Source organism: Neorhizobium sp. BT27B (assembly GCF_050455485.1).
Taxonomy (GTDB): Bacteria; Pseudomonadota; Alphaproteobacteria; order Rhizobiales; family Rhizobiaceae; genus Neorhizobium.
In genome coordinates, this window is record NZ_JBCIYT010000002.1 from 1 (window position 1) to 57,671 (window position 57,671).

General features: G+C 60.0%; 39 protein-coding genes (1 of these 39 running past the window's edge). 25 read left to right on the forward strand and 14 right to left on the reverse strand.

Features of this window, described 5'->3' with window-relative positions; translation table 11 throughout:
• Window positions 1-355 precede the first annotated feature (355 nt).
• The gene (locus AAIH70_RS05575; protein ID WP_132281922.1) at window positions 356-1,345 is read right to left on the reverse strand and encodes an aldo/keto reductase; all 990 of its coding nucleotides are present in this window, start codon (window positions 1,343-1,345) and stop codon (window positions 356-358) included.
• A gap of 14 nt (window positions 1,346-1,359) precedes the next feature.
• Complete coding sequence (locus tag AAIH70_RS05580) at window positions 1,360-2,799, reverse strand: MFS transporter (RefSeq protein ID WP_430033568.1); 1,440 nt, start codon at window positions 2,797-2,799, stop codon at window positions 1,360-1,362.
• Window positions 2,800-2,933: 134 nt separating this feature from the next.
• Here AAIH70_RS05580 and AAIH70_RS05585 point away from each other — a divergent pair, with 134 nt between their 5' ends.
• The 9 genes from AAIH70_RS05585 (at window position 2,934) to AAIH70_RS05625 (ending at window position 11,644) form a co-directional block, all read left to right on the forward strand.
• A complete protein-coding gene (locus tag AAIH70_RS05585; RefSeq protein ID WP_132271219.1) occupies window positions 2,934-3,827 on the forward strand; it encodes a LysR family transcriptional regulator in 894 nt (297 codons plus the stop codon).
• A 129-nt stretch (window positions 3,828-3,956) separates the two neighbouring features.
• Window positions 3,957-5,033: an alpha/beta hydrolase gene (locus AAIH70_RS05590; RefSeq protein WP_132271220.1), complete on the forward strand. Its 1,077-nt coding sequence runs from the start codon at window positions 3,957-3,959 to the stop codon at window positions 5,031-5,033.
• A gap of 64 nt (window positions 5,034-5,097) precedes the next feature.
• Window positions 5,098-6,201: an alpha/beta hydrolase gene (locus tag AAIH70_RS05595; RefSeq protein ID WP_132271221.1), complete on the forward strand. Its 1,104-nt coding sequence runs from the start codon at window positions 5,098-5,100 to the stop codon at window positions 6,199-6,201.
• Between the two features lie 85 nt (window positions 6,202-6,286).
• A complete protein-coding gene (locus AAIH70_RS05600; RefSeq protein ID WP_430033571.1) occupies window positions 6,287-6,697 on the forward strand; it encodes a carboxymuconolactone decarboxylase family protein in 411 nt (136 codons plus the stop codon).
• A gap of 3 nt (window positions 6,698-6,700) precedes the next feature.
• Window positions 6,701-7,192 carry a (R)-mandelonitrile lyase gene (locus AAIH70_RS05605; RefSeq protein WP_132271222.1) on the forward strand — a complete coding sequence of 164 codons (492 nt, stop codon included), beginning with the start codon at window positions 6,701-6,703 and terminating at the stop codon, window positions 7,190-7,192.
• A gap of 49 nt (window positions 7,193-7,241) precedes the next feature.
• Window positions 7,242-7,658: a cytochrome P460 family protein gene (locus AAIH70_RS05610; protein ID WP_312404340.1), complete on the forward strand. Its 417-nt coding sequence runs from the start codon at window positions 7,242-7,244 to the stop codon at window positions 7,656-7,658.
• Entirely contained in the window at window positions 7,655-8,326 is a 672-nt protein-coding gene (locus AAIH70_RS05615) for a DUF4405 domain-containing protein (RefSeq protein WP_132271224.1), read from the forward strand. Before AAIH70_RS05610 ends, AAIH70_RS05615 begins: the two co-directional genes overlap by 4 nt.
• A 431-nt stretch (window positions 8,327-8,757) precedes the next feature.
• Window positions 8,758-10,233, forward strand: coding sequence for a GumC family protein (locus tag AAIH70_RS05620; RefSeq protein WP_132271225.1), 1,476 nt, complete (start codon window positions 8,758-8,760; stop codon window positions 10,231-10,233).
• A gap of 82 nt (window positions 10,234-10,315) precedes the next feature.
• Complete coding sequence (locus AAIH70_RS05625; protein ID WP_132271226.1) at window positions 10,316-11,644, forward strand: O-antigen ligase family protein; 1,329 nt, start codon at window positions 10,316-10,318, stop codon at window positions 11,642-11,644.
• Between the two features lie 157 nt (window positions 11,645-11,801).
• Here the strand turns inward: AAIH70_RS05625 and AAIH70_RS05630 are convergent, their stop codons facing one another.
• Window positions 11,802-12,233 (reverse strand): organic hydroperoxide resistance protein, encoded by a 432-nt coding sequence (locus AAIH70_RS05630; RefSeq protein ID WP_132271227.1) that lies wholly within the window; start codon window positions 12,231-12,233, stop codon window positions 11,802-11,804.
• Between the two features lie 136 nt (window positions 12,234-12,369).
• On the opposite strand from AAIH70_RS05630, the gene AAIH70_RS05635 reads away from it, so the two are divergent.
• The 6 genes from AAIH70_RS05635 to AAIH70_RS05660 all read left to right on the forward strand — a co-directional run bounded on the left by AAIH70_RS05635 (window position 12,370) and on the right by AAIH70_RS05660 (window position 34,027).
• On the forward strand, window positions 12,370-12,828 hold the full coding sequence (locus AAIH70_RS05635) for a MarR family winged helix-turn-helix transcriptional regulator (protein ID WP_132271228.1): 459 nt from the start codon (window positions 12,370-12,372) through the stop codon (window positions 12,826-12,828).
• Between the two features lie 333 nt (window positions 12,829-13,161).
• Window positions 13,162-28,047 (forward strand): DUF5801 repeats-in-toxin domain-containing protein, encoded by a 14,886-nt coding sequence (locus AAIH70_RS05640; protein WP_132271229.1) that lies wholly within the window; start codon window positions 13,162-13,164, stop codon window positions 28,045-28,047.
• A gap of 484 nt (window positions 28,048-28,531) precedes the next feature.
• Window positions 28,532-29,893: a TolC family outer membrane protein gene (locus AAIH70_RS05645; protein WP_430033813.1), complete on the forward strand. Its 1,362-nt coding sequence runs from the start codon at window positions 28,532-28,534 to the stop codon at window positions 29,891-29,893.
• Window positions 29,894-29,911: 18 nt separating this feature from the next.
• Window positions 29,912-32,068 carry a type I secretion system permease/ATPase gene (locus tag AAIH70_RS05650; RefSeq protein WP_132271230.1) on the forward strand — a complete coding sequence of 719 codons (2,157 nt, stop codon included), beginning with the start codon at window positions 29,912-29,914 and terminating at the stop codon, window positions 32,066-32,068.
• Window positions 32,065-33,357, forward strand: coding sequence for an HlyD family type I secretion periplasmic adaptor subunit (locus AAIH70_RS05655; protein WP_132271231.1), 1,293 nt, complete (start codon window positions 32,065-32,067; stop codon window positions 33,355-33,357). Before AAIH70_RS05650 ends, AAIH70_RS05655 begins: the two co-directional genes overlap by 4 nt.
• Window positions 33,358-33,367: 10 nt before the next feature.
• Window positions 33,368-34,027: a ribbon-helix-helix domain-containing protein gene (locus tag AAIH70_RS05660; protein ID WP_132271232.1), complete on the forward strand. Its 660-nt coding sequence runs from the start codon at window positions 33,368-33,370 to the stop codon at window positions 34,025-34,027.
• 41 nt (window positions 34,028-34,068) lie between these two features.
• On the opposite strand, the gene AAIH70_RS05665 is transcribed toward AAIH70_RS05660, so the two are convergent.
• A complete protein-coding gene (locus AAIH70_RS05665; RefSeq protein ID WP_132271233.1) occupies window positions 34,069-34,479 on the reverse strand; it encodes a hypothetical protein in 411 nt (136 codons plus the stop codon).
• A gap of 79 nt (window positions 34,480-34,558) precedes the next feature.
• Window positions 34,559-35,458 (reverse strand): transglutaminase-like cysteine peptidase, encoded by a 900-nt coding sequence (locus tag AAIH70_RS05670; protein ID WP_430033815.1) that lies wholly within the window; start codon window positions 35,456-35,458, stop codon window positions 34,559-34,561.
• A gap of 312 nt (window positions 35,459-35,770) precedes the next feature.
• On the opposite strand from AAIH70_RS05670, the gene AAIH70_RS05675 reads away from it, so the two are divergent.
• From AAIH70_RS05675 to AAIH70_RS05700, 6 genes are all read left to right on the forward strand, one after another.
• A complete protein-coding gene (locus tag AAIH70_RS05675; protein ID WP_132271235.1) occupies window positions 35,771-36,916 on the forward strand; it encodes an ABC transporter substrate-binding protein in 1,146 nt (381 codons plus the stop codon).
• 394 nt (window positions 36,917-37,310) lie between these two features.
• Window positions 37,311-38,906, forward strand: coding sequence for an ABC transporter substrate-binding protein (locus tag AAIH70_RS05680; RefSeq protein WP_132271236.1), 1,596 nt, complete (start codon window positions 37,311-37,313; stop codon window positions 38,904-38,906).
• A gap of 159 nt (window positions 38,907-39,065) precedes the next feature.
• Window positions 39,066-40,070 carry an ABC transporter permease subunit gene (locus AAIH70_RS05685; protein WP_132271237.1) on the forward strand — a complete coding sequence of 335 codons (1,005 nt, stop codon included), beginning with the start codon at window positions 39,066-39,068 and terminating at the stop codon, window positions 40,068-40,070.
• Between the two features lie 16 nt (window positions 40,071-40,086).
• On the forward strand, window positions 40,087-41,007 hold the full coding sequence (locus tag AAIH70_RS05690) for an ABC transporter permease subunit (protein WP_132271238.1): 921 nt from the start codon (window positions 40,087-40,089) through the stop codon (window positions 41,005-41,007).
• A 2-nt stretch (window positions 41,008-41,009) separates the two neighbouring features.
• Window positions 41,010-41,882 (forward strand): ABC transporter ATP-binding protein, encoded by an 873-nt coding sequence (locus AAIH70_RS05695; protein ID WP_132271239.1) that lies wholly within the window; start codon window positions 41,010-41,012, stop codon window positions 41,880-41,882.
• Window positions 41,879-42,721 carry an ABC transporter ATP-binding protein gene (locus AAIH70_RS05700; RefSeq protein WP_132271240.1) on the forward strand — a complete coding sequence of 281 codons (843 nt, stop codon included), beginning with the start codon at window positions 41,879-41,881 and terminating at the stop codon, window positions 42,719-42,721. Before AAIH70_RS05695 ends, AAIH70_RS05700 begins: the two co-directional genes overlap by 4 nt.
• A 117-nt stretch (window positions 42,722-42,838) precedes the next feature.
• Here the strand turns inward: AAIH70_RS05700 and AAIH70_RS05705 are convergent, their stop codons facing one another.
• The 5 genes from AAIH70_RS05705 to AAIH70_RS05725 form a co-directional block, all read right to left on the reverse strand.
• Window positions 42,839-43,720: a dihydrodipicolinate synthase family protein gene (locus AAIH70_RS05705; protein ID WP_132271241.1), complete on the reverse strand. Its 882-nt coding sequence runs from the start codon at window positions 43,718-43,720 to the stop codon at window positions 42,839-42,841.
• A 24-nt stretch (window positions 43,721-43,744) separates the two neighbouring features.
• Complete coding sequence (locus tag AAIH70_RS05710; protein WP_132271242.1) at window positions 43,745-45,364, reverse strand: ABC transporter ATP-binding protein; 1,620 nt, start codon at window positions 45,362-45,364, stop codon at window positions 43,745-43,747.
• Window positions 45,357-46,289, reverse strand: coding sequence for an ABC transporter permease (locus AAIH70_RS05715; RefSeq protein WP_132271243.1), 933 nt, complete (start codon window positions 46,287-46,289; stop codon window positions 45,357-45,359). The genes AAIH70_RS05710 and AAIH70_RS05715 overlap by 8 nt, the downstream gene beginning before the upstream one ends.
• Before the next feature lie 14 nt (window positions 46,290-46,303).
• Window positions 46,304-47,218, reverse strand: coding sequence for an ABC transporter permease (locus AAIH70_RS05720; RefSeq protein ID WP_132272499.1), 915 nt, complete (start codon window positions 47,216-47,218; stop codon window positions 46,304-46,306).
• 111 nt (window positions 47,219-47,329) lie between these two features.
• Window positions 47,330-48,847: an ABC transporter substrate-binding protein gene (locus AAIH70_RS05725; protein WP_132271244.1), complete on the reverse strand. Its 1,518-nt coding sequence runs from the start codon at window positions 48,845-48,847 to the stop codon at window positions 47,330-47,332.
• A gap of 352 nt (window positions 48,848-49,199) precedes the next feature.
• On the opposite strand from AAIH70_RS05725, the gene AAIH70_RS05730 reads away from it, so the two are divergent.
• Genes AAIH70_RS05730 through AAIH70_RS05740 form a run of 3 tightly spaced genes read left to right on the forward strand, consistent with a single transcriptional unit; the run spans window position 49,200 to window position 52,470 of the window.
• The gene (locus tag AAIH70_RS05730; RefSeq protein WP_132271245.1) at window positions 49,200-50,390 is read left to right on the forward strand and encodes a sialidase family protein; all 1,191 of its coding nucleotides are present in this window, start codon (window positions 49,200-49,202) and stop codon (window positions 50,388-50,390) included.
• Window positions 50,391-50,392: 2 nt separating this feature from the next.
• Window positions 50,393-51,352 carry a 4-hydroxythreonine-4-phosphate dehydrogenase PdxA gene (pdxA, locus tag AAIH70_RS05735; RefSeq protein ID WP_132271246.1) on the forward strand — a complete coding sequence of 320 codons (960 nt, stop codon included), beginning with the start codon at window positions 50,393-50,395 and terminating at the stop codon, window positions 51,350-51,352.
• The gene (locus tag AAIH70_RS05740) at window positions 51,349-52,470 is read left to right on the forward strand and encodes an iron-containing alcohol dehydrogenase (RefSeq protein WP_132271247.1); all 1,122 of its coding nucleotides are present in this window, start codon (window positions 51,349-51,351) and stop codon (window positions 52,468-52,470) included. The genes pdxA and AAIH70_RS05740 overlap by 4 nt, the downstream gene beginning before the upstream one ends.
• Before the next feature lie 217 nt (window positions 52,471-52,687).
• Here the strand turns inward: AAIH70_RS05740 and AAIH70_RS05745 are convergent, their stop codons facing one another.
• The 4 genes from AAIH70_RS05745 to araD all read right to left on the reverse strand — a co-directional run bounded on the left by AAIH70_RS05745 (window position 52,688) and on the right by araD (window position 57,156).
• Window positions 52,688-53,392, reverse strand: a complete 705-nt coding sequence (locus AAIH70_RS05745; protein WP_132272500.1) for a FadR/GntR family transcriptional regulator — start codon at window positions 53,390-53,392, stop codon at window positions 52,688-52,690.
• A gap of 2 nt (window positions 53,393-53,394) precedes the next feature.
• The gene (locus AAIH70_RS05750; RefSeq protein ID WP_132271248.1) at window positions 53,395-54,423 is read right to left on the reverse strand and encodes a four-carbon acid sugar kinase family protein; all 1,029 of its coding nucleotides are present in this window, start codon (window positions 54,421-54,423) and stop codon (window positions 53,395-53,397) included.
• 244 nt (window positions 54,424-54,667) lie between these two features.
• The gene (locus tag AAIH70_RS05755) at window positions 54,668-55,393 is read right to left on the reverse strand and encodes a ribonuclease activity regulator RraA (RefSeq protein ID WP_132271249.1); all 726 of its coding nucleotides are present in this window, start codon (window positions 55,391-55,393) and stop codon (window positions 54,668-54,670) included.
• An 11-nt stretch (window positions 55,394-55,404) separates the two neighbouring features.
• Window positions 55,405-57,156 (reverse strand): L-arabinonate dehydratase, encoded by a 1,752-nt coding sequence (araD, locus tag AAIH70_RS05760; RefSeq protein ID WP_430033581.1) that lies wholly within the window; start codon window positions 57,154-57,156, stop codon window positions 55,405-55,407.
• Window positions 57,157-57,473: 317 nt separating this feature from the next.
• On the opposite strand from araD, the gene AAIH70_RS05765 reads away from it, so the two are divergent.
• Window positions 57,474-57,671, forward strand: the start of a protein-coding gene (locus AAIH70_RS05765) for a GntR family transcriptional regulator (protein WP_132271251.1). It continues 495 nt past the right edge of the window; only the first 198 of its 693 coding nucleotides appear in the window; it begins with the start codon at window positions 57,474-57,476; the stop codon falls past the right edge of the window.

Genomic DNA, 57,671 nt, shown 5'->3' on the forward strand with positions numbered 1-57,671 from the left:
GCGGGGTGGAGCAGCCCGGTAGCTCGTCAGGCTCATAACCTGAAGGCCGCAGGTTCAAATCCTGCCCCCGCAACCAATAAAATCTCCCAAAAAACAAATAGCCAGAATACAAACGCACCACAGCAACGGGGTGCGGTCAAAACAAGTGTCTCCAAACAACCATAAAAGCCCCGTAAGGGGCTTTTTGTCGTTCTGGGAAACAACTCTTTCAGCGGTTGATCGAACGCCCCGTCGACAAAGCCTGGGGCGTGTAGGAAAAATCGGTCTCGAATGGATAAGTAGGCGCAGGAGATGTCGATCTCCCGGGACTTGCTCATTGCATCGAACTCGAAACTGGCGGACGATATGCCCCATGTCAGAGACCGGTCATCTTCAGGACAGCTTCGGGCAGGCGCTCGCCAACGACTTCGAACTTCGCGAGCGCTGACGCGATCTCTTGAAGGTCTGCAGGCGTCAGTTCGAGATCGACGCTGCCCATATTCTCCTTGAGGCGATGTTCCTTCGTGGTGCCTGGGATCGGCACGACCCATGGCTTCTGGGCGAGCAGCCAGGCGAGCGCGACCTGCGCGGGGGACGAGCGCTTGTTCTCGGCGATAACCGTGATTGCGTCGACCAGCGCAAAATTCGCCTTGCGGGCCTCGGGTGTCAGCCTCGGAACGGCGTTGCGGAAGTCGGTCGGGTAGAACTTGGTGTTTTCGTCGATCTTGCCCGTCAGGAAACCTGCGCCGAGCGGGGTGAAGGGTACGAAACCGATCCCCAGTTCTTCGAGAGTGGGCAGCAGTTCGACTTCCGGGCCACGCCAGAAGAGCGAGTATTCGCTCTGGACAGCCGCGACCGGCTGGACGGCGTGTGCCTTGCGGATCGTGCCGACGCCTGCCTCCGAGAGGCCAAAATGCTTGACCTTGCCCTCGGCGATCAGGTCCTTTACCGCACCCGCCACATCCTCGATCGAAACGGCGGGGTCGACGCGATGCTGGTAGAAGAGATCGATACGGTCGGTCTTGAGCCGCCTCAGGCTTGCTTCGGCGACGGCCTTGATATGCTCCGGACGGCTGTTGGTACCACCACGACGTTCACCTGTTTCCAGATCGATATCGAACCCGAACTTGGTGGCGATCACCACCTTGTCGCGGATCGGGGCAAGAGCCGCGCCGACGAGTTCCTCGTTGACGAAGGGGCCGTATGCCTCGGCGGTATCGAAGAAGGTCAGGCCTTCGTCATAGGCGAACCGCATCAGCTTGATCATCTCGTCCTTGTCGGCTGCATGGCCATAAGCCGAACTCATGCCCATGCAGCCGAGACCGAGGGCGGAGACTTCGAGGTTTCCGAGTTTTCTGGTTTTCATTGTCATTTCCTTGGTCAGGCCGCGCATTTGGCTGACGCGGCTTGGTCTTCAGACAAAGCCTGTCGCCGCGCGGCTGGTACGATGGTGAAAAGCGAGATCAGCAATGTCGCCGCCAGCATGACGGTGCCGGCATCGAAAGCGTGGGAAACCCGGTAGGCCGTCAGGTCGGCTCCCGTCAGGCCCGAAGAACCGATCGCCGCTATGGCGATGAGAACGCTAAGCCCCACGGAGTTGCCGATCTGATGTGCGACGTTTACCGCACCGGAGGCGGCACCCGCATCCTCACGATCGACACGCGCCACACCGGACGAGGTGAGGGGGCTCAAGGTCAGGCCCTGGCTGATACCGATCAGGATCATCGGCATTGCGACGGCGGTCCAGTAGTTCGATCCGACGCCGGCGCGGCTGAGCCATGCCATGGCCACTATGCCGGTCAGCATGCCCGCGATCAGGATCGTGTTGCGACCAAAGCGCCGGATAAGTCGTGGAACGATGATGGCGATCGGGACGTGCAGCATCGTGGCCGGGACGAAGGCTAGTCCTGCCAGCGCGGGACGCAGACCAGCAACCTGCTGCAGGTACAGCGTGGTGAAGAAAAAGAAGCCAACCATCGCGCTGATATAAAGGGCACGACCCGCATAGGCTCCCGAGCGTTCCATGTCGGAAAACAGGCGAAGCGGAAGAATGGGCTGACTGGCACGGCGCTCGATCAACACAAACGCACAAAGCATGATGATGGCTGCGGCAATGGTGGCGAAAGTCGTCGTGTCCCAGCCTGCCTGCGCGGACCGGATGAAGCCGTAGACGAAGGCACCCATGCCCAGTGTCGAGGTTACTGCGCCGGGCAGGTCGAACGTGCCTGGGCGTTTGTCTGTTTCATAAATGTAGATGCGTGCCGCAATGACCATGGCGATGCCGATCGGCAGATTGATCAGAAAACCGATGCGCCATGAGAGCCAGTCGGCAAGGAGGCCGCCGACGACCAGACCGACGGTTGCCGATACGCCCGCCGCCGCACTGTAGAGCGAGACCGCCCGCACACGTTCCTCGCCTTCGTCAAAACTGGTCTGCAGGAGAGCGAGGGTTGTGGGCGCGAGGATGGCAGAACCCAATCCCTGGACAGCACGCCAGGACAGCATCCATGCCGAAGACTGTGACGCACCGATGGCAACGGATGCAACGGTAAAGATCGTCATGCCGATGATGAACATCCGGCGACGACCAAGAATGTCTCCGGCCCTTGCTCCGAGCAGGAGGAACCCTCCGAAGGTCAATGTGTAGGCGCTCTGCACCCACGCAAGCCCGGCATCGGAGAAACCGAGTTCGGTATGGATTTTCGGCAGGCCGGTGAGGACGACCGAGATGTCGAGCACGATCATCACGTAGCTGATGAGGATGATCGCCAGGATAGCGGCTTTGTTCGGTGGCGACGTGGCAGTGTTTTCGTGAGGCATTGTAATCCTGATGACTTGGCTGGCCCTGGCCGTCCTCCACGGTGAGGCTGCATTGTGATGACCGGAAGATAGCTCTTGTCGACCATGTCGATTAGGGGCAGTAATCGGGATGAAGCTATAAGGATGCCTAATGAATGGCGCAGGAGAATTTCAACGATCTGGTCGCGTTCGTCACTGTCGCGCGCGAGGAGAGCTTTACGCGGGCAGCCGTGAAGCTCGGTGTGTCGCAGTCCGCGCTTAGCCAGACGGTTCGCGGTCTCGAAGAGCGCCTTGGGCTTCGGCTGCTGACCCGGACGACGCGCCGGGTATCCCCGACGGTTGCCGGCGAACGTCTTCTCCAGACGGCAGGTCCGCGTTTCGAGGAAATTCAGGCCGAGCTTGCGGCGCTCAGCGAGATGCGGGACAAACCGGCGGGGACGGTCAGGATCACGGCTGGCGAACATGCAGCAATTTCGGTTCTGGCGCCCGCACTCGACAAGGTCCTGCCGGACAACCCCGACCTCAACGTGGAAATCACCGTCGATTACGGCCTGACCGATATCGTCGCCGAACGTTACGATGCCGGCGTTCGTCTGGGGGAGCAACTTGCCAAGGACATGATCGCGGTCAGGATCGGGCCGGAGATGCGGATGGCCGTGGTCGGCGCTCCGTCCTATTTTCACCAGCACCCCTGGCCGGAAGTGCCCGAAGACCTGACAGACCATAACTGTATCCAGATCAGGATGCCGACCTACGGCAATATCCTTGCATGGGAATTCGAGAAGGACGGGCACGAGCTCAAGGTGCGGGTCGAGGGGCAGATGGTGTTCAACAACATCGCGATGCGTCTCGATGCGGCGAGACGCGGTCTCGGCCTTGCCTATATGCCGGACGATCTCGTGGCGGACGATATCGCGCAGGGAAAACTGATCCGGGTGCTTGAGGATTGGTGCGCGCCGTTTTCCGGCTATCACCTCTATTACCCGAACCGCCGCCACGCCTCGCCAGCCTTCGCCCTGGTGGTGGACGCGCTGCGGTATCGGGGGTGACAGGGTAATCAACGGAACGTGATTGATAAGGCAGGCTAATACCTTCAATCGGAAATAAGTATCTAATCACCTGAATGACGCTCGCGTAGCCTTTGTCCAACGTCATGTTGCAAGGCAGGCATTCCGAGCATGTTCACCAAAACCCTTTCCGCTGTTGCGGCTTCCACGCTGGTCCTCACATCAGGGGCAGCCTACGCTCAGATGCCTTCAAAGCCGGAGCCCCTGAAAATTCAGGAGCAGGGAAGCTTTGCGGTTGGCGGCAGGGTATCGGCCACGCCCGGCACCTATGACAACAATGCGCCGACCGCTGCAGGCCAGACACTGCATGGCGACCATGCCTATGTCTTTTATCAGGTCCCCCAAAATCCAAAACCTCTGCCGATCGTCATGCTGCATGGCGCCTTCCAGTCGGCGCGAAGCTGGGAGACGACACCGGATGGTCGCGAAGGTTTCCAGAACCTCTTCCTTCGCAAGGGCTTCTCCACCTATCTCGTCGATCAGCCGCGACGTGGCCGGGCTGGCAATTCCACCGTGGCTGCCACGATCGAGCCGACACCTTACGACCAGCTTTTCTTCGACCAGTTCCGGCTTGGAAAATGGCCCGACTATTTCCAGAACGTCCAGTTCGACCGTAGCCCTGAAGCTCTCGACCAGTTCCTCCGCTCGGTCACTCCGAATACCGGGCCTTACGATGCCAACGTGATCTCCGATGCGATGTCGGCGCTGTTCGACAAGACCGGACCCGGTATCCTGTTCACCCATTCGCAGGCAGGTGGGCCGGGTTGGCTGACAGCGATCAAAAACACCAACGTCAAGGGCATCGTGGCGCTTGAGCCCGGCAGTGGCTTCATCTTCCCGGAAGGCGAGGTTCCGGCCGACATGCCGAGTGCGGCCGGCACGCTCAAGGGCGAAGCCGTGCCCGTCGCCGATTTCGAGAAGCTGACCAAGCTGCCGATCGTCATCTACTACGGAGACAATTTCCCGATCGAGCCGACCACCGAGCGCGGCCAGGACAATTGGCGTGTGCGGCTGGCAATGGCCAGACTCTGGGTAGAAGCGGTCAACAAGCATGGCGGCGATGCGACGCTCGTCCATCTGCCTGACGTCGGTATCAAAGGCGGCACTCACTTCCTGATGTCGGACCTGAACAATGTCGAGATCGCCGACCAGATCTCCAAATTCCTCGCCGACAAGAAGCTCGACTGATCCACCGCCGCAGGCGCGAAAAAGAGCTCCACCGCCGTTACCCGAACAGAGAAGGAGCCAGACAATGGCCACCGATATCATCAACGCAAACAGACGTGAATTTCTGGGAGCATCTGCTCTCGTCGTCTCCGGTGCGATTTTAGGAGTATCCACGATGCCGACGAAAGCCGTCGCTGCCGACTACAAGCAGAACCCCTTCACCCTCGTTTATGATGGGGCGATCACCAGCAATGAACCGGGCAAGGTCAACATCCATCCGGTAAAATACAAGCTCAATGGCCTCGACATCGTTGCCAATGTCTACACACCGGCGAACTACGATCCGGCCCAGAAATATCCAACGATCGTGCTCGCGCATCCCAACGGTGGTGTGAAGGAGCAGACCACAGGCCTTTACGCCCAGCGGTTGGCGGAACAGGGGTTTATCACGATCACGGCCGATGCCGCCTATCAGGGCGGAAGCGGCGGTGCGCCGCGCAGCACCGACAAGCCGCAATATCGCATCGAGGACATCCATGGCATGGCTGACTTTGTCAGCGGCTTCCCTGGTGTCGATACCGCGCGTCTCGGCCTGTTCGGCATCTGCGGCGGCGGCGGTTACTCTCTGGCGGTTGCCAAGACCGACAAGCGCTTCAAGGCGCTGGCAACGCTCAGCATGTTCAACTCCGGACGCGTTCGTCGCAACGGTTTTCAGGATAGCCAGATGGACACGATCCAGCAGCGCCTGCAGCAGGCATCTGCCGCGCGTGCTCAGGAAGCGGCCGGTGGTGAAGTGCTCTATTCGGGTGACGCGAACCTGACCGACGCGCAGATCGCGGCACTGCCCTTCGATCTCTATCGCGAAGGCTATGAATATTACTGGCGCACCCATGCCCATCCCGGCTCGACCTTCCGGTACACGACGAGCAGCCTGATGGACCTGATGCGCTGGGACGCGACCGATGAGATCGCGCTGATCGATGTGCCGCTGCTGATGATTGCAGGCAGCGAAGCCGACACCCTTTACATGACCGAGGACGCTTTCCCGAAGGCCACCGGCACCAAGGACAAGGAACTCTTCAGGATCGAAGGTGCCAAGCACATCGAGACCTACTGGGTCCCCGAATATGTCGATGCGGCTTTGTCGAAGCTGAAGCCGTTCTTCGACCGCCACCTCGCTTCGGCCTGACGATCATTTCGGACGGGCGCAGCGGCGCCCGCGGCCTCCCGGATCGGCAGACCTCGGAGGGGCACAACATACAGAGGAAAATGCATTGAAGAAAATCATCTCGGGAATTGTTGGCGCAGGCATCGTCTTTGCATCCGGATTGGAGACAACCATGGCACAGGAACCCGCATCTAACCTTGAGTCCGCAAAATCCCGGACGCAGCAACTGATGGGCGACATCGCGCCGAAACTGGCGGAGCTGACCGACGACGTTCTTTACGCCGATGTCTGGGAGCGACCGCAGCTTTCCCAACGTGACCGCAGTCTGGTGACCGTCAGTGCTCTGATCGCACTCAATCGTCCGGATCAGCTCAGGTCGCATCTCGTTCGCGCAAAGGCGAATGGCCTGACCGAGGAGCAGCTCGTCGAGACCATCACGCACATGGCCTTCTATTCGGGCTGGCCGAGTGCTGTTTCGGCCGTCGCCATCGCCAAAGACGTGTTCGCGGAGAACTGAGCCATGACGCCCAAGTCCATCATCACCGCCGCCATGGCGTTCGGCGCGACCACAGCCTTTGCCGAACCCGATCGTGAGGTGTCTGTAACGCGTGCGTCCTCGCAGGTGGCGACCGCCGGCGCACCGGAATATTTTACCGGTTCCGTGAAAGTGCAGTCCCGCTTCCAGGCGAATGCGCCAGCCCGTGTCGGCGGAGGTCTCGTTTCCTTCGAACCCACTGCGCGCACCGTCTGGCATACCCATCCGCTCGGTCAGACGCTGATCGTGACGGAAGGGGCAGGACTGGTCCAGCACTGGGAAGGCGAGCTGCAGGAGATCGGTCCCGGCGACGTCGTCTGGATACCACCGGGCGTCAAGCATTGGCATGGTGCCACCCCCGACAGCGGCATGTCGCATATCGCCATTGCCGAATCCCTGGACGGCAAGACCGTCGAGTGGATGGAGCATGTCAGCGACGAACAATATGGGCAGAAGCGCGGGGATGTCGGTGAATAATATCCTCAAAACCTTCGGTGCCGCTGCGTTCGTCGCCACCACCGTCCTCATGGTCGGCATGCAGGTTCATGCCGAGCCGACACGGGCGACGATGCCCGACATCGACAAGCTCGTCCACTATACGACGGTCAACCGTGGTGAGGTCACGGAACACATCATGACGACCCGTGAGGCGATCGAGGCGGTGAAAGCCGGGCAGCCTATTCCGAACGGCACCCATGTCGCCCTTGTCGACTATCGCGACGGCAAGGTCTTCCGCTACTTCATCATGGAGAAGGGCGAAAACTGGGGTCAGGACTACGACGAGAACCGCCGGACGGCCGACTGGCAGTTCCAGTGGTTCAAGCCGGATGGCACGATCAACATGGACGAGAACACCGCCCGCTGTCAGCGCTGCCATACGTCTCGGTCAGACCGGGATTTCCTGTATACATTCAACGAAATGCGCCGGTTCGAATTCGAATGACCACTGTATTTCGCGTTCGCCTCCTCCTTGATTTTCTGACTGTTGCGCTGATCATCGCCTGTCTCGCCTATTGGTGGCTCGACAACCTGTTTCATGAGGTTCTCGGCACAGTGCTGTTTGCGCTGGTGATCGGCCATAACGTCTTCAACAGACGATGGTACGGGAACATCGCAAAAGGCAGGCGCGACGCCGTCCGGCTCTTCAACATCTTCACGATCGTCTGTCTGGCGGTCGCGATGCTTGTGATGCTGGCGACGAGCCTGCTGATATCGCGCGATCTCTTCTCGTTCATGGCGCTGGACGGCGCGTTCGCGGTTCGGGAAATTCATATGTTTGCGGGCTCTTGGACGCTAGTCATTATTGCGATCCATCTGGGAACGCGCTGGACCGTCGTCATGAAAACTGCCCGGTCGACCCTGGGTCTCGCTTCGCCGAGTCCATTGCGCACCATGGCTCTTCGGGCGTCGGCACTGGGCATCGCAGCCTGCGGCGTGAAAAGCTCATTCGAAATGGCGCTAGGGGCGAAGCTGATGCTGACCTACTCGCTCGACATGTGGGATTTTAACGAGAGCACGCTTCAATTCTTCGTCAACTACGGGTCGATCGTCTGTCTATACGCGGTCGTGACGCACTATGGGCTCAATCTCATCAGACAGGTGGTGCACTGATGTCTCGGGTGCGCGCTCGTGAAAGGGATTAAGATGGCATTTTCAGGATTCCAGATTTCTATGGGAGCCGCTTTGGCCTTCATCGTCAGCATCGGATGGCTCGTTCACTGCTGAAAGATTGCGGCCCCAGGGTCACCCCTTCAAAGCTCCTCCGCCTTCAGGCCGAGGAGCTTTTTGCATTTCCGGGCTGAAAAGCATGAAAGGGCGGGGATGGTGTGAGGGGAGGGGCTTCGCCAAAATCGTCACGCGCAAGGGTGCGTCTGACCCCGCGCCAATCCGGTGGATGGCTTTCCGTTCGGCTGTCAGATCTTAAGGTCGCGGTTACGACTTTCCCCTACAGTTCCCGCCACAAGTCCTCGGCCAAGCCGTCCTGCCAGTCAGACACATAGTTTCAGACATCCTGCGCCCAAGATTTTACCGCGAGAACGGCCATGATATTTCAATCTGCCAACAGTTTTCCCCGCGACGACATGCAGACAGATCCGCGCAAGCCGCGGATCACGATCGGTGATCTTGTCGAAAAGTTCTGGTCGGCGCGTTTCTGGGCCGTGGGTGGTGCCGTTCTGCTGGCTGTGCTGTGCCTTGCGATCACGCCATTCATCAAGCCGGTTTATGAGGCAAGCGCGCAGATCTACATCGACCCGCAAAATCTGCAGGTTCTGCAAAATGACCTGACCCCGGCGCTGTCCGGCGGTGATTCAGGTGTCCTGATCGCTGAAAGCCAAGTGCGGATCATGCAGTCCGCTTCCGTTCTGAAGCTTGTTGTCGAAAAGCTCGGTCTGGTCGGCGACGAGGAATTTGGCGGCCCGTCAGAATCCCGGCTGTCCTTCGGTTCATCCGGCCAGTCGGATGTCGATCCTGTGCAGGTGGCCATCGAGCGTCTGTCGAAAAACGTCAATGTGGTTCGCGAGGACCGCACCTACATGATTTCCGTTTACGCCAGAAGCCACTCGCCGACGCGCGCCGCGGAGATTGCCAATGCGGTGGTCGACGGATATCTTCAGGTACGCGACGGGCACCGGACGGAAGTGGCAAGTGTCGCGACCGGCGCACTCGAAGGTCGTCTGGTTGCCTTGCAGGCTGCCTTGAAGGAGCGCGAGGACGCGGTTGCCAAGTTCAAGGTCGACAACAATATCGTCGACGCCAATGGCATCTTTCTCGCCGAAAGCCGCCTCAACCAGAACAATACCGTCGTTTCGACCTCCGAAGATCTCCTCAATAAAAGACGTGTGGAGCGCGACCAGCTGCGCGAACTGCTGTCTTCTCCCGAAAGGTTTCTGTCGTCTCCGGTTGCCACCGCTTCCGCCGATTTCCTGCGGTTGAGGGGAGAGCTGGAGCGTTCAGAGGCGGAGCTTTCGGTTCTTCAGGCGACATTGGGCCAGCGGCATCCGCGCGTCGTGACCGCGTCGACCCGACTTGCTGCGGTCAGGCGGTCGATCAATGCGGAAATGGTCCGTCTCGCCGAGAATGCCGATATCGATTACGAACGTGCGCGATCCGAATATGCGGTGGCGCAAAAATCGATGGATCCGCTGGTATCGGAAGTCCAGAAGATCGATGCGGCACGCATTCAGTGGCGACAGTTGCAGCGTGATGCCGACAGCGCCCGCGCCGTTTACGAAGAGGCACTGACACGCTCACGCGAAACACGTGAACAGGGCCTGATGACGACGCTGAATGCGCAGGTCGTGTCGCGCGCCTCCACGCCCATTCGCCGGAGATCCCCACCCTCTCTGTCTCTGCTGCTGATGGTCTCCGTCGCTCTCGGCGGCAGCCTCGGCCTTGCTCTTGGTGTCGGTTATGACGGTTTGCGGCAACAGGTTCGCGGTGGACGTCGCGCCGAAGACAACGATGCGCCGGCATCTCTGCTGGATATGGAAGAGCGGCCGATGCGTCGCGCCTCCTGAGGCGAGAGGGTCCGACGAAAGCATCGTCCCATCTGACGTCACATGTCGTCGTTATCGCCACTTTTCCTTTTGAGGCCATGTCGTGATCGAGCATTCCCAGACCCGACGGAAGTCGCCGCTTGCGAATTTTGCGCAGGCGGACGCCATCGTTGTTCTCGGTTTTGTCCTGTGCGTCCTTGCAACGCTGGCATTCTGGACGCAGATGCAGCCATTCCGAAGTCTTCAGGACTATAGCGCCGTTCAGGATACGACCCAATCGAACGAACTGCGCAAATACACGACACTGATCATTTCCGGCTTGTTCATGCTGTTTCTGTGGGCTGACGGAAATGGTCGCCGCATTTTCGATGTCGCACGCTCGCCCGTCATCGTTGCCGTGTTCGGCTGGGCGCTGTTGACCTGCCTGATATCGGCCAATCCGTCACTCGCCCTGAACCGTCTGGTTCTGGCGGCAATTGCGGTGCAGGTCGCCTATGCCGTACCGTTTCTGTTTCGTGATGCATCGCGGTTGATCGATGCGCTTGGCCTGTGCGCGACCATTCTGATCACCGCATCCTATCTCGGCGTGCTGTTTTTACCGGATCTTGCCATTCATGCGGTTCGCGACGTGACCGAGCAGACCCTGGCCGGAAACTGGCGCGGCATTTTCGGCCACAAGAACGATCTGTCCTCGATGGCGGCGCTGTTTGTCTTTCTCGGCATTCTCGTCGCCCGCACCAACAGCCGTGTGTGGGGCATTGCAATTGTTCTGGCATCCGTCGTGCTTCTGATCATGTCGGAAGGAAAAACGGCCACTCTTCTGACAATCCCCGCGCTGTTTTTCGGATTGCTGATCGTCCATATGCGATCGATGGTCCTGACCACGCTGCTGGCCTGCGGCCTGATCGTGACCATCGTGTTCTTTACGCTCGGTGGGGTTCTGTCTGCCGATCTGGCGACGGTTTTTGAAGGGATATTGCCGGATCCGTCGTTCACCGGCCGTACGGATGCATGGAAGATCGCGCTGGAAGCGATCGGGCAGTCACCGCTGGTCGGTTACGGCTACGTGATCTTCTGGGACCTCGGCATGGCGCATAACATGGCGGTCGCAGCCTCGGTGATCGGCAATTTCGACCACGCCCATAACGCCTTTCTCGATGTGATCCTGTCCGTCGGGCTGATCGGGTTGTTTTTCGTGCTGGTCTGGACCGTCGTCTTGCCGCTGCGGCATATCCATCGCATCCGGCCCTATATTCGCAATGGCACAGAATCCGCGCTGGCTGGTTTTCTGGTCAATGTGTGGCTCTTCGGCATGATGAACGCATCGCTGGAAGCCATTCTGTTCAATCGAAGCAATCCGATCTGGTACACGGTACTGGTTGCGATGGGCTGCCTTCATGCCTGGGCGCAGTCATTGCCGATCAAACGCTGAAGGCGACCGCGCCCAAGGACCGTGTCGTCCTTGTCAGGCTCGTTTGCGCCGTTGCGTGTGGGTGTTCATCAGAAAAGTGCCCATAAAAATGCCGACCCTCTCGGCGGGAGAGGGCCGGCAGTTTTCGCACGCCGTGTCGGCGACGCGAAATTTCGGCTCAGGTGCGCACTGTAAAGCCGACGTCGACGCTGGCCTTGATGGCGTTAGAATAGGGGCAAATGTCATGCGTGACGTCGACCAGCTTCTGGGCGTCTTCTTCCGACAGACCCGGTAGATAGACGTCGAGGGCTGCGGTGATGCCGAAACCACCTTCAGAACGCGGGCCGATGCCGATAGTGGCGCCGACGGTCGAACCTTCCGGTACTTTGGTCTTCAGCTGCTGGGCACCGACGCGCAGGGCACCGAGGAAGCAGGCCGAATAACCGAGCGCAAAGAGTTTTTCCGGGTTGGCGCCATCACCGCCCGGACCACCGAGTTCCTTGGGCACAACCAGCTGCAGCGACAGGCTGCCGTCATCAAGCGCCGTCTTGCCGTCGCGGCCGCCACCGTGGGCCGTTGCGCTCGTCTTGTATTTTGCATCAACAGACATAGGTCTTCTCCTTGGTTGGGTGAACTCGTTTTGGGTCGTTATTTATTTTGAGCAATTGTGTTGTGCGCAATATGAGTTGCGAAACGACTTATGTCAATGACTTGCAATTCGATTGTGCGCGATTTATCTTTTTGTCATGAAGACGCCCGCAGAAAATGCCGCTCCGATCGGTCTGGACCAGATGCTCTGTTTTGCCGTGTACAAGGCGGAGCAGGCGTTTAATCGTGTCTATCGCCAGGCTTTGGAGCCACTGGGGCTCACCTACCCGCAGTTTCTGACGATGCGCCTGTTGTGGAACGAGGGGAGCCTGTCGGTCGGTGAGATATCCGAACGGCTGGGGCTTGATTCCGGGACCGTAACGCCATTGCTCAAGCGGTTGACCTCGATGGGGCTGGTGAAAAAGGTCAGACGTGTGGATGACGAACGCCGTGTCGATATCTTTCTGACCGACGAGGGGCTTGCTCTGCAACAGAAGTCCGAAGCGGTCATGCGGTGCATCGCGCAGGCCGTGGCGGTGGACCGCAGCGAAGGCGCGGATATGCTGATGACGATCAACCGCCTCACCGCCAACCTGACACATGCCGCAGAACGGTAAGTTTCGGATTTTTAAGCTCGGTTGGTTTCGCCAGGTCGCAGCGCGACAAAGCAAACCCGGCGATCGTAAGCGAATTGAACCGATCGCTGGGCGTTTTCACAAGACATCGTGAAGTTTTTGTCGTCGGCACATCGGATGATTGCCCGCCTGTTGCCGTTCTTACCGTTGCGTTAAGCAATAACGGTTTTCGGCAGCATTTTTCCCGGCGAAATTAACTGTCTTTAAATAAACAGATGCACCCGCATAACCGAGTATATCCCAAAGGTTAACGAAATATTGCGTTTCTGACGGCATTGGCGCTCCTTGTCCCAAATTCATTCTGGGGGTTCATCCATGTCCATCGAAGATCTGCGCGTATCTGCCGCAACCGAAGAGACTGCTGCCGACCACTTCCGTTCCGACCTCGCCGAGGAGATTGCGCTGTCGCAAAACGATGGAAGCGAGGCGGGCCCCGGAGTGGAGCTTGCACAGGCGACCCCGACGGGTGAGCGCCTTCCGACAGTGCCCGCGGCGCCGGCGACGCAGCCGACGGGTGTCACGCCTCCCGTCACGCAGGTTACCCCGGATGCCGCCAATATCGTGCGGCTGGCAGCAACTGTTTCCATCGACGACATCCGCATCGAGGGTGCAAATCTCGTTCTCGTCCAGGCGGATGGCACCGAGATCGTCATCGTCAATGGCGCGACAAAGGTGCCGACCATTCTTCTGGGCGATGTCGAGCTGCCGCAGCAGACCTTCATTGCGGCGCTGGAAGGCAACGGCATCAACGTGGCGGCCGGTCCCGACGGATCCTATTCCGCAAGTTCGGCGCCGGGCAGCTCGGGCGGCAATTTCGAGGATTCGATCAACGCAAGCCAGAATGGTCCTATCCAGCTTGCCGATCTTCTCGGCGACACATCCTTTGATGACGCTGCTCTGGCCAACGAGAACGAGACCGGCGAGGATCAGCCGACAACATCAGGCACGACGTTCCAGCTGGGTGCCGCCGAAGCAACGACGGCCGACGGCGCATTCGAAACCGTCATTCTCCAAGGCCAGCTGAATTTCACTCAGGGTAACCAGTTCGGTATCGTCGTCTCGGTCGCACTTGCAGACAGTGCATCGGCCTTGCCCTATGTCCTGCGGTCCGGCGGCCTGCTGGTCAGCACAACGCTGGTCACCGGCGGCACATCGGCTGAACCGGTGGTGACACTGACCGGCACGGCGGAAAATGGCGTGACCGTGTTCACGCTGGTCGTGACGGACGTCAAGACCGGTGCATTCACCTTCACATTGATGCAGCCGCTCGATCATTCGGGCATCGGCAATATCGGCGCCGCAGACGTGCTCAGCCTGCCGTTCACCTATTCGGTTCAGGACAAGGACGGCCCGGCGGTTGAAGGCTCCTTCACCATAAACATCGCCGATGACGGCCCGACCGCCATCACCGGCAATGCTTCCGTCGTGCACGACGAAGCACTGTCCGGCGGCAATGTCGACAGCGTCACCTCGACGGCATCCGTGACCGGCATCTCGCTGAACATCGACTGGGGCGCGGATTCCGCCAATGCCGGTGGCACCAACGACCGGACGGTCACCTTCACAAATGCGAATGTCAGCGCATCCAACGCCTATGGCGCGGGGCTGACATCGCTCGGCGCAACCGTCAGCACTGCGGTCGTCAACGGCACCTTGATCGGCTATACCGGCACCACTGTTCCCGGCGCCGTAACAGACGCCAGCGTGGTTTTCCACGCCACGCTGTCCGATGCCGCCAGCGGTTCCTATTCCTTCACGGTGGTCAAGCCGCTCGACCATGCTGCCGGTAATGGCCAGAACACGTTGACGCTGACCTTCAATTACACCGCGACAGATTCCGACGGCGATAGCGCTGGTAACAGCTTCACGGTCGGCATCGTCGATGATGCACCGATCGCCAATGTCGGTGCGGAAGCGACTGTCGAGGACGAAGCTGTCGTCGATGGAGATCCTGAAACGGAAGACGGCAATAACGAGACGGACGACAATCTTTCGGCCACATCCGGCGACTCGCTGAACATCAGCTGGGGTTCGGACAATGCCAATATCGGCGGCAGCAATGACCGCTCTGTTGCCTTTACCGATGCGACAATGACGGCTGTGGGTGCCTATGGCGCCGGCCTCACATCGCTTGGCGCTGCTGTCAGCACGATCGTGCTCACCAACGGTACACTGGTTGGGTATACCGGTGCTGCGCCATCGTCGATCGATGCCGGTAACGTCGTCTTTTATGCGACGCTGTCGGATGCCGGCAATGGCAGCTATTCCTTCACACTGGTCAAGCCGCTCGATCATGCGGCCGGTAACGGCGCGACCGGCGAAGCCTCGCTGAGCCTGACATTTGGTTATACCGCGACGGATTCGGACGGTGACAGCGCCTCCAGCAGCTTTACCGTGCGTGTTGCGGACGACACGCTGACATTTTTCGATCCACAGGAAGGCGTGACGATCTCGGAAGACAAGCTTACGGGCGATGTCGATGAGGGCGAACCGACGAACGAAAACCCTGAAGAGGGCGGTCCGAGCGATGACGATATCATTCCGTTGCGGCTTCTGGCCGTATCCTCGGAAAATACGACCACCGGTGGCAGCCTCGGCATTCACTGGGGCGCCGACGACGGCAATGCGCAGGGCAATGCCGGCCTGAGCGAAGACGGTACGAATGATCGTGGCGTCGGTTTCACGGACGACGATCTCGATGGCCTCTATGATCAGGGTCTGACGTCCGACGGTATCGACCTTGTCTACGTGCTTTCCGACAATGGTGCGGTGCTGACCGCTCACAAGGGCAGCGCCACGGGCGAAGCCGTGTTCACCGTCAGGCTTTCCGATGAAGGCGAGAACGGTTCCTTCACGTTCGAACTGCAGGGCAATCTCGACCACACACCGCGTCTGGGTGACGATTCCTTCGGCATCCGTTTCGACTTCACCGCCCGCGATTCCGATGGGGATGTCGGCGGTTCCTCCTTCACTGTGACGGTGGTGGACGACGTCCCGGTCATCGGTACGCCGGAGACGACGGATATTGACGAGGAAGATGTTCCGGGTCTCAAAGGCAATGCCGGCGATACTTACGAGCCGAACGAAGGTGCTGGTGGCCGTATCACCGGCGCCGGTTCCGTTATCGGTTCGCTCGGCGTTTCCTGGGGCGCGGACGATAACAACACCGGTGACGCACAGCGCTCGTTGTCCTTCATCGGTTATGGTGCCCAGACCAACGGCGAGGAAGGCGAACCGGTTTACAGAAGCGTTATGGTCGGTACGGCTCCGCTGACCGCCGCAGGGCAGGCGGTTTTCTATTACGCGACTGAAATCGAGGGCGTGCCGACACTGGTGGGCTTTACCGGTGCCGATCCGCTGGAAGAGAAAAGCTGGGTCTTTACGGTAACGCTCGACGATACGGTTAAAACGGGCGAATACACGTTCACCCTGCTCAAGGCGATCGATCATGCCACAGCCGGTTCCGAGGATGATATCGAACTGAGCTTCGATTTCCGGGCAACGGATTCCGATGGTGACAGTGCCGATGGACGCTTCTCTGTAAATGTCAACGACGATGCGCCTGTTCGCGGCGAGGAAGTTCCGGGCTCCGCCAGCGATGATGGGCTGGATGGCGGACCAGAGTCGGCAGCCATCGCGGAAGGCGAGTTGAACATTCGCTGGGGTTCGGATGCCGCCGATAACGAAGACATCACGTCGGGTCCGGGCAACCGCTCCGTCGTGTTCGACGGTGCGGGAGTGACTGTTGCCGGTGCCTATCACGGTGCGGCTTTGACCTCGCTCGGCAGAGAGGTCACGACCTCTTTCTCCGGTGCCACTCTGACCGCCTATGTTGGCAAGGGAACACCTCAGGAGGCGATCGTCTTTACGGTGACGCTCTCAGACGACGACACCGGTTCCTACAAGTTCGAACTGTTTCAGCCGCTCGACCATGACAAGGGCAATGGTGCGGATTCCTTGTCCCTGACTTTCGATTACAAGGCCACGGATTCGGATGGCGACGCCATTACCGGCCAGTTCATCGTTTCCGTCGCCGATGATGTCGCGACGATCGGTACGCCTTACGCTGATGGCACGGTCGAAGAAGAGCAGCAGCAGGTTGCCGGAATCGGTAATGAGGACCGTGATGGCGAGGGGGATCAGGACACCCGTCGCGATGACGCGACGACCCATGTTGCGACCGGCACGCTGGCGATCTACTGGGGTGCCGACAGTGCCAATGACACGGACGGGCAGCCGGGCGATCGTTCGGTTGCGTTCACAACGGCCGGTATCGAGGCTCTGAAGGCGCAGAACCTGACATCGGACGGCAAGGCGATAAGCTACACGACCATCACCGTCGGCGGCCAGCCGACTCTGGTTGCCTATTATACCGGAACGGTCGCGCCGACTGCGCCGCCATCCAATGCAAATTCCGCGAATATCGTATTCTCGGTCACGCTGTCCGATCGCGGCGACGGTTCTTACACATTCACGCTGTTCAACACGCTTGATCATCAGGGTTCCGTGCAGGGTGAAGATAGCCTTGTGCTGAGCTTCGGGTTCACGGCAACCGATAGCGATGGTGATGTGACGGACGCAGCCAGCTTCGATGTCCGTGTTATCGATGATACGCCGATCGCGATCGGCACGATCCTCGACCGTTATGTCGAGGAAGAAGAACTTTTCGGCGGCAACGAGGATGACGTGCCGGGCGTGATCGCGCCCGATGCTGACGGGAACTATCCTTTCGTCGGGCACCGGAACCTGACCACCGACAAGGCAGGTGGTCCGCTCAACATCGCCTGGGGCGGTGATGATGGCAATGCCAGCGTCGACGGCGGTTTCACCGGCACGCAGGTGGCCGGCGACCGGTCGGTCGTGTTCGCTACCTCGAACAGCGTTGCGGCAACGATCATCACGGCGCAGGCTGCGGGCCAATTCCTGACGGTCAAGAGCGGCAACAACACGCTCGATCTTTCGACGCTGACCTCGGCCGGTAAGGCACTGGTGTTCACGCTGTCGGATAACGGCACGACGCTGACAGCCCGTGCAGGCACTGCGAACGGTGATGTCGTGTTCACGGTCAAGCTCTCGGATACCGGTAGCGGCTCCTACAGCTTTGACCTCGATGGCGTTCTCGACCATCCCATCAAGGGATCGGGTGCGGCCAATGAGGATGTCCTGTCCTTCACCTTCAAGTTCACGGCCCGTGATGGCGACGGCGATATCGCCGTCAACGATTTTACTGTCAAAGTCATCGACGACAGCCCGGTTGCATACACCGGCACGTCCTCGATCGTTGAGGATGAGGCGGTCAACCGCGGCAATAACGAAGCTGAACCCAACCTTTCCGCCAAGGTCGAGAATGTCCTGCTCAATATCGAATGGGGTGCGGATCGGGCGGATGTCGAAACGATCACTTCCGGCCCAGGCAATCGTTCGGTCACCTTCACGACCAAGGATGTGCAGGTCTGGAATGCGACCGGTACGGCACTGACCTCGCATGGTCTGGCCGTGACGACAACGCTCGTCAATGGCGAGTTGATCGGCCATACCGGCAACAGGCCATCGGCTAACAATATCGTCTTCCGTGTGACCCTGTCGGACGATGGTGTGGGATCCTATTCCTTCACGCTGGTTCAGCCGCTCGATCATGCCGTCGGTGGCGGCGAGAACGTGCTGACATTGACCTTCGGCTATACGGCGACGGATTCCGACGGCGATACGGCGGCCAATACGTTCACCGTCAGCGTCATGGACGACGTGCCGATCGCCGGCAATGCCGGCGATCGCTATGTCGAGGAAGAGGCACTTCGTGGCGGTAACGAGGACCTCAGCCCTGTCGGTGTCGAATGGGACGGCGTGGTTGCCAACGGCTTCCGCCCGATTACCGACGAGGCCGGCGCATCGCTGAACATCAAATGGGGTAGCGACGACGGCAACAAGAACAGAAACGGCGGGTATAACGGCACGCAGGTTGCCGGTGACCGTTCGATCGTGTTCGAGTTCACCAGAGACATTGCAACACCGCTGCGTTCGAGCGCTGCCGCAATCACGCCGGTCGCGGCCGCGGACGTCGCCCAGTTCCTGACAGTTAAAAGCGGTGATAACGTCATCGCGCTCAAGGACCTGACATCCGGCGGCCAGAGCCTGACTTATACGCTGACCGATAACGGCACCAAGCTGACGGCGACGGCCGGAGGCAAGACGATCTTCATCGTGACGCTGTCGGATCTGGACAAGGGTTCCTATGCGTTCGAGCTGAAAGGCGTGCTCGACCACCCGGTCAAGGATTCTGGTGCGTCCAACGAGGACGTATTGAGTTTCACTTTCACCTACACGGCCCGTGACGGTGATGGCGACAAGGTCACCGGCAATTTTGCCGTCAACGTCATCGATGACAGCCCGATCCAGGCTGAAAGGCCGACGACCAACCTGACGCTGGACGAAGACGACCTGCGGCCAAATGGTAATGACACGCGGCCGGAAAACCTTAGCACCTCCGGCGATCTTAATGTCTCCTTTGGTGCAGATGGTGGCACATATAAGCTGGAAGCCGCCAATGCGATCTGGAGCAAAGCTGACAGCACGCTCACGGATGAAGGCGGCGCGTGGAAGATCACCGTTGCTGCTGACGGCCGGTATACGTTCACGCTGCTGGAAAACACGTTCCACGGTCCGGGCGACAATGGCGAAAACACGCTGAATATCGGCGTCAAATTCACGGCGACGGACGGCGACGGCGATACCGTTACCGGCCAGTTCAACGTTCGCATCATCGATGACGTCCCGGTAGCATCCGGCCAGAGCATTAGCCAGTCAATGAACGAGGCTGGTCTCAGCGATGCCGATGCCGCCTTCCCGACGGCGGTGGGCAACCTGGCAAACCTGGTGAAGTTCGGTGCCGACGGCCCCGGCACATATACTGTCGAGATGGACAGGTTGTCCTCGTCGCTGACCTCGCTGACATCGAACGGCGTCGCCATCACCTACAGCGTCGTCGGCGATACGCTTTATGCTAAGGCTGGTGCGGCGGCGATCTTCACCTTCAAGGTCGATGCCACGACTGGCGCTTACACGTTCGAGCAGCAGGGCCCGATCGACCACAATAAGACTTACACCATTGACCGCCAGCCGATTGCTGCCAATTCGATCAACGATGCGGGTGAAAGGGTCACTGTCAACGAGGTCTCCGGACCGCGTCTCACCTATATCGGCCGCACGGACGATGGCGACGTGATCATTCGGGTCACCAATGACGGACGCAACGCCGTCAACTGGACGCTTTACAATACAAATGGCGGCAGCGAATACGATCTGTCGATCGCCAGCGACAAATCCGTTTATATCAATGTCGGCAAGGTCGCCAATGGTATGGAATTCGATCTCCAGGGTGTCGCGAATACCCCCGCCGTCAAGATCGAAAACAAGCCACCTTTCTCTTCGGTTGGCGGGACCACACTGACGCTGGACCTTTCCACTGCGGTGACCGTTTCCGATGGCGACGGCGACACCGTCGCGCTGTCCGGCAAGCTCAACATCACCGTGACCGACACGGCGTCGTCTCTGGCACCGGTGAATTCCACCGTGTTCGAGGATGGTGACAAGACGAAAACCGAAAGCCTCGGTATCGACTGGAAGAGCGATATCGGTTCGCTGAAGACGCTGACCGTCGGCGGCATGATCAATGCCAAGACGCAGGCCGGCACCGTTCTCGACAAGATCACCTCCAACGGCGCCGAGATCCGTCTGGCGATGGTCAACGGGGTGCTGACCGGCTTCACGGGAACGCAGACATATGACACGAACAGCGTGGTGGTCTTCACCGTCGCAGTCAATGTCGCGACCGGTGCCTATACGTTCAACCTGCTTCAGCCGCTCGATCATGTTTCGCCGACCAATGGCGAGCAATATCTGGCGCTGACCTTCCAGGCGGTCGCCACGGACGCCGATGGTGACAGGGCGACGGCAAACTTCACCGTCAAGGTCGATGCTGCGGGCGAGATCGGTTCGATCGATTATTCGAAGCTGACCACCGGCGTCATCGTCAACCTGTCTTCATCTCAGGTCGTGTTCGACGGGAAGGCCGTTGCCGGTGATACGGCGACGGATCTGGCATCGGTCACGGCAAAGGTCGTCGGTATCGATGGCATGGTGGGCGTCAATGATGCCAAGGGCGGTTCGGGCAATGATATCCTGATTGGCGGCAGCGAGGCCAATACGCTGACTGGCAATGCCGGTAACGACTATCTCGACGGCGGCCTCGGTGCCGATGTTCTCGATGGCGGCGCGGGTGATGATACGTTCATCCTGCGTGCCGACGTTACCGGTTCGGGCAAACGTTTCATCGAGATCAACGGCGTGCTGCAAGAAGTCAGCATCGAGGGTCTGGCCGGCACGTCGGACAAGGTGATCGGCGGTTCCGGCAATGATACGATCGAATTGCAACGCGGTGACAAGGCCGGTTTCGTGGCCGACTATCGCTCGGCTCCCGACTATATTTCCGGCGTCGAGAAAATCGTCGGAACGAATGGCGATGACGTCATTCTTCTGGCCGCCAACACGGTGGCTGATGGTGGCAAGATCACCATTCAGGGCGGTGCTGGCAAGGATGTCATCGGTGGTTCCGACAAGGGCGACGACCTTTATGGCGAAGACGGCGATGACTTGATCTCCGGCCTCGGCGGCGATGATTTCATCAGCGGCGGCAACGGCGCGGACACCATTTATGGTGGCGATGGCAATGACCGCATCAACGGCGACTGGGGCAAGGACAAGCTCTACGGCAATGCCGGCAATGACACGATTTATGGCGGTGGCGACGACGATTATATCGACGGTGGCGCCGGCGACGATCTGCTTTACGGCGATGATGGTGACGACACGCTGGTTGGCGGCGCGGGCAAGAACAAGATCTACGGCGGCAATGGAACCGATACCGTCGATTATTCCGGCAATGCCGAAGGGATATACGTACAGCTCGGTTCGGGTTGGGCAACGTCGCGCACGGCAGCGAATGCCGGTTATGCATCCGTATCAGCGGCTGTTGCTGCCGACACGGTCGATAACGACAAGCTTTACAGCGTCGAGAACGTGACCGGCTCCAAATTTGCCGACATCATCAACGGCAGCGATGGCGACAATGTCATCAAGGGCGGCGAAGGCGGTGACTGGATCGAGGGTGGCGCCGGCAACGACACGCTTTACGGCGAAGACGGCAACGACACGCTGATCGGCGGTCTTGGAGACGATCGTCTCGATGGCGGCAACGGCGATGACACGCTGCGTGGTGGCCGTGGCAACGACACACTGGTTGGCGGTACAAATTCGGCTGTCAGCTTCAACCGGACTGTTGCCTCCAATGCGGCTGCGTCGATCATCGCCTCTGCCAAGGGCGGTGACACTGCCGACTATTCCGATGTGACGACCGGTGTCTTTGCCAATATCGGCAACACCAATCCCGACTGGCCGGCATCGATTGCGCCCGGAACGGCGACCGATCGTGCGAACGGCGGAACGGCTGTCGGCACAGACACGTTGAACGGCATCGAAAACCTGACCGGCGGCGCCGGCAACGACATTCTGGTCGGCGATGATGGCGCCAATATCCTGATCGGCGGAGCCGGATCCGACACGTTGATCGGCGGGGCCGGCAACGACCTCCTGATCGGTGGTGACGACAATGTGGGCGACTGGCTGGGCGGTGGTGCCGGCGACGACATTCTCATCCTCGGCAATGGCGGTGGCACCGCCAAGGGCGGCGGCGGCAGCGACCTGATTTTTGGTGGCAATGACGGCGACTGGCTGTACGGCGAGGATGACGGCGATCCGGATCGGGATGCCGGCGACGACACCATCTTCGGTGGTGGCGGCAACGATTATATCGAGGGCAATGGCGGCAACGACACGCTTTATGGCGAAGACGGCAACGACACGTTCATCCACACTGTCGGTGACGGCAACGATATCGTCGATGGCGGCAGCGAGACCGGTACCAGCAATCCTGATTATGATGTGCTGACGATCAATGGCGGAGCCTCGAGAACCGAGTTCACTCTCGGCAAGGTGTCGGGCGGTAGCGAGATCGCGCCCGCATCGGAAAACAAGGCCGACATTCTGGTAAGCTATGACGGCGGCTCTGTACGCGCCGACGAGATCGAGCGGGTGGTGTTCAACCTTGGCACTGCCGGCGATACGGTCAGTGTCGGTGACCTGACGGGGACGGCGATCATGCCGACGACCGTCGTCATCAACGGTGGCTCCGGCGACGATGTGATCGACCTGACGGGCCTGGTGGGCACCAAGGTGGAAATCGCCGGCAATGGCGGCAGCGATACGATAAAGCTGTCGGGCCTGTGGACCGATTACGTCTTCACGCTCGCGGATGGCGTCTACAGCGTATCGAAGGGCGGCACGGTTATCGCGACGTCCGAGAGCGTCGAACAATTCGCTTTCACCGGCAATGGCACGGCGGCCGTTTATACGGTTGCTGTCGACAAGCTGGTGAATGTGGCGCCTATCGCCGTGGATAATACCGGTTCGGTGGTCGAAGCGGGTGGCGTCAACAATGCCACTCCCGGTACCGCGACAGCCAGCGGTTCGCTGACCGGTGACGATACGGACGGCAATACCAACCTGAACGGCACGAGCGTCGATACCAGGACACTGGTCAGTGTCGGCGACAAGGATTTTTCCGGCGTTCGTGCGATAGCCATCGCTGGCATCTACGGCACGCTCATCGTGCGGGCGAATGGTGATTATCGCTACGAACTGAACAATGCCGACGCCGACACGCAGGCACTGGCGCAGGGTGTCATTGGCAAGGACGTGTTTTCCTACACGATCAAGGATTTCCATGGCGCGACATCGACGGCATCCCTGACCATCAATGTCACCGGAACCAATGATGCGGCCGTGCTGTCATCGGCGACGGTTTCCCTGACCGAAGGCAATACCGCTGCGGCCATCAGCACCAGCGGTCAGCTGACTGTCAGCGATGTCGACAGCGTCGCAAAATTTGTCGTGCAGACCGATGTTGCCGGTCAGTACGGCAAATTCTCCATCACCGAGAATGGTGTCTGGACCTATTCCGCTGCGTCTGCGCACAACGAGTTCAAAGCTGAAAAAACCTATAGCGAAACGTTTACGGTAAAGTCGGCTGATGGAACTGAGACTGCTGTTGTCATCAATATCACCGGCACCAACGATGCGCCGGTGCTGGGAGAAATCGCGACATTCGTCATCGATGAAGATACGCCGTGGGTTGTCAGCCGTGATGTGATCCAGGGTTACATCGACGGGTCGGTATCGGATTTCGATACGCCGAAGGCAGATCTTGTGTTCAAGGTCTATGTCGGCAACCAGTTGGTGTCCCAATTCACCGGTGGCTCTATCCCGCAGGGTGGCTTCAGCTTCCAGCCGGGATTGAACGTCAACGGCCCGCTCGATGCACGACTGGACGTTTCCGATGGTCTGGTGACCGTCGGGCGCGACTTCACGATCAATGTTACGCCGATCAACGATGCGCCCGTCGTCACGGCCACCAATGGCGGCGTCACGGAAGATGCGTCTATCGCCTTCTCGACCGGTGAACTGGTCGTCAATGGCGGCTTCGAGACCGGCACTTTGGCGGGATGGACGTGGGGGGCCGCAAATTGGACAGGCACCACCGGCAATCAGTCGTCCGTTCACAGCGGAAACTGGGCGCTCGAAACGGGCCCAACTTCGGGTTTCCCGAGCATGAGTCAGACGATTCAGACAATTGCAGGGATGAGCTACAGCCTGTCCTTCTGGATGAAACTGAGCGGTAATGACAACGAGTTTGCTCTGAAGGTCGGCGGCGTCGAGCTTGCGCATTCTGTCGATGCTCAGGGTTTCGAGTACACGCAATTCAGCTATCAATTCACCGCGACCGCAGCATCGACTGTGCTGCAGTTCAACTTCCAGAATGCACCGAGCTTTTTCTATGTTGACGACATCAGCGTCGCCGGCACCGGGTCGGTCGTTCCGCAGAACCAGACGGCCAATGGTGTCGTGTCCTTCGCGGATGTCGAAGCAACCGACAGCCACACCGTCAGCTTTGCCGCGCTCGGCGGTGGGATCGGTTATGTCGGCGCATTCACGCTGGGATCGGTCAACGAGGCCAATGGCAGCGGCTCTGTGTCGTGGAACTTCGTCGCCAGCAATGCCGATCTTCAGTTCCTGGCCGGGGGACAAGCGTTGCAGCAGACCTATGTCGTGACCGTCAACGACGGTCATGGCGGCATCACGACACAGAATGTCGTGGTGACGTTGAATGGGGTCAATGACGCGCCGACGGCGATCAGCGACACGAATGCTGCTGCAAACACCGTTGCCGAAGGTGCCGCGAACGGCACTGTCGTCGGTATCAGCGCCCGCGGCACCGACGTCGATGGCGATGTTCTCACCTATTCGCTGACGGACACTGCCGGTGGTCGCTTCGCGATCAATGCCGCGACCGGCGTGGTGACAGTGGCAAACGGTGCCAGCCTGAACTATGAGAGCGCGCAATCGCACCAGATCACGGTGAAGGCGGCGGATACCAGTGGCGCCTTCACGACGCAGACATTTACAATCGCGGTGACCAATGTCGCGCCGACGCTGCCGGTGGATGGCAATGGTAGCGCGAACAGCGTCGAGGAAAACGCGCAGAATGGTACCCTGGTGGGTATTACCGCAAGTTCGATGGATGTCAGCGGTGGCGCAGTTACCTACAGCCTGACGGACAGCGCGGGCGGCCGCTTTGCCATCAATGCCACGACCGGTGTCGTGACCGTGGCGGACGGCTCGAGGCTGGATTACGAAAGTGCCACGTCTCACCAGATCACGGTGCGCGCATCCGACGGCAATCTGACCGCATCGCAGACGTTCACGATCGCCGTGACAAATGTCAACGAAGCGCCGGTGGCCGCCAGTGACGCCATCTTTACAAATGCCGGTGTCGGTAATGCGTTCACTGTGGCCGGCTGGTCTCTGCTCAACAACGATACGGATGTCGATAGTTCATCGCTCAGTGTCGGTTCCATCTCCACGACCAGCGGTGTCAGCGCGCAGTTGTCTTCCGGCAATGTGACAGTGACCGATACCGGCAATGCCGGCGGCAGCTTCACGTATCGTGCCTTCGACGGTCAGCTATCTTCTGCTGCTGCGAATGTCTCGGTGACGCAGGATACGAGCGGCGATCTCGATGGCAATGCCCAGAATAATATTCTGGTCGCGGTCGCGAAGCCGACAGGTCAAGAAACGACCATCACTTTCGCCAGCAAATACGATATCGGCGATGTCGTATCGATCACGGTTGATGGAAAGACGTATTCGCATACGGTCGTGAATGGCGGAACGTCTCCTGAAGCGGTTTACGATGCGCTGAAATCGAAGACGTTCCAGAGTGTTTCTCTTGCGAACAGCCTGACGGCGAAGGGCGTTTCGTGGCCGGCCGATCTGACCGGAAATACCGTGACGCTTTCCGGTAATGACGGTGCCGCCAATGCGTTTGTGGTGGCTGCCTCGGTCGATAACTCGAACGATGTCGGCACCGAAGGCACGGCTACGGTCGATTTCAGCGGAAACGTGTATTGGGCATCGAACACAACGCTGTCTCTTACCCTCAATGGAACAGCCTACGTCATCCAGGGTAATGGCAACACCAACAACACCTTCGACAGGGCGGCTACAAACCTCGCTGCGGGCATCACGGCATATGACGTGAGTTACAACAGCAATAGCAACACCTTCACCATCTCGGGGCCAACGCTTACCAGTGCGAGCGGGCGGGCCTATCTTGGACAGCAGACGTATGAGACTGCGTCTTCCAGCGTTACTGCCGCAACCGCGCCTTCCAACCAGACGATGACGGTGCAGACCATCGCGATCGCTTCGGATGGCGGTATTACTCTCAACGGTTATGCCGGCGACGACATTCTTCTGGGCAGTTCCGCTGCCGATATCCTGATCGGCGGTGCCGGCAAGGACATTCTGTCGGGTGGGGGTGGACTGGACACCTTCCGCTGGCAGTCCGGCGTGGCACCTTCGGAAGCCAATGCGGACCGGATCACCGATTACCAGAGCGGTGAACGTCTGGATGTTTCGGCACTGCTTGCTGCCAATGCTCCATTGAACGGTTCTGTGCGGGTCGTTGTCGAGAACGGCGACCTCGTGGTCAAGCTCGACACCAATGGCGGCGGCAATAGTTATGTCGAGGCCTATCGTCTCGTCGGAGCCGCCGGTGTAGCCGCCGTCAACGTTTACTATGGCAATGCGGACCACAACATCGGTAGCGGCAGCTGGGTGTCGGGTGTCGACCCCATCATCCTCGACCTAGACCATAACGGTTTTGCCTTCTCCTCACTCGACACCGGTGTCTCGTTCGACATCAATGCCGATGGTCACAAGGATCAGGTTGCCTGGACTTCGGCAGACGGCATCCTTGCCTACGACCTCGACGGCAATGGCAAAATCGATAACGGTTCGGAAGTTTTCACGCCGAGCTTCAATGGTGGTGGTCATGCCAGCGGTATCGCTGCCCTTGCCACGCTCGACAGCAATGGTGATGGCAAGATCGATGCCGAGGACGATGCCTTCTCGAAACTCTCCATCTGGGTCGATGCCAACCATAACGGTGTCAGCGACGATGGCGAGTTGAGCGGTCTTCTCGACCATTCGATCAAGAGCATTTCGCTCGACACGACCTCGACCGAGGCGACCGAAGACGGGCAGGTGGTGCTTTCGCAGGGGCACTTTACCCTGGCCGATGGTTCCAACGGCGATTTCCTCGAGGTTGGCTTCGATACGCTGTTCGGTGGACAGCCGGATCACTTGGCGATCGGTGGTGACGGTGATGATATTCTGGTGGGAGGCCCCGGCTTCACCCAGTTCACCGGCGGCGCGGGTGCCGATACGTTCGTGCTCGATCCGGCCGCTTTGCAGTCGCTCGACATGGCCGATGTGGTCACCGACTACAAGGCTGGTGAAGGCGATGTGCTCGATGTCTCCAAGCTGCTCGACAGCATGCTGGGCGATACGCCGGTGACGGCAGAGAGCGTGGCTGCCAGCATCAAGACCACCATTGCCGGCAATGACATGACGGTCAGCGTGCATGTGGACGACAGCTGGAAGGATGTGGCCGTGCTGCAGAACCATACGGAAGCCGTCAAGATCCTGTTCGATGACAAGCACACGATCGACGTTTCCCATCATTGATGGGCTGATCCGTTGGCAAAATAGGAAGGAGGCGCCACGAGCGCCTCTTTCTGTTTGTTTTATTAATTGCTAATTTTCATTATTTGCTCGCCGGCAATGAATCCGAGTGATTCTCATTGTGATCAAGTGATGTATTTGGCGTTGTTGTTGCCTTGCCACATCCGGAATGAATCTCTGCGGTTTTCTCTACCAAAAAAAGTTTAGTTGAGTTGTTGTGTTGTTAAAATTCGCCAATTATCCTTTTGAATCATAGTTGTAGATTTATCATTATTGGGTCTTTCCTGTATTTTCTGAAATTTACCAAGTTCTCTAAAGCCATCTAATCTTATGGGTAAGTACTTCCATTCGATCCGCGCTCTCTATAAGAATTTTCACAATGGGAATTCAGGGTAGGGGACTTCAGGTGAGCAATCATAAAAGAATAATTGCATCTCTCGGTGCAAGTGCAGCAATGATGGCCGCATTCGTTTCACCGTCCTTCGCCATGAGCCTCGAAGAAGCGGTTGGAAAGACTCTCAAGACAAACCCGCAGATCATGCAGGCCGTGGAAAACCGCGAGGCCGTGGAATTCGAGCTTCGTCAGGCACGCGGTCTCTACCTGCCGTCGGTGGATCTTGAAGCGGGCGTCGGTCGTCGCCGTCTTTCCAATAGCTCGTCCGGCACGCTGACGCGCGATCACGACGTCTATTCTCCGAGCGATACCAGCCTGACAATCACCCAGACACTGTTCGATGGCGGCAGCCGTCGCTCGCAGGTGGAGCAGCAGGCCTCGCGTGTCGATGGTGCCTCGTTCCGCGTATTGGAGCGTTCGGAATCGCTGGCCTTGCAGGCCACGCAGGATTATCTCGAATACATCCTGCAGACCAAGATCGTCGGCATCGCGCAGCAGAACGTTTCCGTTCACACGGCGCTGGTCGGTGATATTTCCGAAAGCATCCGCGGCGGCGCGCTGACGGATGCCGACCGCTTGCAGGGCCGCGAGCGCATGGAAGCGGCAAAAGCCCGCCTGCGCGAAGCCCAGGAAGAGCTGGAAGCGACCAAGATCCGTTTCCTCAAGACGGTCGGCGAGCCGATCGGCGCCAATGTCAAGATGCCGGCTTCGCTGGCCCGCTATATTCCGAAGACCGTCAACGACGCGATCCTCGTTGCCCAGCAGAACAATCCGGGCGTTCATGCCGCCAATGCGGATGTGGATGCGGCCGATGCCGGCGTTCGTGGCGCCCGCGCCAATTATCTGCCGAAGGTCGACATGCAGGGCGTTGCCCAGGTCGGCGACGATATCAACGGCGACGACGGCAATACCAACGACCTGTCGGTGCGTGTCGTGGCACGCTGGAACCTCTATCGCGGCGGTATCGACAAGGCGCGCGAACAGGAACAGATCCGCCGCGCCAGCGAGCAGCGTTATGCGCTGGCCTATGCCCATCGCGAAGTCGAGGAGTCGGTGCGTTCCGCCTGGAACGAACGCAAGAGCCGTGGCGAAATCTCCGCCATTCTCGGCCGCCAGTCGTCCACCAATGCCAGCCTCGTGTCGTCCTATCGTGAGCAGTTCAAGGTGAACCAGCGTTCGCTGCTCGACGTGCTCGATGCGCAGAACACCCGCTTCAACACCGGCATTCTGGCCGAAACCGCGCGGTTTGCGGCACTGTTTGCCGAATACAAGATCCTGGCTGCCTCCGGCAGCCTGCTGAATGCCATGAGCCTCAAGCCTGTAGCCCAGGTTGAGGCCTATGCCCGGAAAGAGTTCGTTGTCCCGGGCGGCGGCGCTGTTGATCCCGGTTATGCCAAAATCGAGTCCCGTCAGAAGGCTGGCATGCCGTTGGATCTGCTGGCGCCGGTCCGCTAAAGCCGATCGGCCAGAAAAATGCTCAACGTCAGGGTCGACACATCAGATACGATGGAGTTGAAGACCTTCAAGACGGCGTTCCGCTCCGTGGCGACCTTCTATGGTCGTCCGGCCTCGGATGTCGTGCTCTATTCCGGCATTCCCGACGAGATCGTGGAATCGCTGGAAGCCGATGATGTCGAACACCTTGCGCATCGCATCGGTCTCGACGTCATCCGCCATGGTGAGCGCGATTGCCGCGAAGGCAATTTCGATTGTCCCGCCATCCTCGTTTTCGAAAGTGGCGGCGTTCTGCCGCTTTTGGAGATCAACGAGGCCGGTCATTATGTGACCGATGTCGCCGCCAATGCCGGCCCGGAAACGATCTTCAGTTTTCAGGACATCGCGGCGCTGCGGCCAAAGTTCGGGTTCGCCTTCACGCTGTTCTACCAGAATGCGTCGGAAGACAGCCTTGTCGGCACGGCTGCCGAAATCGAAAAGCGGCACTGGCTGGTGCGGGCGCTGGTTCCTTACTGGCGCACCTATCTGCGCGTCATCATGGCGGCGTTCTTCATCAACGTGATTGCGCTGGCATCGCCGCTTTTCACTATGAACGTCTATGACCGGGTATTGCCCAACAAGGCATTTCCGACGCTCTGGGTTCTGGCTGTCGGTATAACGCTTGCCTATACTTTCGATCTTCTTCTGAAAACCGCCCGTTCTGCATTGATCGACCATGCGGGGCGCAATGCCGACCTACGGCTGTCGCAGATGATCTTCGACAAGGTTCTGAACTCGACCATGGCATCGCGGCCGCTGTCTACCGGCGAATATGCCAACCGGGTGACGCAATACGAATTCGTGCGTGAGTTCTTCACGTCGAACACGGTCGGCCTGATGATCGACACGGCCTTCGTGTTCATTTTTCTGATCGTCATCTATCTGATTGCCGGCTGGCTCGTCGTCATTCCGGCAGTGGCGCTCATTCTCTCCGTGCTGATCGGCCTGCATGCACAGGCCAAGATCGGCCAGAAGATGGCGGCCGCCACCAATGAGGCCTCGCGCCGCCAGGCGCTGCTGATCGAAACGATTTCGACAATCGAGACGGTGAAAAGCCTGCGCGCTGAATCCGGCATGCTGCGCCGCTGGCAGGAGCTGATGAAGCTTTCCAGCCGCACCAGCGAGGATATCAAGCAGGTCTCCTCGAATGCGGTGAACTACACGGCCTTCGTGCAGCAGATGGTTGCCGTGCTGATCGTCATCGCCGGCACCTACGAGTTTTCCGAGGGGCGGCTGGCCATGGGTGCGATCATCGCCACCGTGATGCTGTCGAGCCGCGCCGGTGCGCCGCTCGGTCAGATCGCCATGGCGCTTGCCCGCTTCCGCCAGGCAATGATGTCGCTGCGCATTCTCGACAAGGTGATGGAACAGCCGGAGGACCGGCCGTCGACCGTCGGTTTCGTCAACCGCCAGATCAAGCATGGCGGCTTTTCCTTCCAGGACGTGTCGTTTGCCTATCCGGGCTCGGATTACGGCGTCATCAACAAGCTGTCGATCACGGTTGCTCCGGGTGAGCGGGTGGGGATCATCGGCCGCATCGGTTCGGGCAAGACCACGATCGGGCGTCTGCTCGACGGCCTCTATCTGCCGTCCGAAGGCCGGGTACTGATCGATGGTGTCGATATCCGCCAGTATCACATGGCGGAAGTGCGCTCGGCCGTTGCCATTGCCGGCCAGTCGTCCGATCTGTTTTCCGGCACGGTGAAGGAAAACCTGCTGATCGGCCGGCCGGACGCGAGGGACGACGAGTTGCTCGAGGTCGCGAAGATGACCGGCGTCGAGGAGTTCGTCGCCAACCATCCGCGCGGTTTCGACATGCCGGTGGGCGAGCGCGGCAGCAATCTTTCGAGCGGCCAGAAACAGGCGCTGACGATTGCCCGGCTGCTGTTGACGAAGCCAAAGATCGTGTTCCTCGACGAACCGTCGGGCGCGATGGATCTGGCCAGCGAACGGCATCTGCTGAACCGTCTTTCGACCGCCTTCAGCCGCGAAACGACACTGATCATCGCCACACACCGGTTCAGCATGCTGGATCTGGTCGATCGCCTCGTGGTCGTCGACAAGGGCCGTATCGTCGCTGATGGGCCAAAGGCCTCGGTGATCGCCGCGATGCAGCGCAAGGGGGCGTCGCAGTGAACAACCAGGTGCACGACAACCCGCCATTTTTCGCGCGCATCCTCGTTCTGCTGGTTGGCGGCTGCATCGTCGCCTTCGTGGCCTGGGCGGCATTGGCCGAGATCGACGAGATCGCCCGCGGCGAAGGCAAGGTCATTCCCGTCTCGAAGACGCAGATCGTGCAGTCGTCGGAAGCCGGCGTCGTGCAGGACATCGCCGTCAAGCTGGGCCAGATCGTGCGCAAGGGCGACCTGATCGTGCAGCTCAACAATACCACGACGGAATCGACGCTGGGCGAAGTGGTTGCCAAGGCGCGGGCGCTGGGCGCCAAGATCAAGCGCCTCGAGCTTGAGGAACGGGGCGATTACAGCCACGATTACAAGTGCCCGCCGGAGGTGATGGCCGTTGCGCAGAGTGTCTGCGAAAACGAGACGCGGCTGTTTTCGGCCAACAAGGCGGCTTATGAAAACAAGCTCGGCGTGTTGCAGGAGCGCATGAAGCAGCGCCAGAACGAGATGAGCGAGGCGGATGCCAATATCGACCGTCTGGTGCAGAACATTGCCGCTTCCAACCGCCAGCATGATCTTTATGGACCGCTCGCCAAAAAGGGGCTGGTGGCGCAGACCCAGCTTCTGCAGGTGGAAAGCCAGCTGACCGATCAGCAGGGCCAGCTGAAAGTCTATCGCGAAAGCATGGACCGGTTGCGTGGCGCCATCGAGGAAGCGCGGCTGCAGGTGGGCGAAATTGCACTGGCGCTGCGTCAGCAGGCGCTGACCGAAAAGGCGCAGGCGCTGGCCGAACAATCGGTGATCGACGAGACCATTCGCGGTGCGTCCGATCGCGTCAAGCGCACCGACATCCGTTCACCCGTCGATGGCATCGTCAACACGCTCGAAGTCAATACGCTCGGCGCCTATGTCGATCCCGGCCGGGTCGTGGCCGGCATCGTGCCGACGGCCGATACGCTTTTGATCGAGGCACGCATCTCGCCGCGCGACGTCGCCTTCGTGCGTCGCGGCCAGAAAGCGATCGTCAAGATCACCGCTTACGACTTTGCCATTTTTGGCGGGCTGGACGGCGAGGTCACCAATGTGTCCGCCGACAGTATCGTCGAGAAGGAAAAGGGTGAGACCTATTACGTCGTGCAGGTGAAGACCGACAGGTCCGAGCTGGAGCGCAACGGCAAATCCTATCCGATCATTCCGGGCATGATTGCGTCGGCCGAGATCATGACCGGCCGCAAGACCGTGCTGAGCTACCTGATGAAGCCGATCAACCGCGCGCGCTCCGAAGCGCTGAGCGAACGCTGAGGGAGGGTGCATGAAATCCGGTAACCTGACGCCATCGCTGGAGCCGGCCCTTTCGCCAGCCGGCGACGCGCTGCCGATCATCGATCAGGCCGAGGTGGAGCCGCGCTTTCGCGCCGTCGTTGCCCGCAATGGCGAGCGGCGGGGTATCCGGCTGGAGCAGATATACTGGGAAGGCCTGAGCCGCATGTCGGCGGCGGGCAAGGTCACCACCGGTGATCTCGTCGAATATACCGCCGTGCAATTGCCGCAGCCCGGCAACCTGACCTCGCTCTTGCGGGTGATGAGCCTGAAATGGGCGCTCGGACGTCTGGCCTCGGTGGAAGACATTTCCTCGATGGACAATCTCAATGCGCTGGTACAGGCCTCGCCTTCGCCCACCGTCGTGCTGACGCGCGACAAGCGCATCCATCTGTTCAACGAGGCGTTTCTCTCCATGCTGCGGCAGCGGCTGGTGATCGACGAATTCGCGCAGCTGATGAAGACCCTCAAGTTCTCTGTCGATACCCATATCGACGACGCCATGGAAACGCTGCAGGCCAAGCGCGGCAAGACGCTGAATACCGGCTTTTCGATCTCCTGCGGCAAGCAGAGCATTACCGGCCAGATCAACCTGGCGCTGGCACCGGCGCATGAAAAGCCGATGCTGGTGGGCTATATCTCGCGCTTCTGATTTTGCAACACGATGGTGTCCCGAACTAAAGGGCGGAGGGTTTATTCTGGCTTTGCCATATCTTGCATAGAGGCGCGGACATCGGGGTTGTTTCCGTATCGCCAGACAGCGAGCCATTCCAGAAAGTTCAAGATTCCAAGGAAGGAAAAGGCCGTTATGGCGATCGCGGCCGAGGCTTTTCCCTCGGCGTAATATGAATATAGATTGCTGATTGACTGCGCACTTATCCAGACGACATAAGCGCTGAATATCCATGAAAATACTGTCGCAAACTGTTTCGGAAGCAGCTGTTTTTTGAAAGCATAACCAAAGATCGCGCCGCAAGAGATTATGGTGATCGTGGTGTTGAGAGATTTCCAGAACGAAGCTGGCTCCGATTGCGTTATGGCCATGCCACCAAATGTTGCAGCGATCGTCATGACTGCGAATATTTTCCAGAGTACCTGAACCATCGATAGTCACCTCAAGCGCCGGATGGAATAACTGCCTTCTCGCCCTCTGTAAATGACCGGAAGGATAGCGTCTTGCTGATCAGTTCACGCCCGCGCCCGGCGCGATCTTTTCCATCGAGGTGATGGCGCTGGCGATCTGCTTCTGGCGCTGCGAGCCGTGCAGAAATCCCTTGCCATCGCGGATCGAATAGAGCGCCACGTAATCCGGCAGCTGGGTGTCCTGCAGAACCTGATTGCGGACATTGTCGAGGATGAAGTGGCGACCGGACACTTCCACCGACAGGACGGCGTGATAGAGGCGGCGCTTCTGGTCGAACAGTGCCACGATGCTCATCGCCGCCGGATCGAACCCTTCCGCGCGCAGGGCCGCCATTTTCAGGATGGCAAAATCCTCGCAATCGCCCTGGCCGCGGGACAGCGTCTCGCTTGGCGTCGCCCAGTGGTCGGCAACACCATTGGTTTCCATGTCGGAGCGATAGGTGATCGCCGTGTTGACGGCGGCGTTGACGGCGTTGAGCTTGTCGCGCAGTGAGCCTTGAGCCGCGCTTGCCTGCTGGATGGTGGCGAGCGCCGGTGCGCAGGTCTTACCGCGGCAGGTGATGGCGGTGCCCTTCTCCATCTCGTCCAGCGAGGGGCTGAGCTTTTTCAGCGCCGCCAGGCGTTTGAATGGAACGGCAACCGTTTCGAAGGCGGCAGCAGTCGGGCCGCTGCGGGTTTGTGCCGGAAGGTTGGCCGGCTTGATCGCCACCTGCATGACCGGGGCAGTATCGACCGGTGCCGGAATTTTTGCGGCTGCGGTGTTCTGTGCGGCAATGGCGGAGGCGAAATCGGTTGTCAGCCTTGCCACGGAGGCGAAGACGGCAAGCGATTGCGGGAAGTAATTTTGCGCGCTCTCCGTCAGAAAGGAGATTGGCGGGAATGTCTTCGGAGATACTTGCGAATCTGCGGCATAAGCTTGCGATGTGATCAAAGTCGACACCATTGCGCAAGCAATAAAGGCCATTTTTTTATTATTGTTATGAGCCATTGTTGTCTCTCCTGTTGGAATAAGACTAGCAATCGGCTCTGAATTTCTGGTTCGTAAGCGTGGATACTAATGGTGCAACATTATTGCGAGAAATTGCGTAAAATTTTTCGTATTTATATTGTTGCTTGTTAAGCGGTTTTACCTGCGCTAGCATGTGTAAGTTGCAGCCAACAAGGCCATGCCGGTCCGGTACAGATGCGTTTCATCAGTCTCCCTTTTCTTTCGCGTGGTCCGGTTTCTGCAATCTGCAGGCCATTCCCGATCGTGTCCGTTGTCCGGCTTCTGAAGGTCGGTGCGCTGGTTGCCGGCGTGATGGCGCTTTCGTCCTGCGAGACGGAAACGATTGGCGCCAAGATGGCCAATGACAAGGCGCTGAAGCCGCCGCCGACGGCGGTGGAAGAGACATTCGGGCGCGGATCGACCGAGATTACCCTGCTGCTGGCCAAGTCCCAGAGCGGTTATTACGAGGGCGTTTCAAAGGATATCCGCGACGGTGCGGCGCTGGCGATCCGCGAACTCGATGAAGCCGGAGCGATGAAGATCAAGGTGGTGGATGTGGCTGCCGGTCCTTCATCCGTGCCGGCTGCGATTTCTGCCGCCAACAGCCGTAGTTCCGGTCTGCTGCTTTCCTTTGCGCCGCAGGCGACGATCTCGGCGATTGCCGCATCGGCGCCCGACCAGCGTCCGCCGCTGGTCAATCTCGGTCCGGCTGTTTCGGGGGCAAAGGTTTTCAATTTCGGCTTCGACGAGGTTTCCAGCGCTGCCAGAGGCGTGCGCCGGGTGATCGCGGGCGGCCAGAAGAAGATCGTGGTACTGGCGCCGGCCAATCTGGGTGTTTCGGAAGAGGCGGGTCTGAAATCCGCGATCGGTCAGGCCGGCGGGACGGTGACGGGTGTGATCCGTTATGATGCGGGTGCTGTTTCCGATCTGCTGGCGCGCAGCAAGCCGATGCTCGATGCCGCCAATGCCGCTGTGGTGATGGGTGACGGCAATGCGGTCGGTGCCGTGCTGCGGGCTTTGCGGGCGACATCCGCCTCGCTGCCTGTCGTCGGCACCAGCCATTGGCCGACCAGCGTCTATGGCGATCCGTCTGCCGCGAATGTCCTCATCGCCACCGCCGATCCGGATGCCATGCGCACGGTCGGCGCACGTTACGAGGCGGCCTATAAACGGCCGTTCTCCATCCATGCCGCTTTGGGTTATGACAGTATCGCCATGACGGCAGGCATCGTCAGGAGTGCCGGTTCGGCGGTGATCACCTCGGAAGCACTGACCAGCAAGACCGGCTTTCGTGGCGTGACCGGACTGTTCCGGCTGACGCCGAACGGGGCGATCGAGCGCCGGCTGGGTATCTACAAGGTCGAGGGCGGGCGGTTGGTTTCCGTCGAGGCAACGGCCGAAAGCTTCTAAAACGCAGGCGGCCCGCCGGCTGCGTTCGATGGCTTATTTGCGGATGTTGTCCGGTGATGGGAGGTGGATCGGCAGGTGCTGAACACTGCTGTTCCGATCTGTTGTATTTCTTATAAAGTTTGCTCTCAAGTAGAGCCGATGAAGGCGTTTGTGTTGCGCGGAGCAACGAAACCGCCATCTGCTTTAACAAATGATATGATACATTAACGTAAATCTTGGCTTGGCGGTGCCGACTCCGATATTGTGTGTTGACAACCCCCGCCTGCCGTTCTGTATCTGTCGCACCGACTCGCACTGGCACCAGGGGAAGGTAAGAGGACACACCGCGGGTTCAATCCGGGTGTTTGTCTCTGGGGTGCCTCAGAGGCAAGAAGTCACAAAGGGGAGTTTTCCAATGAAACGCGCGCTTATCGCCGCACTCGCACTGGCTGCATTGCCAATGCTTCCGACCGTCGCTGCCGCCAAGACCTTCGTATTCTGCTCGGAAGGTTCGCCGGAAGGTTTCGATCCGGGTCTCTACACCGCCGGCACGACCTTCGACGCATCGGCGCATCCGATCTACAACCGCCTTCTCGAGTTCAAGCCCGGCACGACGCAGCCGGAAGCCGCTCTCGCCGAGAGCTGGGAAATTTCCGCAGATGGTACGGTCTACACGTTCAAGCTCCGCAAGGGCGTAAAGTTCCAGACCACCGAATTCTTCACGCCGACGCGTGAACTGAATGCCGACGACGTCCTCTTCTCCATCGGTCGCCAGATCGACGAAAAGAACGCCTGGAACAAGTATGTCACCGGCGGCACCTGGGAATATGCCGATGGCATGGGCTTCCCCAAGCTGATCAAGTCGATCGAAAAGGTCGATGACCTGACCGTCAAGGTCACGCTGACCCGTTCGGAAGCACCGTTCCTGGCCAACCTTGCCATGCCGTTCGCGTCGATCCTGTCCAAGGAATACGCCGACAGCCTCGAAAAGGCCGGCACCAAGGAACAGCTGAACCAGAACCCGGTCGGCACCGGCCCGTTCTCCTTCGTCGCCTACCAGCAGGATGCCATCATCCGCTACAAGAAGAATGCCGATTTCTGGGGCACCGCTCCGAAGATCGATGATCTCGTCTTCGCGATCACCACCGACGCTGCCGTTCGTTATCAGAAGCTCAAGGCCGGCGAATGCCACCTGATGCCTTACCCGAACGCTGCCGACGTGCAGGCCATGAAGGCTGACGAGAACCTGCAGGTTCTGGAGCAGGAAGGCCTCAATATCGCCTACCTCGCCTACAACACGACCCAGGCTCCGTTCGACAAGCCGGAAGTTCGTATCGCTCTCAACAAGGCGATCAACAAGCCGGCAATCGTTGATGCCGTCTTCCAGGGCATGGCAACACCTGCCACCAACCCGATCCCGCCGACCATGTGGTCCTACAATAACGATATCAAGGACGACACGTACGACCTCGACGCCGCCAAGAAGATGCTGGCTGACGCCGGCGTCAAGGACCTGTCCATGAAGGTCTGGGCGATGCCGGTTTCGCGTCCGTACATGCTGAATGCACGTCGCGCCGCTGAAATCATCCAGGACGACTTTGCCAAGATCGGCGTCAAGGTCGAGATCGTTTCCTACGAATGGGCAGAATACCTGTCGCGTTCGAAGGACAAGAACCGTGACGGCGCTGCCATCATGGGCTGGACCGGCGACAACGGCGATCCGGACAACTTCCTCGACACCCTGCTCGGCTGCGATGCCGTCGGCGGCAACAACCGCGCGCAGTGGTGCAACCAGGAATTCGACGCCCTCGTGAAGAAGGCCAAGTCGACGTCCGACCAGGAAGAGCGCAGCAAGCTTTATGAGCAGGCACAGGTCATCTTCAAAAAGGATGCACCCTGGGGCACGATCGACCACTCGCTGGCCGTCGTTCCGATGCGCAAGGGCGTGACCGGCTTCACCCAGAGCCCGCTCGGCGACTTCACCTTCGAAGCAGTCGATATCGCCGAGTAATCGGACAGCATCACAACTTTTTGCCGCAGGAGACATTGCGTTTCCTGCGGCATTTTCTTATGAGATGCCCAAAAATACGGCGGTGACGCCGAATTGGTCTGATGCATGGCTTGACAAAAATCATGAATCTGGCCCGCCCCTTTTCCGCAAAGGCTTAAAATGTTTGGCTTCCTTCTGCGGCGCCTCGCCGTCCTGATCCCGACGTTCATCGGGGTCTCCATCATCGCGTTCTCGTTCATCCGTCTTCTTCCGGGCGATCCGGTCGCGCTGCTTTCGGGCGAACGCGTCATGTCGCCGGAGCGCCATGCGCAGATTTCCGCGCAGCTCGGCATGGACCGGCCGATGGTCATCCAGTATTTCGATTATCTCGGCGGCGTTCTGACCGGTGACTTCGGCACCTCGATCGTTTCCAAGAAGCCGGTGCTCGACCAGTTCCTGACGCTGTTTCCAGCGACGGTCGAGCTTTCCTTCTGCGCCATCATCATCGCCATCGCACTGGGCATTCCGGCCGGCATCATTGCCGCCGTCAAGCGCGGGTCGATCTTCGACCAGGGCCTGATGGGCATCGCGCTGGTCGGTTATTCGATGCCGATCTTCTGGTGGGGCCTGCTGCTGATCATCCTGTTCTCCGGCATCCTGCAATGGTTCCCGGTGACGGGCCGCATCTCGCTGATGTTCTATTTCCCGCAGGTCACCGGCTTCATGCTGATCGATAGCCTGATCTCCGGCCAGAAGGGCGCATTTGCCTCGGCGCTCAGCCATCTGGCGCTGCCGTCGATCGTGCTGTCCACCATTCCGTTGGCCGTCATCGCCCGCCAGACGCGGTCTGCCATGCTGGAAGTTCTGTCCGAAGATTACGTCCGCACCGCCCGCGCAAAAGGTCTGTCGCCGTTCCGCGTCATCGGTGTTCATGCGCTGCGCAATGCGATGATCCCGGTCGTCACCACGGTCGGCCTGCAGGTTGGTGTCATGCTGGCCGGCGCCATCCTGACCGAGACGATCTTTTCCTGGCCGGGCATCGGCAAGTGGATCCTCGATAGCGTCTTCCGTCGCGACTATGCCGTTATCCAGGGAGGCCTGCTGCTGATCGCTGCGATCATCATGACGGTGAACCTGATCGTCGACCTTCTCTACGGTCTCCTCAACCCGCGCATTCGCCACTAAGAAGGAGCAAAATCCCATGGCCGACGCCACCATTACACAGAAGGCTGCGGAGCCCGTCTCCACCGCCCAGATGCGCCGCCAGATGCTCAAGGAGTTCTGGTTCTATTTTTCCGAAAACCGCGGTGCCGTCATCGGCCTCTACGTTTTCGTCGCGCTGGTTTTCGTTGCGGTCTTCGCTTCGGTGCTGGCACCCCATTCGCCGTTCGAACAGTATCGTGATGCCGTGCTGAAGCCGCCGGCATGGGTTGCAGGCGGTAGCTGGACCTATGTTCTCGGCACCGATCCGATCGGTCGCGACATTCTTTCGCGCCTGATCTACGGCGCCCAGTATTCGCTGTTCGTCGGCCTCGTCGTCACCACGCTGTCGCTGGTTGCCGGTATCGTCGTCGGCGTCATCGCCGGTTATTATCGCGGTTGGGTCGATACCGTCATCATGCGCCTGATGGACATGATCTTGGCCATCCCGTCGCTGCTGCTGGCGCTGGTGCTCGTCACCATTCTCGGTGCCGGTCTCAACAGCGCGATGATCGCCATCGCGGTGACCCTGCAGCCGCATTTCGTGCGCCTGACCCGTGCCGCCGTGATGGCCGAAAAGTCGCGTGACTACGTGACCGCCGCCCGCATCGCCGGTGCAAGCCCGCTGCGTCTGATGTTCCGCACCATCCTGCCGAACTGCACCGCACCGCTGATCGTTCAGGCAACGATGTCGTTCTCCAATGCCATCCTCGATCTGGCCGCTCTCGGCTTCCTCGGCATGGGCGTGCAGCCGCCGTCTCCCGAATGGGGCACGATGCTGGCCGAAGCTCGCGAATTCATCCTGCGCGCCTGGTGGGTCGTCACCTTCCCGGGCCTTGCAATCCTCATCACCGTTCTTGCCATCAACCTGATGGGCGACGGCCTGCGCGATGCGCTTGATCCGAAGCTGAAGAGGTCCTGATCATGTCGCTCTTACAAATCGACAATCTCACCGTCGAATTCGAAACCTCGACCGGCTGGTTCCGCGCCGTCGATGGCGTTTCGGTTTCCGTCGACAATGCCGAAGTGCTTGCCATCGTCGGTGAATCCGGCTCCGGCAAGTCTGTTTCGATGCTGGCCGTGATGGGTCTTCTGCCGGCAACGGCCAAGATCACCGCCGACCGCATGCTGTTCGAAGGGCAGGATATCCAGAAGCTTAGCGGCTCCGAACGCCGCAAGCTGATCGGCAAGGATATCGCAATGATCTTCCAGGAGCCCGTTGCCAGCCTCAACCCGTGCTTCACGGTGGGTTTCCAGATCGAGGAAGTGCTGCGCATTCACCTCGGGCTGGACAAAAAGGCCCGCCGCGCCCGCGCCATCGAGCTGTTCAAGCTGGTTGGCCTGCCTAACCCGGAAGAGCGCCTCAACGCCTATCCGCACCAGATGTCCGGTGGCCAGTGCCAGCGCGTGATGATCGCCATCGCGATCGCTTGCGACCCGAAACTGCTGATCGCCGACGAGCCGACCACCGCGCTCGACGTGACCATCCAGAAGCAGATCCTCGACCTGATCATGGACCTGCAGGCACGCACCGGCATGGGCCTGATCATGATCACCCATGACATGGGCGTTGTGGCCGAGACCGCCGACCGTGTGGTCGTGCAGTACAAGGGCCGCAAGATGGAGGAGGCCGACGTGCTTTCCCTCTTCGAAAACCCGCAGAGCAATTATACCAAGGCGCTGCTGGCTGCCCTGCCTGAAAATGCCACTGGCGACCGCCTGACCACGGTTTCCGACTTCTTCGACGGCAATCCGGAACCGGCACCTACTGCCAGTGCGACGGGAGTGAATGCATGAGCACCGATACCATGCTCGAAGTGCGCGACATCAAGCGCGATTACGAACTGCCGGGCGGCTTCATGAAGCCGAAAAAGACCATCCATGCGGTGAAGGGCGTTTCCTTCAAGCTGGAGCGCGGCAAGACGCTGGCAATCGTCGGCGAAAGTGGCTGCGGCAAGTCCACGCTGGCGCGGATGATCACCTTCATCGACGAGCCGACGGCGGGCGACCTGATCATCGACGGCCAGAAGATGGACACGCGTCCGGGTCATCTGACCTCGGAAATGCGCCAGAAGGTGCAGATCGTCTTCCAGAACCCTTACGGTTCGCTCAACCCGCGTCAGAAGATCGGCGATGTTCTGGGCGAGCCGCTGCTGATCAACACCGACATGTCGGCAAACGATCGCCGTGACCGCGCCACCGAAATGCTGATCAAGGTCGGCCTCGGCCCGGAACACTATAACCGTTATCCGCACATGTTCTCCGGCGGTCAGCGCCAGCGCATCGCCATTGCGCGCGCGCTGATGATGAACCCGAAGCTGTTGGTGCTGGACGAGCCTGTTTCGGCGCTCGACCTTTCGGTTCAGGCACAGGTTCTGAACCTGCTGGCCGACCTGCAGGACGAGTTCAACCTCACCTATGTGTTCATCAGCCACGACTTGTCCGTCGTGCGTTACATCGCCGACGAGGTGATGGTGATGTATTTCGGCGAGGCGGTCGAATACGGCACGCGCGACGAGGTGTTTTCGGCGCCGAAGCACGAATACACGCAGACCCTGTTCAAGGCGACGCCGAAGGCTGATGTGGAATCGATCCGGGCACGTGTCGCCGCGAAGAAGGCGGCGAGTGCTGCCTGATGCAGGGTCGTCATCCTCGGGTCAGGCTCGAGGATGACCACCGAGAGAGATGAGATATTGAAAAAGGCGCTGCGGAGACATCCGCAGCGCCTTTTTCATTGGGTCTTGTCTAGCTGCTTACAACAAACCGAACTTCTTCAGCGTCTCGCCAATTTTCGCATCCTGCTCTGCATTCGGCAGCAAAGCCGGCTGGCGGCTGGCGCCGACGGAACTATCCTGCAGATAGAGCGCGCGCTTGACCATGGCCGGTGGGAAACCGTGCTGGTAGAGGTCGGTGCGGAAGGCCGTGTAGATGTCCTGCTGACGTTCGGCTTCAGCAATATTGCCCGAGTTGAAGCCACCGACGATGCCGGCGAGGACGTCCGGCATGGCATTGCCGAGACCGGAAATGCAGCCGGCAGCGCCGTTCTGCAACGACCACAGGACCAGATGGTCCGGGCCGGAATAGACTTCGAAACCTTCGACCTCTTTCGAGACCTGCAGGTAGGCCGCAAGCGTTTCCTGCGCGCCGCCCGAGTCCTTGATGCCGGCGATGTTGCCATGGGTGGCCAGTTTTCGCGCAGTTTCCGGCTCGATGTGGTTCTGGGTGCGGGCCGGGATGTCGTAGAGATAGACCGGCGTTTTGACGGCGTCTGCGACGGTGGAGAAATGGCGGATCAGGCCGTCCTGCGTGCAGGCGATGAAGAAGGGCGTGATGACGGCGATGCCGGTGACGCCGATACGGTCGAATTCCTTGGCCAGCTGCAGCGTTTCGAACGTGGCGGGCATGCCGGCATTGACGATGACATCGACCTTGCCGCCGACTTCATCGACAACTTCCTCGAGAAGCTTGACCTTTTCGCCAAAGGTGAGTGCGGAGAAATCGCCGTTGGTGCCGGCGCACATGATGTTGTTGCCGGCCGCCACCTGACGGCGCACCTGCGCGCGGGTCGCTTCGTAATTGATCGTTTCGTCGTCGTTGAAGCATGTCACGATCGCGACAAAGGCTTTCTTGGTCATCATTCTACTCCGGTATCAATCAAATCAGGATGCTGTTGCCAGACGGGCGTTGCGGTTTGCGGCCTGCACGTCCGGGTCGGGATCAAGGCTGGCGGCGAGAAGCGCCTGGGTATAGGGTTTTTGCGGGTTGTCGAAGACCTGCGTAACAGTGCCGAATTCGACCACTTCGCCCTTCTGCATGACCATCACGTAATCGGCGAAATCGCGCACCAGCGGCAGGTCGTGGGCGATGAAGATGAAGGCGATGCCCATTTCCTTGCGCAGCTTGTCGAGAAGCTTGATCACCTGCGCCTGTACCGAAACGTCGAGCGCCGAGACGGCCTCGTCGCAGACGATCAGCTTTGGTTCGAGCGCCAGTGCGCGGGCAATGGCGATACGCTGGCGCTGGCCACCGGAAAACTGGTGCGGGTAACGGCCCATATGTTCCGGCGACAGGCCGACCTGATCGAGCAGTTCGGCAGCACGCACGCGCCACTTGGCCTTGGGCAGGATTTCCGGGTGGATGACCCAGGCCTCCGAAATCAGCTGGTAAACCGTCATGCGCGGGTTGAGCGACTGGGTGGGGTCCTGAAACACCATCTGCAGGTCGCGGCGCAGCTTGAACAGATCGCCCGGCGACATGGTGAAAAGGTCCTTGCCCTTCCATTCCGCGGTGCCGCCATCGGCTTCCTCGAGGCGCAGGAGGATGCGGGCGAGGGTGGATTTGCCCGAGCCGCTTTCACCGACGACGGCAACGGTCTCGCCTGCCTTGAGGTCGAAGGAGACGCCTTTCAAAGCTTCGAAGCCGCCGTAGAATTTCTTGGCATTCTTGACGCTGAGGATGGGCTCGCCTGACGTCGCCGGTTCGTGCATGTCGCCCTTGCCGGGGGCGGCGGCGATCAGCTTTTTGGTATAGGCATGCTGCGGGTTGCGATAGACGTCGCGCACCGTGCCGCTTTCGACCAGCTGACCCTTTTCCATCACAACGACGCGGTCGGCGACTTCGGAAACGACGCCGAGATCGTGGGTGATGATCAGCACGCCCATGCCGGTTTCACGCTGCAATTCCTTGAGGAGAAGCAGCACTTCCGCCTGCACCGTCACGTCGAGCGCAGTGGTCGGTTCGTCGGCGATCAGCAGATCGGGTTTGAGCGCAAGCGCCATGGCGATCATGACACGCTGGCGCTGGCCGCCGGAAAATTCGTGCGGGTATTTGTCGAGCGCCTTTTCCGGCTCCGGCAGGGCGACGCGCTTGAACAGGCGCAGGGCTTCGGCCTGGGCTTCGCTATTGCCCTTGCCGTGGGTTTTCAATGCCTCGCGCATCTGCCAGCCGACCGTATAAACCGGGTTCAGGTGGCTGAGCGGGTCCTGAAAGATCATGGCGATGCGGCGGCCGTTGACCTCGCGACGGGCCTCGCTGCTCATCTTGAACAGATCCTTGCCGTCGAGCAGGATTTCGCCCGACGCGATTTTTCCGGGCGGCATGTCGATCAGGTTCATGATCGCCGAGGACGAGACCGACTTGCCGGAGCCGCTCTCGCCGAGAATGGCGAGCGTTTCGCCTCGGTCGAGATGATAGGAGATGTTGCGCACGGCGTGGACGGTGCCGGTGGCGGTGTGAAAATCGACCGAGAGGTTGCGGACTTCGAGAAGATGATCAGCCATTTTTCGGTCCTTTCATTTCCAGGCGCCAGCGCTGGACGGGGTCGAGCGCGATACGCAGCCAGTTGGACAGAAGGTTGAGCGAGAGGGTGGTGAGAATGATGGCCAGGCCCGGCCAGAAGGATAGCCACCACGCGTTTGTGAGGTACTGGCGACCCTGAGAGATCATCAGGCCCCAGGTGATTTCCGGCGGCTGGATGCCGATGCCGAGGAAGGAAAGCGCACTTTCGGCCAGCATGACATAGGCAAAATCGAGCGTGGCAAGCGTCGTCAGCGTCGGCAACACCACCGGCAGGATGTGACGGAACAGGATGCGTTTCGACGATGCGCCCATGACGCGGGCCGCCTGTACGAACATGCGGCTCTTGATTTCCAGAACTTCCGCTCGGGTGGTGCGCAGATAGACCGGAATACGGGTGATCGACAGGACCAGCATCAGGTTGAGGATGGAAGAGCCGAGGATATAAAGCACGATCACCGCGACCAGCAGCGATGGGAAGGACATGATGACGTCTGCGAGACGCATGATGATCTGGCTGGTGCGTTCCGACGCGAAGCCGGCGATCAGGCCGAGCAGGGTGCCGATGACAGCCGAGATCAGCACGGCGCCGGCGGCAACCATGATGGTGTTCTGGGTGGCGACGATGATGCGCGGCCAGAGCGGGCGGCCAAGTGCATCGGCACCGAGCCACATGAACCATTCGCGGTCGAACATGAAAGGCGCGAGGTTGCGGCCGCGCAGGTTCTGCTTGGTGGCGAGATCATCGAGCAGGGTGGGGCCGATGATGGCCATGATGATGACGAAGACGAGGAAGATGGCGGCACAGAGGGCGAACTTGTCGGCCCAGAGCATCCGCGCCATGCGCACGACGGCGCTCGGCTCCTCGGCAACGGTTTCCTTGGCGGTGGGTGTGGATTGAATGGCCATGGTCATATCGATCCTCAGTAGCGGATGCGCGGGTCGAGCAGGGCATAGGCCATGTCGATCACGAGGTTCATGAGGAAGATGGCGAAAGCGGTGACGAGGATCGCCGCCAGCACGACGTTGAAGTCACGCTGCAGGATGCTGTCGATCATCAGCTTGCCGACGCCGGGGAAACCAAAAATGGTTTCGATGACGACGGCGCCGTTCAAGAGGCTGGCCGCCTGGTCGCCGATGACGGTGATGACCGGCAGCATGGCGTTGCGCAGCGCGTGAACGAAGATGATCGGGCCGGATTTGACGCCCTTGGCGCGGGCCGTCTTCACGTAGGCCGAGGAGAGGGCCGAGATCATCGAGCCGCGCACCACCTGAACGATAATGCCGAAGGGGCGCACGAACAGCACGCAGATCGGCAGGATCCAGTGCGACAGCGAGCCGGTGCCGGAGGTCGGCAGCCAGGAGAGCTGGATGGCGAAGACGACGATGGCGACGATGGCGAGCCAGAAATCCGGCACGGAGGCGCCGATCAGCGAGACCATCGAGGAAAAGCGGTCGAAGAAGCCGCCGGTGCGGAAGGCGGCGAGCGAGCCGACGACGATGGCGCAGACGGTGACCAGCGTCATGGTGATGACGGCGAGCCAGAGCGTCCAGGTGAAGGCTTCGAGCACGACATCAAGGGCAGGGCGGGCCTTGCGCAGGCTCTCGCCGAGATCGCCGGTGACGACATTGCCGACATACTGGCCGAACTGCACGAGAAGCGGCTGATCAAGGCCATGAAGGGCGCGGAACTCTGCCTTCATTTCGGCGGAGGCTTCGACGGGAAGGAAGAGCGATGCCGGGTCGCCCGTCAGACGGGACAGGAAGAAGACCATGACCAGCAGCCCGATGAGCGAGATGAGACTGGCGAAGGCGCGCTTGCGGATAAAACTGAGCATGGTGACCTCGATCTTGCTGGAATGGACGGCCGCGAAACCGTCGTCCATTTCGCTTCGATTGGGGCGATCCCGGCCCTGTCGGTGCAGGATCGCCCTAAGGTTATGGGTGGGTTACTTCTTGATGCCGATCTCGGAGAGCTGCAGCATGGAGTTGGTGGCGATGCTGGGCTTGAAGTCCAGACGTTCGGACACGCGCGAATAACCGACCATGTGGAAGAGCGCGACGTCGGCGACGAGATCGTCGTGGACATAGGCGATCAGCTGCGACCAGAGTTTTGCACGTTCGTCACCGGTGGCGGCCGAAGCGCGGGCGATGAGATCATCGACCTTGGGATCGGCGTAACCGGACTGGGTGCCCTTCGAGTCATACTTGAAGAACATGGTGAAGGACGGATCACCCTTGGAATTGTCGTGCATGGCAGCAACAATCGTCGGGCCACGGCCTTCCTTAAACGGCTTCGAATAGTAGACCTCGTGTTCGGCGACTTCGACGAATTTCAGGTCGATCTTGAAACCAACATCCTGCAACTGTGCCTGGACGGCTTCCATGATTTCCGTGACGTTCGGGAAGTTGGCCGTACGCGCAACCACGGTGATCGGGGTGTCGACCGGCACGCCGGCAGCCTTGGCTTCTTCAAGCAGCTTCTTGGCCTGATCCGGATCGTATGGGAACACCTTCACATCCGGGTTCCAGCCAAGCGTCGTTGGCGGCACCAGCGCGGTGGCGAGAACGGCATCTTCCGGCACCAGCGTGCCGATGAAGGCCTGACGGTCGATCGCGAGGTTCAGCGCCTTGCGGACGCGGACATCGTTGAGCGGCGCGATATTGCCATCGATACGCAGATAGACGGTTTCGCTGTCGAGGTATGAGAAGTCGGTCTTGTCGTTGGTGGCTTCGACCTGCGAGATCGACGGTGCAAGATCGGCTTCGCCGGCCTGAACCATGGCGGCGCGAACCGCCGGGTCTGAGCGGAACAGGTAGGTGGCCTTGGTGACGGCGGGCTTCTTGCCCCAATAATCGTCACGCGCATCGAGAACGATCTGCTGGCCCGGTGTCCAGTTGGACAGTTTGTAAGGACCGGTGCCGACCGGCTCGCGCACGAATTCCAGCGGCGTGCCTTCCGGTACGATGGTGACGAGCGACAGCAGCAGCGGCAGGATCGGCTGGACCGGATTGACCTTGAAATCGATGGTGTTTTCGTCAACCACCTTCACGTCGAATTTCATGCCGCCGAAATAACGGCGGGATTCGCAGATGTTCTTGTCGCTGAAAATGCGGTCAAAGCTGAATTTGACATCCTTGGCGCCAAACGCCTTGCCGTCGGAAAATTTGACGCCCTGACGCAGGTGGAAGCGCCATGTGCCGTCAGCTGTCTGTTCCCACTTTTCGGCGAGGCGGGGCATGACGCCCTTTTTATCGCGCACGTCGAGTTCGGTCAGCGTTTCGCTGACATTTTCCATGATGACGCGGCCGATATTGGAGCGCGTCGCCATGCAGGGCTCGAGCAGGTCGGCCTCTTCCGGCAGAACGATCTTGATATCCGTCGATGCGGCATGAACCGGGCTGATGCCGGTGCCGAGTGCGAGGACAGAACCCAGCAGGGCTCCAAGCAAATGCGAAGTCTTCATGTCATTCTCCTCCCTCTTGGTGCGGGTCGCACCGCTTGCTGTTCGTCTCGCTCCGGCCTGTTCGGCTCACGCGATTTCGAAGGCATTCCTCCTAAAGCCCTGTGCGTCGGTCGGGATGCCTCCGTCCTTAACGTCGCCATGAGCGGGCTGGCGCAAACCATCGGATGTCTCGGCAAGTTTGTCAAATTAAATATTCGGAACTGCCAATTTGTACAAATTTGTCTTTCATAAAACGATTTAATTTCAAGTGCATGTATCGTAAGTTTGGATCGTCAATGGCAAATTGCCGAATTTTTCAAACTTGACAACTTTGTTATTTGGGTGATTTTCATGTGGGTAAGAGGAGACCCTGATGACGCCTGAAGAGATTGCAACCGTGATGACCGGTGCGGTGAAAGCCGTTGGCCGCGGACGACATGAGGCCATGCTGGCCTCGCCGATGATCCAGAACCACGCATCCTTCCTGCACCTGACCGAGGATGGCGCACTGATCTGCGCCTGGTTCGGCGGCACGCTCGAAGGAAAGTCGGATATTTCCGTCTTCGCCTCTGTTCTGATCGGCGGCTCCGAGCAATGGGGTGAACCGCAGCGGCTGAGCTTTGACCCAAAACATTCCGAGCAGAACCCGGTTCTGTTTGCCGCGCCCGATGGCAGGCTCGTGCTGTTCCACACCTCGCAGCCCTCCGGCAATCAGGATGAATGCCGCATCCGCATGGCCGAAATTTCGCGCGATGCCGCCGACCCGACCAAGCTGACGGCAGGCGAGGGAGAGTATCTCGATCTGCCGCGCGGCTGTTTCGTTCGTGCGCCGCTGACCATTCGCGACGATGGCGCATGGCTGTTGCCGATCTTTCGCTGCATCCAACGGCCGGGCCAGAAGTGGAACGGCAGCCATGACCGCGCCGCGGTCGGCATTTCGCAGGATGGCGGTAAGAGCTGGGTGCTGGAAGATCTCGATCAATCGACGGGCTGCGTACACATGGGGCCGGTGTCGCTCGGTGATAACAGGCTGGCAGCCGTGTTCCGCCGCCGTCAGGCCGATTTCGTCTATCGCACGGAAAGCACCGATGGTGGCCGCACATGGTCCGTGCCGCAGGCGACGGATGTGCCCAACAACAATTCTTCCGTTGCCGCGACCCGCCTCAAGGACGGCCGCATCGCGATGATCTGCAACCCGGTGAATGCCGAGATGTCGAGCGATCGCCGCGCCTCGCTTTACGATGAGCTGGGCGAGGATGACGACCGGCCGGATGCCAATCCGGATGGCGGCTGCGTGCCGATCTGGGGCGTGCCGCGCGCACCGGTTTCCGTCTGCATTTCCGATGACGGGGCAAAAAGTTTTTCGCAGCGGATCCTCATCGAGGATGGTCCGGGCACCTGCCTGTCGAACAATTCCATCGACGGTCACAACAAGGAAATGTCCTATCCGTGGCTGCTGGAGGGCACCGACGGCAGTCTTCACATCGCCTACACCTATTACAGGCGCGCTATTAAATATGTTCGTCTGGCTCCGGGCTGGGCCAGTACCGCAGTGGGAGAATAATCATGAGCAATATCATCGGCATCACCATGGGTGACCCCTGCGGCGTCGGACCGGAAATCACGGTGCGGGCGCTGGCCGAAATGGGCGACGCGGACCGCGCCGCAACCCGTATCTACGGCAACCTGCCGACGCTGGAAGCGGCCCGCAAGGCGCTGGGCGTCGATATCGATCTGACACCTTACGTCGTCGATCTGCCGATCGAAGGCGCGCCGCTGCCCTGGGGCACGCTGTCGCCGGTTGCCGGCGATGCGGCTTTCCGTTTCATCGAAAAGGCGGTGCGCGATGCCGAAGCCGGCGTGATCGGCTGCGTCGTCACGGCACCGATCAACAAGGAAGCGCTCAACCTTGCCGGCCATCATTACGACGGCCATACCGGCATGCTGCGCAGCCTGACGAAATCGGCAGCGGCCTACATGCTGCTGGCCTCGGAAAAACTGAAGGTCATCCATGTTTCCACGCACGTTTCGCTGCAGGAGGCCATCCGCCGCGCCACCACCGAGCGGGTGCTGGCGACGATCAAGGCCGGCAATGACCACCTGAAGCGCACGGGTTATGCAGCACCCCGCATCGCGGTTGCCGGCATCAACCCGCATTGCGGCGAAAACGGCCTTTTTGGTACCGAGGATGACGAGCAGATCGCACCGGCCGTTGCCGCAGCCCGTGCCGAAGGCATCGATGCCTATGGTCCGATTTCGGCCGACACGGTGTTCCACCGCGCCTATTCCGGCGCCTTCGATCTGGTGGTCGCGCAGTACCACGATCAGGGGCATATCCCGATCAAGCTCGTCGCCTTCGATACGGCGGTCAACGTCTCCGTCGACCTGCCGATCGACCGTACCTCGGTCGACCACGGCACCGCCTTCGACATTGCCGGCAAGGGCATCGCCAACCATGGCAACATGCTGGAAGCGATCGCCTATGCCCGCAAGCTGGTAACCGGCGGCAAGGGGGGCAAGGCATGAGCAGCGCCCCCGTCATCATCCTGCATCAGCCCAAGCGGCTGATCGTCGGTGCCGGCACGGTCGGTGAAGTCGGTCCCTGGGCCGGCGAGGTTTCCTCGACGCTGGTGATTGCGACGCCGATCACCGCCGGATTTGTCGATCGGCTGAAACTGCCGGGCAAGGTCACCCTGTTCGACGCCATTCCTGGCGAGCCGGAAATCGCCACGCTTGATGCGGCTTTGGCTGCGGCGCGGGCGGCGAAGCCGGATCTCGTCGTCGGTCTCGGCGGCGGCTCGGTCATGGATGTCGCCAAGCTGGTGGCCGCCCTTTGGGATGGCGAACAGACGCTGGCCGATGTTGCCGGCCCCAACAAGGTGGCGGGGAGAAGTACGCGACTGGCGCAGGTGGCGACCACGGCCGGAACCGGCTCGGAAGCAGGCATCCGCTCGCTGATCACCGATCCGGTCAAGGGCAACAAGATCGCGGTCGAAAGCCCGCATCTGATCGCTGACCTTGCGGTACTCGACCCGGAACTCACCTATTCGGTTCCGCCGGCCGTCACGGCCGCAACCGGTGTCGACGCCATGGCGCATTGCGTCGAGGCATTTACCAGCAAACGCGCGCATCCGATGATCGACGGTTTTGCCCGTATGGGTTTTTCGCTCGTCGGCAAATTTTTGGCCCGCGCGGTCAAGGATGGATCGGATCGGGAAGCGCGCGAAGGGCTGATGCTGGCCTCCTATTACGGCGGCATCTGCCTTGGGCCGGTGAATACGGCGGCCGGCCATGCCATCGCCTATCCGCTCGGCACGCTTCTACATCTGCCGCATGGGCTGGCCAACGCCATCGTCTTTCCGCATGTTCTGGCCTTCAATCAGCCGGTCGTGGCGGACAAGACGGCGGAAGTGGCGGAAGCGCTTGGTTTTGGAAAAGGCCTGTCGCAGGCTGATCTCAGTGGTGCGGCACATGCATTCTGTGCCGATCTCGGCATCGAGATGTCGCTTGCCAAACATGGTGCTGATGAAGCCGACCTGCCACGCTTTGCCGCCGATGCGCATGCCATCCGCCGGCTGATGGACAACAATCCTGCCGATATGAGCGTCGAGGACGTTCTGGCGATTTACCGGGCCAGCTTCTAAGGAGCTGGTTTGGAGGAGGGAGGCGGTGCGAGCGATCGTGCCGCCTTTTTGGTTTTTGGGGAGAGGGGGAAAAGGCGCCTACCCACCCATGGTCGTCATGCTCGGGCCTGTCCCGAGCATCTGCCGCGTTGAATTTGTTGCGCTGTGGTTAGATCCCAGGGACAAGCCCTGGGATGACGGCGGAGGGGCTTTAGCGGTCCTTGTTCGCCGGTCAATCCTACTGATGCGACGACTGAAACAGCCGTTCGCGCGACCCCTTCAAATGCTCCAGCATCAGGCGCCGCGCCTCATCCTCATCGCGGTTGGCGATGGCTGCGGCAATCGCTTCGTGTTCGCCGAACACACGCGTCAGGCCGGAGGCCTCGCGCTTGATCGAGGCGCCGTGAAACTTCATGCCAACGGCGATGTGGTCTTTCAGCGCTTCCATGGCGGTCGAAAAATAGTTGTTCTGGGCAGCGCGGGCGATGGCGAGGTGAAACTTGAAGTCGGCATCCTCGCGGTGTGACTGGCGGTTTGTGGCGTCGCGCAGCAGTTCCAGTGCCTGCCGGATCGCCTTCAGGCTGTCGGCATCGTGGCGGGTGGCGGCGGCCGCGGCGGCGGCCGGTTCCAGCGTCAGGCGGAACTCGTAACAGTTCAAAAGATCGGCGACGTTTTCCAGCTGGCCGAAACCGAGCGGATTGCGCAGGCCCACGGAGCGCACAAAGCTGCCGGCGCCACGGCGGGAATAGATCAGGCTCTGGTCGCGCAGGCGTTTCAGCGCCTCGCGGATGACCGGGCGCGATACTTCGAATTCGGCGGCAAGATCATGTTCGGTCGGCAGGCGTTCGTCCGGCTTGTAGGCGCCGGATTTGATGGCGCGCAGCATGCGTTCGAACACGATATCGGCCAAGCCCTTGCGGGCGGTTCCCGTTTCCAGTCCCATCTTCAAATTGCCCTCCCCAGGACCATGTCCGCAATCCTCTTCAACGTCTCCGGCCCGCCAAATCCTCCCGATTTGGCGATGATGCAGCGTCCCTCGTTCGACGCAAGCCCAAGGCCTGGCAGGCATTCGCCATGCAGGGTGAAACGGGTAACGCCAAGCGCACGCATGACCGCTTCGGCGGTGGCGCCACCGGAAAGAAGCAGCGTGCCCTTGTAATCCGAAAGGCTGTTCTTGAGGCCCTCGGCCAGTGCTTCCGAGACCAGCGCCGGATTGATGTCGCTCGCGCCCGGTGTTGCCTGAACCAGCGTCAGTGCCGCATCGGCATTCGGTGTGTCGGTGATCCGGCCATTCGGCGCCGCGCGGTAATCAAGATCATGGCCGGCGCGCAATGCATCGATCTGGGCAAGCGTGATCGGATCGCGCGAGCCGATGACAAAGGTGGCGCGGCCGGTCGGGATGTTTGCCGGTTTTGCCTCGGGCTTTTGCGTCATGCGGCGGGCCAGCGCTTCGGCAAGGCCACGTGCGCCGATCAAAAGGTCGGTGCCGTCTGTCTGTGCGGCATCGAGCACGGCATCCATGTCGGCGGATGTGCCTGTGCCGGGTGTCGTTGCGTGGGCCGCATGGGGGCCGAGCTTTTCGGCGATGACGATCGGTGTGTCGACGCCGAAACCGCGAACGGCACCACCTTCGACGATCCGGTCGAATTCCGGGATAGCGGGGGCGACCAGCGCGCGCGAAAACGGAGTGGCGTCGAGTTCGGCGACGATATTGCCCTTGAGGCGGGAATCGACCTTCTTGAACAGGCGCGTGCCCGGCGGCAGCAGGGCGATCACCGCAGCGGTTGTTTCGCGGGCTTCATCCGCGCCGATCTCGCGGGTGTTGAGATTGATGGAGATGACGTCGGGACTATCCGCGACGATGCCGGCAATCGCTTCGCGGGCCAAAGCCACCTCGGTGCGCAGACCACGTCCGGCAAAGGGGGCCGCGGAGTCCAGCGCGCCGGTCAGATCGTCTGCGAGAATGGCGAGCATGTCATGGTACCAGTTTTATGTTGTAATCTTTATACCACTAAAAAACGCTTAGATGTCAATATTCCGTGCGGATCAGTATGACAAATTACGGTTTGCATATACGCAATTTCGGACGGACGTGTGAGGCTGTTGGAATTACAGCTTTTTCGGGAGTTCCGGTGTTTGTCGGGTGCCTGAAACGCAAGAAGCGCATGGCCGGGAGGGCCATGCGTTTCTCGTCTGTGTCGCGGAGCAGGCGGTGTGGTCAGCGGCCGTTTGCCTTGCGCCACGCCTCGTATTTGTCGCGGAACTCGTCCTTGGTCTGCGGGTAAAGCCCGATGATCGGCGTGCCGGCATTGACCTGTTCGAGCACGAAAGCCTCGTAGCTTTCCATCGCCGTGCATTCATCCGCCAGTTCCTCGGCCAGATGCGCTGGGATGACCATCACGCCGTCATTGTCGCCGACCAGAACGTCGCCCGGAAACACCGCGACATCACCGCAGGAGATCGGCACGTTGATGTCGATCGCCTCGTGCAGGGTGAGGTTGGTCGGGGCCGACGGGCGGGCGTGATAGGACGGCATGTCGAGCGCGCCGATGCCGGCTGCATCGCGAAAACCACCATCGGTGACGACACCGGCGGCACCGCGAAGCGCCAGCCGGGTGATCAGGATCGAGCCGGCCGTGGCGGCGCGGGCGTCCTTGCGGCTGTCCATGACAAGCACCTGGCCGGCCGGGCAGGTTTCGATGGCGACGCGCTGCGGATGGTCGGCATTGCGGAACACGGTGATAGGGTTGCGGTCCTCACGCGCCACGATGTAGCGCAGCGTAAACGCCTGTCCGACCATGGTTTCCGTCTTCGGCGAAACCGGCACGACACCCTGGATGAACTGGTTGCGCAAGCCGCGCTTGAACATGGCGGTGGCCAGTGATGCGGTGGAAATCTTCTTGAATTTCTCGCGTGTTGTTTCGCTCAGCACGTAATCGGTCATAATTTTCCTCCTCAATAGATGTCCGGTTCGCCGGCCTTTTGGCCGAAGCCGGTTTCCAGAAAATCGAAATCGCAGCCCTGATCGGCCTGGGTGACGTGTTTTGAGAACATCCAGCCATAGCCGCGCTGGAAACGCGGTTCGGGCGCCTTCCATTCGGCCTTGCGGCGCGCCAGTTCCTCGTCGCTCACCAGCATGTCCAGTGAGCGATTGGGCAGATCGAGACGGATGATGTCGCCGTTTTTCAGGAGCGCCAGCGGCCCGCCGATAAAACTTTCCGGCGAGACATGCAGCACGCAGGCGCCGTAGGATGTGCCGGACATGCGGGCATCGGAAATGCGCAGCATGTCGCGATGGCCCTTCTTGATCAGTGCCTGGGGGATGGGCAGCATGCCCCATTCGGGAAAACCGGGGCCGCCGAGCGGGCCGGCATTGCGCAGCACCAGAACATGGTCGGGCGTGACATCGAGGTTCTCGTCGTCGATCGCCTTCTTCATCTCCGGGTAGCTGTCGAACACCATGGCCGGGCCCTGATGCACATGATATTTCGGGTCGCAGGCGGCCGGTTTGATGACGCCGCCGTTGGGGCAGAGATTGCCGCGCACCACCGCAAGCGAACCTTCGTGATAGACCGGGTTGGAGAGCGGCCGGATGACGTCGTCGTTATAGACTTTTGCGCCTTCGAGATTTTCACCCATGGTGCGGCCCGTGACGGTCATGACCGATAGGTCGAGCCGGTCTTCCATCTGTTTCATCAGTGCCCGCAACCCGCCGGCATAGAAAAAGTCCTCCATCAGATAGTCTTTGCCCGACGGGCGGACATTGGCGATCAAAGGCGTGACGCGGCCGAGCGCATCGAGATCGTCGAGCGTGAGGTCAACACCGGCGCGGCGGGCCATGGCGATCAGATGTACAACGGCATTGGTGGAACAGCCGGTAGCCATGGCGACGATCGCGGCATTGCGACAGGCGGCGTCGGTGACGATTTTATCCGGCGTCAGGTCTTCCCAGACCATGTCGACGATGCGGCGGCCGCAATCGGCGCCCATGCGCTGGTGGTTGGCATCGACGGCCGGAATGGAGGACGCGCCGGGCAGCGTCAGGCCCATGGCGTCGGCAATCGCCGTCATGGTCGAGGCGGTGCCCATGGTCATGCAGGTGCCGGCCGAGCGGGCGATACCGCCCTGCACGCCCAGCCATTCCTCGTCGGTAATATTGCCGGCGCGGCGTTCGTCCCAGTATTTCCAGCCGTCCGAACCGGAGCCCAGAATCTTGCCGGCGTAATTGCCGCGCAACATCGGGCCGGCGGGCAGGTAGATCATCGGCACGCCGGCCGAGATCGCGCCCATGACGAGGCCGGGTGTGGTCTTGTCGCAGCCGCCCATCAGCACCACGCCATCGAGCGGATGGGCGCGGATCATCTCTTCCGTCTCCATGGCCAGCATGTTGCGGTAAAGCATCGATGTGGGTTTCAGTGAGCTTTCATCCAGCGACAGCGACGGCATCTGCACGGCAAAACCGCCGGCCTGAAACACGCCGCGCTTCACATCCTGCACGCGTTCCTTGAAATGCGCATGGCAGGTGTTGAGTTCGGACCATGTGTCGAGCACGCCGATCACCGGCTTGTCGCGAAACTCTTCCTCCGAATAACCGAGCTGCATCATGCGCGAGCGGTGGCCGAAAGAGCGCAGGTCGTCGGGCGCGAACCAGCGGGCGCTTCTCAAGGTTTCGGGCGTTTTCGTCTTGGGCAGGGGGCTTTCTGGCATGGCAATCGACCTTTTTAGGTGCCGTGAAAGGTCCGCGCCTTTTCCGGCTTGGCCCGCTTCGAGGGGCCGTCTAACAATGATCTGGAAGGTGAATGGCGGGCGCCTGCTAGGGCGCGTGGGCGGTCGTGACTGGCGTGTTGACGCCGCATATCAGCAGTCGCATGGTTCCTCCTCCACGGTGCGGACGCGGATGAAGATCCGGCCCGGTTCTCGCCTCTCCCAAAGCGAATAACGGCATTGAAGCACTAAAACATCAGTGCATCAACCCGAAAACTGTGTTTTAATGCAAGTGACTAGAGAAAGGGTGGATCGACAGCATGAGTGGAATGGTGAGGGGCGGGCAGTTGGATCGGTCGCGGCAGGTGGCCTTGCAGGTGCATGAAATCCTGCGGGAGCGCATCCTGAAAGTGGAATTGGTGCCCGGCACGGTCCTGTCGCGCTCCAGCCTGCAAATGGAATTCGGGGTCAGCCAGACGCCGGTGCGTGATGCGCTGATGCGGCTGCAGGAGGAGGGC

Coding starts and splice junctions, on each gene's coding strand:
- AAIH70_RS05575 (WP_132281922.1), bottom strand. CDS start 1,345: ATGAAAACCAGAAAACTCGGAAACCTCGAAGTCTCCGCCCTCGGTCTC.
- AAIH70_RS05580 (WP_430033568.1), bottom strand. CDS start 2,799: ATGCCTCACGAAAACACTGCCACGTCGCCACCGAACAAAGCCGCTATC.
- AAIH70_RS05585 (WP_132271219.1), top strand. CDS start 2,934: ATGGCGCAGGAGAATTTCAACGATCTGGTCGCGTTCGTCACTGTCGCG.
- AAIH70_RS05590 (WP_132271220.1), top strand. CDS start 3,957: ATGTTCACCAAAACCCTTTCCGCTGTTGCGGCTTCCACGCTGGTCCTC.
- AAIH70_RS05595 (WP_132271221.1), top strand. CDS start 5,098: ATGGCCACCGATATCATCAACGCAAACAGACGTGAATTTCTGGGAGCA.
- AAIH70_RS05605 (WP_132271222.1), top strand. CDS start 6,701: ATGACGCCCAAGTCCATCATCACCGCCGCCATGGCGTTCGGCGCGACC.
- AAIH70_RS05610 (WP_312404340.1), top strand. CDS start 7,242: ATGGTCGGCATGCAGGTTCATGCCGAGCCGACACGGGCGACGATGCCC.
- AAIH70_RS05615 (WP_132271224.1), top strand. CDS start 7,655: ATGACCACTGTATTTCGCGTTCGCCTCCTCCTTGATTTTCTGACTGTT.
- AAIH70_RS05620 (WP_132271225.1), top strand. CDS start 8,758: ATGATATTTCAATCTGCCAACAGTTTTCCCCGCGACGACATGCAGACA.
- AAIH70_RS05630 (WP_132271227.1), bottom strand. CDS start 12,233: ATGTCTGTTGATGCAAAATACAAGACGAGCGCAACGGCCCACGGTGGC.
- AAIH70_RS05635 (WP_132271228.1), top strand. CDS start 12,370: ATGAAGACGCCCGCAGAAAATGCCGCTCCGATCGGTCTGGACCAGATG.
- AAIH70_RS05640 (WP_132271229.1), top strand. CDS start 13,162: ATGTCCATCGAAGATCTGCGCGTATCTGCCGCAACCGAAGAGACTGCT.
- AAIH70_RS05645 (WP_430033813.1), top strand. CDS start 28,532: ATGAGCCTCGAAGAAGCGGTTGGAAAGACTCTCAAGACAAACCCGCAG.
- AAIH70_RS05650 (WP_132271230.1), top strand. CDS start 29,912: ATGCTCAACGTCAGGGTCGACACATCAGATACGATGGAGTTGAAGACC.
- AAIH70_RS05660 (WP_132271232.1), top strand. CDS start 33,368: ATGAAATCCGGTAACCTGACGCCATCGCTGGAGCCGGCCCTTTCGCCA.
- AAIH70_RS05665 (WP_132271233.1), bottom strand. CDS start 34,479: ATGGTTCAGGTACTCTGGAAAATATTCGCAGTCATGACGATCGCTGCA.
- AAIH70_RS05680 (WP_132271236.1), top strand. CDS start 37,311: ATGAAACGCGCGCTTATCGCCGCACTCGCACTGGCTGCATTGCCAATG.
- AAIH70_RS05685 (WP_132271237.1), top strand. CDS start 39,066: ATGTTTGGCTTCCTTCTGCGGCGCCTCGCCGTCCTGATCCCGACGTTC.
- AAIH70_RS05690 (WP_132271238.1), top strand. CDS start 40,087: ATGGCCGACGCCACCATTACACAGAAGGCTGCGGAGCCCGTCTCCACC.
- AAIH70_RS05695 (WP_132271239.1), top strand. CDS start 41,010: ATGTCGCTCTTACAAATCGACAATCTCACCGTCGAATTCGAAACCTCG.
- AAIH70_RS05700 (WP_132271240.1), top strand. CDS start 41,879: ATGAGCACCGATACCATGCTCGAAGTGCGCGACATCAAGCGCGATTAC.
- AAIH70_RS05705 (WP_132271241.1), bottom strand. CDS start 43,720: ATGACCAAGAAAGCCTTTGTCGCGATCGTGACATGCTTCAACGACGAC.
- AAIH70_RS05710 (WP_132271242.1), bottom strand. CDS start 45,364: ATGGCTGATCATCTTCTCGAAGTCCGCAACCTCTCGGTCGATTTTCAC.
- AAIH70_RS05715 (WP_132271243.1), bottom strand. CDS start 46,289: ATGGCCATTCAATCCACACCCACCGCCAAGGAAACCGTTGCCGAGGAG.
- AAIH70_RS05720 (WP_132272499.1), bottom strand. CDS start 47,218: ATGCTCAGTTTTATCCGCAAGCGCGCCTTCGCCAGTCTCATCTCGCTC.
- AAIH70_RS05725 (WP_132271244.1), bottom strand. CDS start 48,847: ATGAAGACTTCGCATTTGCTTGGAGCCCTGCTGGGTTCTGTCCTCGCA.
- AAIH70_RS05730 (WP_132271245.1), top strand. CDS start 49,200: ATGACGCCTGAAGAGATTGCAACCGTGATGACCGGTGCGGTGAAAGCC.
- pdxA (WP_132271246.1), top strand. CDS start 50,393: ATGAGCAATATCATCGGCATCACCATGGGTGACCCCTGCGGCGTCGGA.
- AAIH70_RS05740 (WP_132271247.1), top strand. CDS start 51,349: ATGAGCAGCGCCCCCGTCATCATCCTGCATCAGCCCAAGCGGCTGATC.
- AAIH70_RS05745 (WP_132272500.1), bottom strand. CDS start 53,392: ATGGGACTGGAAACGGGAACCGCCCGCAAGGGCTTGGCCGATATCGTG.
- AAIH70_RS05750 (WP_132271248.1), bottom strand. CDS start 54,423: ATGCTCGCCATTCTCGCAGACGATCTGACCGGCGCGCTGGACTCCGCG.
- AAIH70_RS05755 (WP_132271249.1), bottom strand. CDS start 55,393: ATGACCGATTACGTGCTGAGCGAAACAACACGCGAGAAATTCAAGAAG.
- araD (WP_430033581.1), bottom strand. CDS start 57,156: ATGCCAGAAAGCCCCCTGCCCAAGACGAAAACGCCCGAAACCTTGAGA.